Origin of the sequence: Variovorax sp. CF313, assembly GCF_000282635.1 — a bacterium.
In the GTDB taxonomy this organism is placed as follows: domain Bacteria; phylum Pseudomonadota; class Gammaproteobacteria; order Burkholderiales; family Burkholderiaceae_C; genus Variovorax.
Map to the genome: position 1 here is coordinate 1 of NZ_AKIW01000028.1, position 55,816 is coordinate 55,816.

50 protein-coding genes (1 of these 50 cut by a window edge) are annotated in these 55,816 nt (G+C 67.4%); 21 read left to right on the forward strand and 29 right to left on the reverse strand.

Annotation, left to right across the window (positions count from 1 at the left end; genetic code table 11):
• Positions 1 to 88: 88 nt before the first annotated feature.
• Positions 89 to 1,078: a phosphatidate cytidylyltransferase gene (locus PMI12_RS09285; RefSeq protein ID WP_007831391.1), complete on the reverse strand. Its 990-nt coding sequence runs from the start codon at positions 1,076 to 1,078 to the stop codon at positions 89 to 91.
• A 12-nt stretch (positions 1,079 to 1,090) separates the two neighbouring features.
• Positions 1,091 to 1,948 carry a lysophospholipid acyltransferase family protein gene (locus tag PMI12_RS09290; protein ID WP_007831392.1) on the reverse strand — a complete coding sequence of 286 codons (858 nt, stop codon included), beginning with the start codon at positions 1,946 to 1,948 and terminating at the stop codon, positions 1,091 to 1,093.
• On the opposite strand from PMI12_RS09290, the gene PMI12_RS09295 reads away from it, so the two are divergent.
• Entirely contained in the window at positions 1,949 to 2,374 is a 426-nt protein-coding gene (locus PMI12_RS09295; protein ID WP_007831394.1) for a ribosomal maturation YjgA family protein, read from the forward strand.
• Here the strand turns inward: PMI12_RS09295 and mtgA are convergent.
• The 5 genes from mtgA to PMI12_RS09320 all read right to left on the reverse strand — a co-directional run bounded on the left by mtgA (position 2,340) and on the right by PMI12_RS09320 (position 7,665).
• Positions 2,340 to 3,083, reverse strand: coding sequence for a monofunctional biosynthetic peptidoglycan transglycosylase (gene mtgA / locus PMI12_RS09300; protein ID WP_007831396.1), 744 nt, complete (start codon positions 3,081 to 3,083; stop codon positions 2,340 to 2,342). The genes PMI12_RS09295 and mtgA overlap by 35 nt on opposite strands.
• A complete protein-coding gene (gene aroE, locus PMI12_RS09305; protein WP_007831397.1) occupies positions 3,080 to 3,940 on the reverse strand; it encodes a shikimate dehydrogenase in 861 nt (286 codons plus the stop codon). Before aroE ends, mtgA begins: the two co-directional genes overlap by 4 nt.
• Positions 3,941 to 3,970: 30 nt before the next feature.
• The gene (locus PMI12_RS09310; RefSeq protein WP_007831398.1) at positions 3,971 to 4,825 is read right to left on the reverse strand and encodes a cell envelope biogenesis protein TonB; all 855 of its coding nucleotides are present in this window, start codon (positions 4,823 to 4,825) and stop codon (positions 3,971 to 3,973) included.
• Between the two features lie 49 nt (positions 4,826 to 4,874).
• A complete protein-coding gene (locus PMI12_RS09315; RefSeq protein WP_007831399.1) occupies positions 4,875 to 6,932 on the reverse strand; it encodes a ribonuclease catalytic domain-containing protein in 2,058 nt (685 codons plus the stop codon).
• Between the two features lie 139 nt (positions 6,933 to 7,071).
• Positions 7,072 to 7,665, reverse strand: coding sequence for a YqiA/YcfP family alpha/beta fold hydrolase (locus PMI12_RS09320; protein ID WP_042673102.1), 594 nt, complete (start codon positions 7,663 to 7,665; stop codon positions 7,072 to 7,074).
• A 359-nt stretch (positions 7,666 to 8,024) separates the two neighbouring features.
• Here PMI12_RS09320 and PMI12_RS09325 point away from each other — a divergent pair, with 359 nt between their 5' ends.
• The 6 genes from PMI12_RS09325 to PMI12_RS09350 all read left to right on the forward strand — a co-directional run bounded on the left by PMI12_RS09325 (position 8,025) and on the right by PMI12_RS09350 (position 15,306).
• Positions 8,025 to 8,759: a response regulator transcription factor gene (locus PMI12_RS09325; protein ID WP_042673104.1), complete on the forward strand. Its 735-nt coding sequence runs from the start codon at positions 8,025 to 8,027 to the stop codon at positions 8,757 to 8,759.
• Between the two features lie 6 nt (positions 8,760 to 8,765).
• Positions 8,766 to 10,610: a sensor histidine kinase gene (locus PMI12_RS09330; protein ID WP_007831410.1), complete on the forward strand. Its 1,845-nt coding sequence runs from the start codon at positions 8,766 to 8,768 to the stop codon at positions 10,608 to 10,610.
• A gap of 32 nt (positions 10,611 to 10,642) precedes the next feature.
• Positions 10,643 to 11,797: a rod shape-determining protein RodA gene (gene rodA / locus PMI12_RS09335; RefSeq protein ID WP_007831412.1), complete on the forward strand. Its 1,155-nt coding sequence runs from the start codon at positions 10,643 to 10,645 to the stop codon at positions 11,795 to 11,797.
• A 121-nt stretch (positions 11,798 to 11,918) separates the two neighbouring features.
• Positions 11,919 to 13,379, forward strand: a complete 1,461-nt coding sequence (tldD, locus tag PMI12_RS09340; RefSeq protein WP_007831414.1) for a metalloprotease TldD — start codon at positions 11,919 to 11,921, stop codon at positions 13,377 to 13,379.
• 46 nt (positions 13,380 to 13,425) lie between these two features.
• Positions 13,426 to 13,959 carry a hypothetical protein gene (locus tag PMI12_RS09345; RefSeq protein ID WP_007831416.1) on the forward strand — a complete coding sequence of 178 codons (534 nt, stop codon included), beginning with the start codon at positions 13,426 to 13,428 and terminating at the stop codon, positions 13,957 to 13,959.
• 228 nt (positions 13,960 to 14,187) lie between these two features.
• Complete coding sequence (locus PMI12_RS09350) at positions 14,188 to 15,306, forward strand: 3-deoxy-7-phosphoheptulonate synthase (protein WP_007831418.1); 1,119 nt, start codon at positions 14,188 to 14,190, stop codon at positions 15,304 to 15,306.
• On the opposite strand, the gene PMI12_RS09355 is transcribed toward PMI12_RS09350, so the two are convergent.
• Together PMI12_RS09355 and mpl are read right to left on the reverse strand one after the other, a co-directional pair.
• Entirely contained in the window at positions 15,303 to 15,812 is a 510-nt protein-coding gene (locus tag PMI12_RS09355; RefSeq protein ID WP_007831420.1) for a cupin domain-containing protein, read from the reverse strand. The genes PMI12_RS09350 and PMI12_RS09355 overlap by 4 nt on opposite strands.
• The gene (gene mpl, locus PMI12_RS09360; RefSeq protein ID WP_007831422.1) at positions 15,809 to 17,212 is read right to left on the reverse strand and encodes a UDP-N-acetylmuramate:L-alanyl-gamma-D-glutamyl-meso-diaminopimelate ligase; all 1,404 of its coding nucleotides are present in this window, start codon (positions 17,210 to 17,212) and stop codon (positions 15,809 to 15,811) included. Before mpl ends, PMI12_RS09355 begins: the two co-directional genes overlap by 4 nt.
• A gap of 111 nt (positions 17,213 to 17,323) precedes the next feature.
• Here mpl and PMI12_RS09365 point away from each other — a divergent pair, with 111 nt between their 5' ends.
• The 7 genes from PMI12_RS09365 to PMI12_RS09395 all read left to right on the forward strand — a co-directional run bounded on the left by PMI12_RS09365 (position 17,324) and on the right by PMI12_RS09395 (position 23,652).
• Positions 17,324 to 17,920 carry a hypothetical protein gene (locus PMI12_RS09365; protein ID WP_007831425.1) on the forward strand — a complete coding sequence of 199 codons (597 nt, stop codon included), beginning with the start codon at positions 17,324 to 17,326 and terminating at the stop codon, positions 17,918 to 17,920.
• Entirely contained in the window at positions 17,921 to 18,466 is a 546-nt protein-coding gene (locus PMI12_RS09370; RefSeq protein WP_007831427.1) for a TlpA family protein disulfide reductase, read from the forward strand.
• A 100-nt stretch (positions 18,467 to 18,566) separates the two neighbouring features.
• Positions 18,567 to 19,037: an acetyl-CoA carboxylase biotin carboxyl carrier protein gene (accB, locus tag PMI12_RS09375; protein WP_007831428.1), complete on the forward strand. Its 471-nt coding sequence runs from the start codon at positions 18,567 to 18,569 to the stop codon at positions 19,035 to 19,037.
• A 2-nt stretch (positions 19,038 to 19,039) separates the two neighbouring features.
• Positions 19,040 to 20,389: an acetyl-CoA carboxylase biotin carboxylase subunit gene (gene accC, locus PMI12_RS09380; protein ID WP_007831429.1), complete on the forward strand. Its 1,350-nt coding sequence runs from the start codon at positions 19,040 to 19,042 to the stop codon at positions 20,387 to 20,389.
• A gap of 14 nt (positions 20,390 to 20,403) precedes the next feature.
• Positions 20,404 to 21,288: a 50S ribosomal protein L11 methyltransferase gene (prmA, locus tag PMI12_RS09385; protein ID WP_007831430.1), complete on the forward strand. Its 885-nt coding sequence runs from the start codon at positions 20,404 to 20,406 to the stop codon at positions 21,286 to 21,288.
• A 55-nt stretch (positions 21,289 to 21,343) separates the two neighbouring features.
• Complete coding sequence (locus PMI12_RS09390) at positions 21,344 to 22,687, forward strand: zinc-ribbon and DUF3426 domain-containing protein (protein ID WP_007831431.1); 1,344 nt, start codon at positions 21,344 to 21,346, stop codon at positions 22,685 to 22,687.
• 62 nt (positions 22,688 to 22,749) lie between these two features.
• Positions 22,750 to 23,652, forward strand: coding sequence for a carbohydrate kinase family protein (locus PMI12_RS09395; RefSeq protein ID WP_007831433.1), 903 nt, complete (start codon positions 22,750 to 22,752; stop codon positions 23,650 to 23,652).
• Positions 23,653 to 23,734: 82 nt separating this feature from the next.
• Here PMI12_RS09395 and PMI12_RS09400 read toward each other — a convergent pair whose 3' ends face one another.
• From PMI12_RS09400 to PMI12_RS09435, 8 genes are all read right to left on the reverse strand, one after another.
• A complete protein-coding gene (locus tag PMI12_RS09400; protein ID WP_007831434.1) occupies positions 23,735 to 24,241 on the reverse strand; it encodes a histone H1-like DNA-binding protein in 507 nt (168 codons plus the stop codon).
• A 196-nt stretch (positions 24,242 to 24,437) separates the two neighbouring features.
• Positions 24,438 to 25,640 (reverse strand): ribonucleotide-diphosphate reductase subunit beta, encoded by a 1,203-nt coding sequence (locus PMI12_RS09405; protein WP_007831436.1) that lies wholly within the window; start codon positions 25,638 to 25,640, stop codon positions 24,438 to 24,440.
• A 186-nt stretch (positions 25,641 to 25,826) separates the two neighbouring features.
• Positions 25,827 to 28,742, reverse strand: a complete 2,916-nt coding sequence (locus tag PMI12_RS09410) for a ribonucleoside-diphosphate reductase subunit alpha (RefSeq protein WP_007831437.1) — start codon at positions 28,740 to 28,742, stop codon at positions 25,827 to 25,829.
• A gap of 349 nt (positions 28,743 to 29,091) precedes the next feature.
• Positions 29,092 to 29,715, reverse strand: coding sequence for a 1,6-anhydro-N-acetylmuramyl-L-alanine amidase AmpD (gene ampD / locus PMI12_RS09415; RefSeq protein WP_007831439.1), 624 nt, complete (start codon positions 29,713 to 29,715; stop codon positions 29,092 to 29,094).
• Positions 29,702 to 31,267: a sigma-54-dependent transcriptional regulator gene (locus tag PMI12_RS09420; RefSeq protein ID WP_007831440.1), complete on the reverse strand. Its 1,566-nt coding sequence runs from the start codon at positions 31,265 to 31,267 to the stop codon at positions 29,702 to 29,704. Before PMI12_RS09420 ends, ampD begins: the two co-directional genes overlap by 14 nt.
• A 5-nt stretch (positions 31,268 to 31,272) precedes the next feature.
• A complete protein-coding gene (locus PMI12_RS09425) occupies positions 31,273 to 32,970 on the reverse strand; it encodes a two-component system sensor histidine kinase NtrB (protein WP_007831441.1) in 1,698 nt (565 codons plus the stop codon).
• Positions 32,967 to 33,227 (reverse strand): PP0621 family protein, encoded by a 261-nt coding sequence (locus PMI12_RS09430; protein ID WP_007831442.1) that lies wholly within the window; start codon positions 33,225 to 33,227, stop codon positions 32,967 to 32,969. The genes PMI12_RS09425 and PMI12_RS09430 overlap by 4 nt, the downstream gene beginning before the upstream one ends.
• Positions 33,224 to 34,036, reverse strand: a complete 813-nt coding sequence (locus PMI12_RS09435) for a cytochrome C assembly family protein (protein WP_007831443.1) — start codon at positions 34,034 to 34,036, stop codon at positions 33,224 to 33,226. The genes PMI12_RS09430 and PMI12_RS09435 overlap by 4 nt, the downstream gene beginning before the upstream one ends.
• A gap of 184 nt (positions 34,037 to 34,220) precedes the next feature.
• Between PMI12_RS09435 and ffh the strand changes: the two genes are divergently transcribed.
• Positions 34,221 to 35,609 carry a signal recognition particle protein gene (gene ffh / locus PMI12_RS09440; protein WP_042673110.1) on the forward strand — a complete coding sequence of 463 codons (1,389 nt, stop codon included), beginning with the start codon at positions 34,221 to 34,223 and terminating at the stop codon, positions 35,607 to 35,609.
• A gap of 188 nt (positions 35,610 to 35,797) precedes the next feature.
• On the opposite strand, the gene mdoH is transcribed toward ffh, so the two are convergent.
• The 6 genes from mdoH to PMI12_RS09470 all read right to left on the reverse strand — a co-directional run bounded on the left by mdoH (position 35,798) and on the right by PMI12_RS09470 (position 43,629).
• A complete protein-coding gene (gene mdoH, locus PMI12_RS09445; RefSeq protein WP_007831446.1) occupies positions 35,798 to 37,804 on the reverse strand; it encodes a glucans biosynthesis glucosyltransferase MdoH in 2,007 nt (668 codons plus the stop codon).
• A 402-nt stretch (positions 37,805 to 38,206) separates the two neighbouring features.
• Positions 38,207 to 39,595: a sigma 54-interacting transcriptional regulator gene (locus PMI12_RS09450; protein WP_007831448.1), complete on the reverse strand. Its 1,389-nt coding sequence runs from the start codon at positions 39,593 to 39,595 to the stop codon at positions 38,207 to 38,209.
• Entirely contained in the window at positions 39,592 to 40,251 is a 660-nt protein-coding gene (locus PMI12_RS09455; protein ID WP_007831449.1) for a hypothetical protein, read from the reverse strand. Before PMI12_RS09455 ends, PMI12_RS09450 begins: the two co-directional genes overlap by 4 nt.
• Positions 40,252 to 40,312: 61 nt before the next feature.
• Positions 40,313 to 41,740 (reverse strand): sensor histidine kinase, encoded by a 1,428-nt coding sequence (locus PMI12_RS09460; RefSeq protein WP_007831450.1) that lies wholly within the window; start codon positions 41,738 to 41,740, stop codon positions 40,313 to 40,315.
• Positions 41,740 to 43,089 (reverse strand): tRNA (N6-isopentenyl adenosine(37)-C2)-methylthiotransferase MiaB, encoded by a 1,350-nt coding sequence (gene miaB / locus PMI12_RS09465; RefSeq protein WP_007831451.1) that lies wholly within the window; start codon positions 43,087 to 43,089, stop codon positions 41,740 to 41,742. Before miaB ends, PMI12_RS09460 begins: the two co-directional genes overlap by 1 nt.
• An 81-nt stretch (positions 43,090 to 43,170) precedes the next feature.
• On the reverse strand, positions 43,171 to 43,629 hold the full coding sequence (locus PMI12_RS09470) for a hypothetical protein (RefSeq protein ID WP_007831453.1): 459 nt from the start codon (positions 43,627 to 43,629) through the stop codon (positions 43,171 to 43,173).
• A gap of 254 nt (positions 43,630 to 43,883) precedes the next feature.
• On the opposite strand from PMI12_RS09470, the gene PMI12_RS09475 reads away from it, so the two are divergent.
• Positions 43,884 to 45,050 (forward strand): efflux RND transporter periplasmic adaptor subunit, encoded by a 1,167-nt coding sequence (locus PMI12_RS09475; RefSeq protein ID WP_042673125.1) that lies wholly within the window; start codon positions 43,884 to 43,886, stop codon positions 45,048 to 45,050.
• The gene (locus PMI12_RS09480) at positions 45,047 to 48,205 is read left to right on the forward strand and encodes an efflux RND transporter permease subunit (protein WP_007831457.1); all 3,159 of its coding nucleotides are present in this window, start codon (positions 45,047 to 45,049) and stop codon (positions 48,203 to 48,205) included. The genes PMI12_RS09475 and PMI12_RS09480 overlap by 4 nt, the downstream gene beginning before the upstream one ends.
• 66 nt (positions 48,206 to 48,271) lie before the next feature.
• On the opposite strand, the gene PMI12_RS09485 is transcribed toward PMI12_RS09480, so the two are convergent.
• From PMI12_RS09485 to PMI12_RS09505, 5 genes are read right to left on the reverse strand one after another with little or no spacing between them, the layout of a single operon-like run.
• Positions 48,272 to 48,916 carry a histidine phosphatase family protein gene (locus PMI12_RS09485; RefSeq protein WP_007831460.1) on the reverse strand — a complete coding sequence of 215 codons (645 nt, stop codon included), beginning with the start codon at positions 48,914 to 48,916 and terminating at the stop codon, positions 48,272 to 48,274.
• 20 nt (positions 48,917 to 48,936) lie between these two features.
• On the reverse strand, positions 48,937 to 49,560 hold the full coding sequence (locus PMI12_RS09490) for a DUF4136 domain-containing protein (protein ID WP_007831462.1): 624 nt from the start codon (positions 49,558 to 49,560) through the stop codon (positions 48,937 to 48,939).
• Positions 49,561 to 49,606: 46 nt separating this feature from the next.
• Positions 49,607 to 50,539 (reverse strand): tRNA 2-thiocytidine(32) synthetase TtcA, encoded by a 933-nt coding sequence (gene ttcA, locus PMI12_RS09495; protein WP_007831464.1) that lies wholly within the window; start codon positions 50,537 to 50,539, stop codon positions 49,607 to 49,609.
• 42 nt (positions 50,540 to 50,581) lie between these two features.
• Positions 50,582 to 50,962: a dihydroneopterin aldolase gene (locus PMI12_RS09500; RefSeq protein ID WP_007831468.1), complete on the reverse strand. Its 381-nt coding sequence runs from the start codon at positions 50,960 to 50,962 to the stop codon at positions 50,582 to 50,584.
• 8 nt (positions 50,963 to 50,970) lie between these two features.
• A complete protein-coding gene (locus PMI12_RS09505; RefSeq protein ID WP_007831470.1) occupies positions 50,971 to 51,753 on the reverse strand; it encodes an SDR family oxidoreductase in 783 nt (260 codons plus the stop codon).
• A gap of 21 nt (positions 51,754 to 51,774) precedes the next feature.
• On the opposite strand from PMI12_RS09505, the gene PMI12_RS09510 reads away from it, so the two are divergent.
• Together PMI12_RS09510 and PMI12_RS09515 are read left to right on the forward strand one after the other, a co-directional pair.
• Positions 51,775 to 52,890 (forward strand): class I SAM-dependent methyltransferase, encoded by a 1,116-nt coding sequence (locus tag PMI12_RS09510; RefSeq protein WP_007831471.1) that lies wholly within the window; start codon positions 51,775 to 51,777, stop codon positions 52,888 to 52,890.
• Positions 52,891 to 53,571: 681 nt separating this feature from the next.
• On the forward strand, positions 53,572 to 54,462 hold the full coding sequence (locus PMI12_RS09515) for a TauD/TfdA dioxygenase family protein (RefSeq protein ID WP_007831472.1): 891 nt from the start codon (positions 53,572 to 53,574) through the stop codon (positions 54,460 to 54,462).
• A gap of 28 nt (positions 54,463 to 54,490) precedes the next feature.
• Here the strand turns inward: PMI12_RS09515 and PMI12_RS09520 are convergent, their stop codons facing one another.
• Positions 54,491 to 54,883, reverse strand: coding sequence for a DUF5329 family protein (locus PMI12_RS09520; RefSeq protein ID WP_007831474.1), 393 nt, complete (start codon positions 54,881 to 54,883; stop codon positions 54,491 to 54,493).
• A gap of 113 nt (positions 54,884 to 54,996) precedes the next feature.
• Here PMI12_RS09520 and hisN point away from each other — a divergent pair, with 113 nt between their 5' ends.
• Together hisN and PMI12_RS09530 are read left to right on the forward strand one after the other, a co-directional pair.
• The gene (gene hisN / locus PMI12_RS09525) at positions 54,997 to 55,785 is read left to right on the forward strand and encodes a histidinol-phosphatase (protein WP_007831476.1); all 789 of its coding nucleotides are present in this window, start codon (positions 54,997 to 54,999) and stop codon (positions 55,783 to 55,785) included.
• 12 nt (positions 55,786 to 55,797) lie between these two features.
• Positions 55,798 to 55,816, forward strand: partial view of a DUF2905 domain-containing protein gene (locus PMI12_RS09530; RefSeq protein ID WP_007831478.1) — the beginning only. 176 nt of this gene lie beyond the right edge of the window; the window shows 19 of its 195 coding nt (coding positions 1–19); its start codon is at positions 55,798 to 55,800; the stop codon falls past the right edge of the window.

The window sequence follows — 55,816 nt, forward strand, 5'->3', positions numbered from 1 at the left end:
ACCGGCTTTGCCGGGCCGCAGGTATTGCCCCCTGCAAGGGGGTTGGCGAAGCGACACGAAGTGCGCGCAGCCTGGGGGTGTGCCACGTTCAGGCGTTGAAGTACCAGCGGATCGAGTGGAAGAAGATCGGGGCGGCGAAGCACAGCGCATCGACCCGGTCGAGAAGGCCGTTGGCTCCCGTCACGCCCACGCCCTTCTGGCCCCAGTTCGGAATCCCCCGGTCGCGCTTGAGCGCCTTCATCACGAGGTGCCCCATCGATCCCGCGATGCAGGCAATGACCGATACCGCCAGCGCTTGCCCGAACCTGAACGGCGTGATGAACGAGAACAGCGCGCCCACCAGGCTGGCCACGACGATGCCGATGCCCCAGCTGGTCCAGTTGAAGCTGCGGCTCACGTTGGGCGCGAAGGGCGTGCGCTGCATGCGGCGCGAGATCAGGTGCTGCACCAGCACCGAGGTCTGCACCACGAACACCAGGAAGAACACGAGGAACGCGCTCTTGCCTTCGTAGCCCGGAAAGCTCAGCAGCAGCAGCGCAGGCACGTGGCTCATGCCGTAGACGCAGACCATGATGCCCCACTGCAGCTTGGCGTTGCGCTCGAGGAACTGGCTCGGGTCGTCGGCCAGCGCGCTCGCCACCGGGATCGCGAGGAACACGTAGACCGGGATGAACACGGTGAACAGGTCGAAGCGCGCGGTGGCCACCAGCCAGAACTGGATCGGCAGCACCACGAAGAAGGCCAGGATCAGGCTGCGGTGGTCGCCGCGCCGCGTGGGCGAGAGCGTGATGAACTCGCGCAGCGCGAAAAAGGAAATCAGCGCGAACAGCACGGTGGCCACGGTTTCGCCCAGCGCCCAGCCGATCCAGAAGATGATCACCATGAACCAGGTGGTGCCCAGCAGCGCGCGGAAGTGCGCCAGTTCGGCTTGCCAGGCGGCGTCGTGCACGGGGTTGCGGCGCTCCCGGAAGGTGAGGAAGAACGCGGTGGCGCTCACGATTGCGAGCAGGCCGAAGACGATGAGGAAGAGTGCAGCGACCTGTTGGGTCGGGGTGAGGCTGCGCAGGAACTGGTTCATCTGTCGGTCATTTCAGACATCGCGCAAGGCAATCACCGCGGCACGCGCACGATCAAGGAAGGGCCGGCGCTCTTCGCCTTCTTCGACACGGATCGGCGCGCCGAAAGTGACCGAGCAGAGGATGGGCACTGGCACGATCTCGCCCTTGGGCATCACGCGCTGCACGTTGTCGATCCAGGCGGGCACCAGCACCACCTCTGGGAACATCGTGGCTAGCGTGTAGAGGCCCGACTTGAACTTCTGCGGCTCGCCCGTGTGGCCGCGCGTGCCCTCGGGAAAGATGATGATCGAGTCGCCGCTTCGCAGGGCTTCGACGAGGGGCGCAAGCGGATCGGGGGCAGGAGCTGCCGCGACGGGCGGGGCTTCGGGTTCTGCCGACGGAGGCGGCGGGGCAGGGGGCTCCGGCAGGTCGAGCCGGCCTTGCGCTTCGGGCACCGTCTCGGCGGGCGGTTCCGGTGTCGTCAATGGCAGCAGGGGCTCCATCGACGGCTCGATGCGCTCGGCCGGTGAGGGAGCGACGGCTCGCGCAGCGGGCGCTGGCGGCGGGGCCTCGACCGCCACAGGGGCAAGGGATGCCGTCGCAGCAGGCGCCGCCTGGCGCTCCACGTACACCGCGTTGAACACCTCCGTCGTGATCCAGCGCTTGACCGGCGTGTTGGCCCAGTAGTCGCGCGCCGCGATCGGCCGCGTGATGCTGCGCAGCTCCTCGGGCAGCGCCGCCCAGATCATCACCAGGTCGGCATGGCTCTGGTGGTTGGCGAAGTAGATGCGCTGCTCGGCCTTCGGCGGACAGCCATACCAGCGCGCCTGGGCGCCTGTGAGCAACCGGACGATTCCCAACAACAACCAACCCGTGAGCTTTGCCAGCATATGGGCGCGATGATACGGGCCATGCGATGGCGTCTCGATCCTCTTTCACTCGTGTGGGCGGTGGCCCTGTTCTTCGTTCTCGTGCTGCTGGCCACCGTCGGCGCGCGCTGGGGCTGGCTGCGCAGCTTCTTCGGCGACGTGCTGGCCGTGGTGTGGGTGTACTTCGTCTTCAGGACCGCGATCGCCGCACGCGTATGGCCGCTGGCATTGGCCGCGCTGGGCGTGGGGCTCGCGGTCGAGCTCGGGCAATACCTCGCGGCGGCGTGGCACCTGCACATCCCGAACCGCGCCTTGCGCATCGTGCTCGGCAGCACGGCCGACTGGTGGGACGTGCTGGCCTATGTGATCGGCTTCGGTGCGGTGCTGGCCATCGAAGGCCTGCGCGGCACGCTCAGGGCAGTTCGGCCGCAGGCATCCGTGCCATGACCGTCGACGCCCGCCCGCTCAGGTAGGGCGAACCGAGCCGGCGCTCGAAGAACCTGGGGCTCGGCAGCATCACCGCGAGGCGCGCGGCCTCGCTGGTGCTCAGGCGCGACGCCGGCTTGCGGAAGTAGTACTGCGACGCCGCCTCGGCGCCGAACACGCCTTCGCCCCACTCGACATTGTTGAGATAGATCTCGAGGATGCGCCGCTTGTCCAGCAGCACTTCGAGCAGCGTGGCGAGCACCAGCTCCTGGCCCTTGCGCAGCAAGGTGCGTTCGCTGGACAGCAGCAGGTTCTTCGCGAGCTGCTGCGTGATGGTCGATCCGCCGCGCAGCTGCACGGGCCGCACCGGCTTGCCGCGTGCCAAGGCGCGCGCCGCGCGTTTGGCGGCCAGCTCCTCGGCCTTGGCGTTGCGCTGGCGCGCGCGCTCGATGGCTTCCCACTCCACCCCGTTGTGGTCGACGAAGCCGGCGTCCTCGCTCGCGATGACGGCGCGCTTGAGCGTGTCGTTGATCTGCGAATAGGGCACCCACTGCTGCCGCCAGCCGCCGCCGCTGCCCTGGTGGATGGCAATCTGGAAGGCTTCGGAGCGCTGGAACGCGGTGCTCTGCGGATCGACCACGGCCATTGCCGCGATGCGCGCCACGAAGAACAGCTCGAGTGCCGCGCCCGCCACCACGAGGCAGGCGATCAGGCGCAGCACGGCTTTCATTTTTTCGCAGCGGCAAGCGATGCGCGCACTTCGGCCAGCACCTGTGCGGAAGGCGGGCGCACGCCGCGCCAGATCTCGAACGACTCGGCCGCCTGCTCGACGAGCATGCCCAGCCCGTCGCGCGCCACCGCGCCATGCGCCTCGGCCCAGGCCATGAAGCCCGCGGCCGCGGGGCCGTACATCATGTCGACCGCGAGCCCGCCGGCGCGCAGCACGCTGGCCTTCACCGGCACCGCGTCGCCCGCGAGGCTGGAGGCGGTGGCGTTGACCACCACGTCGAAGGCGCCCGGCACTTCGTCGAGCGCCCAGGCCTCGAGCGAGGCGCCATGGCGCAGCGCGATGGCCGCATGGTGGCGCACCAACTCGACGGCCTTGCCGACGGTGCGGTTCGCGACCACGACGCGCGAGACGCCCGCATCGAGCAGCGGGCCGAGCACGCCGGCTGCCGCACCGCCCGCGCCGATCAGCAGCAGCGCCTTACCTTTCAGCGGCACGCCCGCGTTGCGCACGATGTCGTTGACCAGGCCGATGCCGTCGGTGTTGTCCGCGTGGATGCTGCCGTCGGCGTCGAAGCGTAGCGTGTTGGCCGCCTGCGCGAGCAGGGCGCGTTCGCTGGTGTGCTGCGCCAGCGCAGCGGCTTCGAACTTGAAGGGGACCGTGATGTTGCAGCCGCGCGCGGTGTCGCCGCGTTCGGCGGCTTCGCTGCGAAAGGCCGCGATGCCTTCGGCGAAGGCGCCGAGCGGAATCAGCCGCCGGCCGTAGTCCAGCTGCTGGCCGCAGAGTTCGGCAAAACGCGCGTGGATGCCGGGCGAGCGGCTGTGCTCGACCGGGTTGCCCATGACGCAGTACAGGTCCATGGCGTCTGCCTCCTTGGGTTTTCTTGTCGTCTACTGCGAGGAGAGTTCGACCGACCCGTCGTGTGCAAACCGGAAGTGCGGCCGGATCACGATCTGGTCCGCATGCTCCTTGCGCATCGCATCGGTGAACTTGCCGAAGTTGCCGACGCTGGCGACGATGGCCTGGGCGCGGCGGTCCAGCACGGGAGCGCCCGAGCTTTCATCGACCACCGTCGAGAGCAGTCGGCCGTCGAAGTTGACCGTGATGGTCATCGTGAGCTCGCCATAGAGCTTCTTGCCGGCGAGCGTCGGAAAGTTGGCTGTGCCCTGGGCTTCCACCCGGCGGCGCAGCGAGTCCACGTAGCTCGCGAAGGCCGCTTCCCGCGTGAAGGGGCTCAGGAAGCGCTTCTTCGGGCGTGCGTTTTCCTCGTTCACGCGGCGCTCGATCTCGGCCAGCAGGTTGATCATCTGCCGGCGCTTTTCTTCCTGCGCCGTGGCCTCGGTCGGGTCGCCGGGGTTGCGCGGGTCGGGCGCAGGCATTGCGGCGAGCTCGCGCTTGAGCTGGGTGAGCATCTGCAACTGCTCGGTCTGCATCGCATCGACCTTGCGCTGCGCGTCCTCGAACGAATCACCGACGGTGGTGAAGCTCGACGGCGGCAGCGGGCTGGTCGCGCGGCCCTTGTCGAGGTCGCCGCCGCCCGCAAGCGAGGTCTGCGCCCGCAGCCGGGCGCTGGGATCGGGCTTGTCGTTGGTCCTTGTGTTGACCAGGATCACTTCGAGCGGCGTGTCGCTGAAGACCTTGTTGAACGATTCGGGATCGACGAAGCGCACCGCGAGCAGCACGGCATGCGCAATGACCGACACGCCCAGTGCAATCTGCAGCGTGCTGAGGTCCTTGAAGTTCATTCTCGAAATTCCTCCAGGGGGCGCATTTCTCCGGACGAGCTGCCGAAGTTCATGCTGGCGTGTTTTCGGGTGCGGCTTCGCTGTCGCTCAGGTCGACGGCAATGGCGATCGGGCCTGCGACCACCTCTTCCTCCTCTCCGCTCTCTTCGTCGACGGCCGCATCGGCCTTCGGCGCGTCGAGGCGTTCGAGCACGGTGCCGGTCACGTCGAGCGCGATCTCGTCGATCTCGCCGAGCTTCACGCGCAGCCGTGCGCCGCGTTCCTGCTGGCCGGCCACCGGGAACACCAGCGGCAGCGTGTCGGCACGCACCAGCGCGCCGTTCGGCAGGTCCTTGATGACGGTGGCTTCGAGTTCGGTGATGCCCTGCTGCTGCAGGTACTTCAGCGTCCAGAAGCGTTCCATGCCGCCCTGGTAGGCGTTGTACGTGGCATAGGCCGCGTCGAAGCCGGAGAGGATCGAGAACAGGTCGGCGTCCTTCGGCTTGAAAGGCGCGGCCAGTGCAGCGGTCTTGCCGTGGCGCGCCGCCGCGATGATCTGCCACTGGTTCACGAGGTCGGTATAGCGGCGCAGCGGCGAGGTGCTCCACGCGTAGCTCTTCACGCCCAGGCCCGCATGCGGCAGCGCGCGCGTGCCCATGCGCACCTTGATGCCGGGCGCGAGGCTCGCCTGGCTGCGGTAGAGGCCGGGCACGCCCAGTTCGCCGAGCCAGCCGCCCCAGCTGCTGTTGGCCAGGATCATCGCCTCGGACACGATCAGGTCGAGCGGCGCGCCGCGCTCGCGCGTGCTGATCTGCACCTGCTCGCTGCCGGTGGGCTCGCCGTCGTTGCCGACGAGGCGGAAGTTGTAGTCGGGCCGGTTGAAGTTCTCCGGCTTGCCGCGCACCACTTCGCGCTGCGCCTTCAACTGCTTGGCGAGGCGGAACAGGAAGGAGAGCGGGGCGCGCAGGTTCGCGGCGGCTTCCGGAGTGTTGTCGCTCTGGCAGGACGCGTCTTCGAGCCAGGGCTGCGTGACGACGGTGTCGAGCTGGTCGTGGCGCAGGTTGGCCACGATGGGCACGCGCTCCAGCTTCGTTTCGGTGCCTTGCAGCTCCAGCGTGGCTTCGTCGAAGCGCGCGTACAGCGACACGGCAGGCCGGTCACCGCCTTCGAGCAGGGTGTAGGTGTTGACCACGTCGTCGGGCAGCATCGTGATCTTGTAGCCCGGCATGTAGACCGTCGACATGCGCGCACGCGCCACGTTGTCGATGGCGCTGCCCGGCGTCAGCGCCAGAGCCGGCGCCGCGATGTGGATGCCGACCGTGACGGTGCCCGTGCCCAGGCCTTGCACCGAGAGCGCGTCGTCGATCTCGGTGGTCTGCGAATCGTCGATCGAGAAGGCCTGCAAGCCGGACGCCACCGGCAGGTCGTCCACGATGGCCGGTGCCGCGAGCGCGGGGAAACCGGTGCCCTTGGGAAAGTTCTCGAACAGGAAGCGGCGCCAGTGGAACTGGTAGGGCGAGTCGATGGCGCCGGCGCGCTCCAGCAGATCGAGCGGCGGGCGCTGCGTGGCGCGCGAGGCGTCGACCACGGCCTTGTATTCGGGGGCGTTCTTGTCGGGGCGGAACAGGATCTTGTAGAGCTGCTCGCGCACCGGTGCGGGGCACACGCCTTCGGCCAATTGCGCGGCCCATTCGGCGATCTGCGCCTGGATGGCTTTTTTCTTCTCGATGGCGGCCAGCGCCTGCTGCACGATCTCGGCCGGTGCCTTCTTGAAGCGCCCCTTGCCCGCGCGGCGGAAATAGTGCGGCGCCTCGAACAGCGCGAACAGGGCGGCGGCCTGCTGCGCCAGCGAGGGCTTGTCGCTGAAATAATCGGCTGCGAGATCGGCAAAGCCGAATTCCCCCTCGGCCGCGAATTCCCAGGCGAGGTCGAGGTCCATGGCGGCGGCGAGCGTGCGCGCCTCGGCGATCAGGTCGGTGGGCGACGGTTTCTCGAAACGCAGCACGATGTTGGCGCCCTTGACCTTGACGCGCTTGCCGGTGTCGAGTTCGACCTGTGCCGACGCCTCGGCCTCCGATAGCACGCGGCCGCCGAGGTACTTGCCGGCTTCTTCAAACAATACAAACATCCCTCGATTGTCCCACGCTGAAAACCGGCGCGATCCAATTCCAGGATGCAGCGGAACCGGCCTTGCCGGGCCGCAGGCATCGCCCCCCTGCAGGGGGATTGGCGCAGCGACATGAAGTGCGCGAAGCCCGGGGGTGTACCTAGATCGGGTTGATGAACGCCATGACGTCGTCGAGATGCGCTTTCTCGAAGTCGGAGAGGGCGTGGTCGCTGCCTTCGAGCAGCTTGATGTTGCTGTCGGGATAGCGCGCGGACATCTCATGCCAGTCGAGCGCTTCGTCGCCCTTGGCGATGATGGCGAAGACGCGCTCGGGCCGCGTGAGCGGGCCGACTTCCATCGCACGCAGTTCGTGGATGTATTCGGGGCGGAAGTAGAAATGCTCGGCCGGGTCGTGCCAGAGGGTCTGGTCGCCGATGTAGCGCGTGAGGTCGCGTGCGGGATGCACGGCCGGATTGAGCAGCACCGCGCGGCAGCGCGTCATGCCGGCCACGTAGGTCGCGTAGTACCCGCCGAGCGACGAGCCCACCACCGCCATCGACTTGCGCGGCCAATGCGCGATGCCCTTCATCACCATGTCGATGGCATCGTGCGGCGACGGCGGCAATTGCGGGCACCACCACTGCAGGTTCGGGTGGCGCTGCGCCACGCGTTCCGCGACGATCCGGGCCTTGGTCGAACGAGGCGAAGAACGGAAGCCGTGCAGATAGAGCAGGTGAGTGGTGTGCGCATCCATGCGAGGAAAGGACGGGAGGTGCGGCTGTTGCACCTCGCTTGGCGGGACCGGGTAATTCTGCATGAGGTCTGTTCTCGCGAGGCCGCTTCCAACATACGAAAAGCCCGCTGTGCGGGGGTTCTTCGGGAACGCTATAGCTTACTGAGGCCTGGGGCGCGTGGGCACCCTGTGTACGCGGAATCCAAAAGTACTCATGTGATGGCCGAGGGGTGCAGGTGGCCTGCGTTCGGGCTACGTCACATGCGAGAGAGGGGCTCGCCTCGGAAAAGCGCGGTTTCGTGGAGCCTTGCGATGTGCATCCCATGAACCGGGTAGGCGCGTACGGATTCGGTGGGGGCGCCGAGGCTTATGCTCTGCCCATGAACACTGAGGCTCAGGAGGACGCGACGCTGCACCGCTGGGGTGTGCTCGTTGTCGAAGACGACAGCCGCGCGCGTGCCTTTTTCGAGGCCAGCGTGCAGCGCAGCCCACGCCTTTTCTGGCTCGGCAGCGCCGGAACGGTGCAGGAAGCGCTGGGATGGCTGGCCCGCACCGCCACCATTCCCGACGTGCTGCTGGTCGACCTCGGCATGCCCGACGGCACGGGCCTCGACGTGATCCGGGACGCGGTCGCGCGCTTTCCTGGCTGCGAGCCGCTGGTGGTGTCGGTCTTCGGCGACGAGGAGAACGTGCTCGCCAGCATCGAAGCAGGGGCCGTGGGCTACATCCACAAGGACGCCGCACCGGAGGACATCGCGCAGACCATCGTGGAGATGAAGGCTGGCGCCTCCCCGATCTCGCCCATGATCGCGCGGCGCGTGCTCGCGAAGTACCGCAGCCTGCAATCGGCAGCCCCTCCCGGCGCGGCGCCGGGGGCAGCGCCCGAAGCCGCCGCGGAAGAGTCCGACCGCGGCCTGCTGTCGGCGCGCGAGCACGAGGTGCTGACGCTCATCGCTCGCGGCTTCTCGTACGCGGAAATCGCGCGGCTCAAAGGCCTGAGCGTGCACACGGTGCAGACCCACATCAAGAATCTCTACGGAAAGCTCGCCGTGCATTCCAAGAGCGAGGCGGTTTTCGAAGCGACGCGTCTCGGCCTGTTGTCTCATCCGGGCTGAACGCAGATGCGACCAAGTCGGGTGCTGCTGCTGGTGCTTTGGCTGGCGATGCTCTTCGCGGGTATCCCCGGCGTCTGCGGCGCGGCCGCGTACGAGGCACCGATCGAACTGCGCCAGGGCACCGTCACGACCTCTGTCGACGGCACCACGCGCACGGGGCCTGTCGAGCTGCCCTACCACTGGGACCGCCGGCACCAGGGGCGTCCCGGCCTGGCGAGCTTCGATCTGCCGTTCAGGCTCGAGGCCGTGCCCGAGACGCCGTGGGGCATCTTCATCCCGCGCGTCGGCAACGTTTTCGAGGTGCAGCTCAACGACGCGCTGCTGCAGGTCTACGGCGACCTGAGCCGCGGCAATGATGCCGACTACGCCAAGGCGCCCATCTACGTGCCGGTGCCCGGGCGCCTGCTGCGAACGGGCGACAACCTCCTGCAGATCCGGCTGCGCGCCGACACCGCGCGGCGCGCGGGGCTTTCGCGGGTGGTCATCGGGCCGGCCACGCCGGTGCGCAACGAACTCTTCGAGAGTGCCTACGCATGGCGCTTCACCGGCTCGGTGCTGCTGATGGCCTTCAGCCTGATCGTGGGCGGCATCGCGTTGGCGCTGTGGCTGACGCAGGTCGACGCCGATGCCAGGGGCGCGCAGCGGCGCGACGGCATTTACTTCTGGGCCGCGCTGGCCGAGTTCTGCTGGGCGCTGCGGGTGGCCGACGGCGTGATCGCGGAGCCGCCGCTGTCCTGGGGGCCATGGGGCGTGCTGATGGCCGCCTGCTATGCGGGCTGGGCAGCCTCTTCCATGATGTTCGTCTATCACCTTGCGGGATGGGCGCGCGAGCGCCGCGGCCGGTGGGTGCGGTGGCCGATCGCGGGCGTCGTGGCCGGGACGGTGTTGTCCAGTGCGCTGTCGCTGCAGCGCGACGAGCCGATGTGGCTCACCGGCTGGCTCGCCGTCGAGATCGTTTTCGTCCTGGCCTTCGCCGGTGCCTTCGCGGTCGCCACCCTGCGCAAACCGAACGCAGAGCGGCTGCTGGTGGCCGGCGCTGCCCTGGTGACGGTGGCCTTCGGCACGCGCGACTGGCTGGTGATCCGCCTCGGCGACGCCTATGGCGAGACCACCTGGGTGCGCTATTCGTCGGTGTTCTTCGGCGTGGCGCTGCTGCTGATCGTGCTGCGGCGCTTTCGCGCGGCGAGCGTGCAGGCGCGCGGCTCGGTCGCGGCGCTCGCCGAGCGGGTGGCCCAGCGCGAGCGCGAGCTCGCGGCCACCTACGCAGAGCTCGAAGCGGCGGCGCGCGACCAGGCGCGCACCCACGAGCGCGAGCGCATCCTGCGCGAGATGCACGACGGCGTGGGCTCGCACATCAGCTCGGCGATCCGGCAGCTGCAGTCGGGTCAGAGCAGCTCGGGCGACCTGCTGCGCACGCTGCGCGATTCGCTGGACCAGCTGAAGCTGTCGATCGATTCGATCCATCTGCCGCCGGGCGACGTGGGCGCGCTGCTGGCGGCGGCGCGCTACCGGCTGGAGCCCCGGCTGGCGGCGGCGGGCATCGAGTTCGAATGGGCGGTGGACGAGGTGGAGCCGGTGGAGGGGCTCGACGCGCTGGGCATGCGGCAGTTGCAGTTCCTGCTGTTCGAGGCGATCTCCAACGTGCTGCAGCATGCGCAGGCCACCGTGCTGCGGTTCGAAGCCGGCATGCAGGGCAAGACGGTGCAGCTGCGGGTGATCGACAACGGCAAGGGCTTCGACGCGGTGAAGCACCTGCCGCGGTCGCTGGCGGAGCGCTCGGGGGCCATCGGGGCCCGGCTGGCGGTGGAAAGCCGACCCGGGCGCACGGTCGTTCAGCTCGAATTCGATTGAGGGGGCTGGCGGGGCAGGGATAATCCGCCCCCATGTCTGCCGTGTTCAACCAGCCCTCCCTGGCGCGTCGCATCGCGCCCATCTTCCAGGGCTTCGACGGCTTTCTGGCCTTCGCCGTGCTGCTGCTCGCGTTCGCCGGGCTGCTGACCATGTATTCCTCCGGCTACGACCACGGCTCGCGCTTCGTCGACCATGGCCGCAACATGCTGCTGGCCGGCTTCATCATGTTCGCGGTGGCGCAGGTGCCGCCGCAGCGGCTGATGCTGGCGGCCGTGCCGCTCTACACGATGGGCGTGGCCCTGCTGGTGGCGGTGGCGCTGTTCGGCATCACCAAGAAGGGCGCCACGCGCTGGATCAACGTGGGCGTCGTGATCCAGCCCAGCGAAATCCTGAAGATCGCGATGCCGCTGATGCTGGCCTGGTGGTTCCAGCGGCGCGAGGGCCAGCTGCGGCCGCTCGATTTCGTGGTGGCGACGGTGCTGCTGGCGGTGCCGGTCGGCCTCATCATGAAGCAGCCCGACCTCGGCACCTCGCTGCTGGTGCTGGCGGCCGGGCTGGCGGTGATTTTCTTTGCCGGGCTGCCGTGGAAGCTGATCGTGCCGCCGGTGCTGATCGGCGCGGTAGCCGTCACGCTGATCGTGGGTTTCGAGTCGAGGCTGTGCGCCGACGGGGTCGACTGGCGCGTGCTGCACGACTACCAGAAGCAGCGCGTGTGCACGCTGCTCGACCCCAGCAAGGACCCGCTGGGCAAGGGCTTCCACATCATCCAGGGGATGATCGCCATCGGTTCGGGCGGGGTGGGCGGCAAGGGCTTCATGCAGGGCACCCAGACGCACCTCGAGTTCATTCCCGAGCGCACCACCGACTTCATCTTTGCCGCGTATTCCGAGGAGTTCGGGCTGATGGGCAACCTGGCGCTGATCTCGGCCTTCATCCTGCTGGTCTTTCGCGGGCTGGTCATCGCCACCAACGCGGCCACCCTGTTCTCGCGCCTGCTGGCGGGAGCGGTGACGATGATTTTCTTCACCTATGCCTTCGTGAACATGGGCATGGTGAGCGGCATTTTGCCGGTGGTGGGGGTGCCGCTGCCGTTCATCAGCTACGGCGGCACCGCCATGGTGACGCTTGGGTTGGGGCTGGGCATCCTGATGTCTATCGCCCGGGCCCGAAAACTGGCTCAAAGCTAGCGCGCCCCCAGGCCAGGAACACCGGGGAACCGGCCTTGCCGGGCCTCTGGTGTCCCCGGCAGGGGGAAGGCGAAGCGACGCGAAGTGCGCGCAGCCTGGGGGCGAGCCATAGAATCCTGAAATGATCTCTCGCGAACCCACCATCGAGCGCCTCGCCACGGCGCAACAGCTCCTGCTCACGCCGTTCGGACTCGACGAATCGCACCTGAGCAAGGCCTTGGCCGAGATCACCGCGCACCGGGTGGACGACGCCGACCTGTACTTCCAGTACACCCGCAGCGAAGGCTGGAGCCTCGAAGAGGGCATCGTCAAGACCGGCAGCTTCAGCATCGACCAGGGCGTTGGCGTGCGCGCGGTCAGTGGCGAGAAAACCGCCTTCGCTTACTCCGACGATATTTCCGAAGCCTCGCTGCTCGACGCGGCGCGCACGGTCCGCTCCATTTCCTCCGCTGGCCGCACCGGCCGCGTGAAGACGGCGACCCGCAAGATCGCCTCCAGCCGCTCGCTCTACGACGGCATCGACCCCATCGCCACGCTCGACAGCACCGCCAAGGTGAAGCTGCTCGAAAAGGTCGAAAAACTGGCCCGCTCGCGCGATCCGCGCGTCGCGCAGGTCATGGCCGGCCTCGCAAGCGAATACGACGTGGTGCTCGTGGCCCGCGCCGACGGCACGCTGGCCGCCGACGTGCGCCCGCTGGTGCGCTTGTCGGTCACCGTGATCGCCGAGCAGAACGGCCGCCGCGAAATCGGCTCCGGCGGTGGCGGCGGGCGTTTCGGCCTGGCCTATTTCACCGACGAGCAGATCGCCGAATACGTCGGCCACGCCGTGAAGGCCGCGCTGACCAACCTCGACGCGCGCCCGGCCCCGGCCGGCGAAATGACCGTGGTGCTCGGCTCCGGCTGGCCCGGCATCCTGTTGCACGAGGCCATCGGCCACGGGCTCGAGGGCGACTTCAACCGCAAGGGCTCCAGCGCGTTCTCGGGCCGCATCGGCCAGCGCGTGGCGGCCAAGGGCGTCACCGTGCTCGACGACGGCACCATTGCCGACCGCCGCGGCTCGCTCAACGTCGATGACGAGGGCAACGCCAGCCAGCGCAACGTGCTGATCGAGGACGGCATCCTCAAGGGCTACATCCAGGATGCGCTCAACGCGCGCCTCATGAAGGTCAAGCCCACCGGCAACGGCCGCCGCGAGAGCTACGCCCACGTGCCGATGCCGCGCATGACGAACACCTACATGCTCGGCGGCGACAAGGACCCGAAGGAAATCGTCGCCAGCATCAAGAAGGGCCTGTACGCCACCAACTTCGGCGGCGGGCAGGTCGACATCACGAGCGGCAAGTTCGTGTTCTCGGCCAGCGAGGCCTACTGGGTCGAGAACGGCAAGATCCAGTACCCCGTGAAGGGCGCGACCATCGTGGGCAACGGCCCCGACGCGCTCACCCGCGTGACCATGATCGGCAACGACATGGCGCTCGACTCCGGCGTCGGCACCTGCGGCAAGGAAGGCCAGAGCGTGCCCGTGGGCGTCGGCCAGCCGACCCTGCGCATCGATGGTTTGACCGTAGGCGGAACGGCCTGAGAGCTTGCTAAGCTGCGCTCCTTCACAAACTAGGAAGGAGCTTTCGATGATGAGGATCAGGATCAATTCGTCCGCGACCCTGTGGGCCGTGACTGCAGCGGTGGCGCTGGCAGGCGCAGGCTGCGCGTCGCGCGGCGGCAGCCAGGGCGCGGCTGCGCCGGCACCCGCGGCCGCTCCCGCCGCACCGGCCCGCGGCGGCGCGAAGGCCGGCATGGATGCCCAGGGCAACGTGGTCGATTCCTCCAAGGTCGAGGCTGGCAGCGGCCGCACCGTCAAGGGCCTGAACGGCTACGAAGGCGAGATCACCGGCAACCCGGCGCGCAACAGCAAGTTCGCGCGCCTGCAGATCGGCATGAGCGCCAGGCAGGTCACGGACCTCGCGGGCCCGCCGACCGACCAGGGGGCCTACGTCACCGGCAAGGCCTTCATTCCGTTCTATTTCGGCAGCGACCGCCACCGCTACGAAATGACCTACAAGGGGCAGGGGCGGCTGGTCTTCGCGGGCGGCGGCATGGGCGACTACTCCAGCGGCAACCTGATCTGGATCATCCACAACCCGAACGAATCGGGCTACCGATAAACAACGCACATCCCGGCCGCTTGACCGGGATTTTTCTTTCCGTGCTACATTTCGCCTCCATGTCCGCTCTTCGCGCTTATTTCTTTGCCTACTTTTGGTTCCCGGTTTCCGGCGGACGAGAGGCGAGCGCGTAAAGCAAACGAACACCCTCCCAAAACCGCCGGTGGCCTCAAGCCCCCGGCGGTTTTTTTATGCCCTGACGACATTCACTCCAACAAGGAAGCACCCATGAGCACGAACACTGCCCCCGCCAGCGACAGCTGGTATGCGAGCGTCGAAAAAACCAGCAAGACCGACGACGAACGCATCAAGGACATCAACGTGCTGCCCCCTCCCGAACATCTGATCCGCTTCTTCCCGATCCGCGGCACGCCGGTCGAAACGCTGATCGAAGGCACGCGCCGCAGCATCCACAACATCATGGCCGGCAAGGACGACCGGCTGCTGGTGATCATGGGTCCCTGCTCGATCCATGACCCGGCCGCCGCGCTCGAATACGCCCGCCGCCTCAAGGTCGAACGCGAGAAATACGCCGGCACGCTCGAGATCGTGATGCGCGTGTACTTCGAGAAGCCGCGCACGACGGTCGGCTGGAAGGGCCTCATCAACGACCCGTACCTCGACGAGAGCTTTCGCATCGACGAAGGCCTGCGCATCGCGCGCCAGCTGCTGATCGACATCAACCGCCTGGGCCTGCCGGCGGGCAGCGAGTTCCTCGACGTGATCTCGCCGCAGTACATCGGCGACCTGATTTCCTGGGGCGCCATCGGCGCGCGCACCACCGAAAGCCAGGTGCACCGCGAACTGGCCTCGGGCCTGTCGGCTCCGATCGGCTTCAAGAACGGCACCGACGGCAACATCCGCATCGCCACCGACGCCATCCAGGCGGCGGCGCGCGGCCATCACTTCCTGTCGGTGCACAAGAATGGCCAGGTCGCCATCGTGCAGACCAACGGCAATCGCGACTGCCACGTGATCCTGCGTGGCGGCAAGGCGCCGAACTACGACGCCGCCAGCGTCGAGGCCGCCTGCAAGGACCTGGAAGCCGCCAAGCTGCCGCCCACGCTGATGGTCGACTGCAGCCACGCCAACAGCTCCAAGCAGCACCAGAAGCAGATCGACGTGGCGCAGGACATCGCTGCGCAGATCGCCGGCGGCTCCAACCGCGTGTTCGGCGTGATGGTCGAAAGCCACCTGCAGCCGGGCGCCCAGAAGTTCACGCCGGGCAAGGACCAGCTGTCGGGCCTCGAGTACGGCAAGAGCATCACCGACGCCTGCATCGGCTGGGACGATTCGGTGCAGGTGCTCGACACGCTCTCGCAAGCGGTCAAGCAGCGCCGGGGTTAAAGCATTTCGGCCAGGTCGGGCCAGTGGTGCCGCATCGACGCAGCCTCGCTGCTGTCGGTCGGGACCATCGAGAAGTCGGCGAAATCGAAGCCCGGCCCGACCATGCAGGCGACCAGCGTGTAGTCGCCCGAGCTGTGGCCCTGAATCGGCCGGGCGGCCTGCCATTGGCCGGCGGGCACCACGTGCTGGGGGCGCGTGCCGTGTACATCGACCGGGCCCAGCTTCACGTGGGCCGGCGCCGTGCGCATCGCGGCGTCGCAGGTCCACAGTGCCAGCGGCACGCCTTCAAGATGAACCCAGACCTCGTCGGACAGCACCCGGTGCCAGCGTGAATGCTGGTTTGCTTCGAGCAGGAAGTAGATGCTGGTCAGCGCACTGCGGGGCGCGCGGCCGTCGACGGGCTCCACGCTGGCGGGCGATCGGAACACCTCGGCATACCAGCCGCCCTCGGGGTGGGGCTGGAGCTTCAGGGCGTCGATCAGCTCACGCGCGCGCATGGCGCTCATGATGCGTGGGTGGCGCGCAGCGCCGCAAGCAGTTTGTCGTGCACGCCGCCGAAGCCGCCGTTGCTCATGCAGACGATGTGATCGCCCGGCCGGGCAGCGGCCACGACCTGCCTCACGAGCGGCTCGATGGCTCCGGCCACCTGCGCACGCGCGCCCATCGGCGCAAGCGCCGCCGCCGCGTCCCAGTCGAGCCCCGCCGTGTGGCAGAACGACAGGTCGGCCGACTCCAGGCTCCACGGCAACTGCGCTGCCATGACGCCCAGCTTCATCGTGTTGCTGCGCGGCTCGAAGGCCGCGAGGATGCGCTCACTTTGCTTGCCGGCCGCGTCGAGCTTCTGGCGCAAGCCGTCGAGCGTGGTGCGGATGGCCGTCGGATGATGCGCGAAATCGTCGTAGACCGTGATCGCCCCGCCGTCGCGCTCGACCGTGCCGCGCAGTTCCATGCGCCGGCGCACATTGCGGAAGCTGCCCAGCGCCCGGGCCGCTTCGGCCGGCGCCACACCCACGTGCTCGGCCGCGGCGATGGCGGCCAGCGCATTCATCTGGTTGTGCAGGCCCGAGAGCTCCCATTCGACCCGGCCGACGACTTCGCCCCGCTGCAGTACGTCGAAGGCGTCGTGCGAGCCGCGTGCCTGCCATTCGCCGCCGGCACCGAAGCGCGCGAGTTCGCTCCAGCAGCCCTGGGCCAGCACGCGCTGCAGGCTTTCTTCGGCAGCGTTCACCACCACCCGGCCGGTGCCCGGCACCGTGCGCACGAGGTGATGAAACTGGCGTTCGATGGCGGCAAGATCGTCGAAGATGTCGGCATGATCGAACTCGAGGTTGTTCAGCACGGCGGTGCGCGGCCGATAGTGCACGAACTTGCTGCGCTTGTCGAAGAAGGCCGTGTCGTACTCGTCGGCCTCGATCACGAAGGCAGGGCCGTCGCCCAACCGGGCCGAGACGCCGAAGTCCAGCGGCACGCCGCCCACCAGGAAGCCGGGTGCCTTGCCGCCTTTTTCCAGCACCCAGGCCAGCATCGACGTGGTCGTCGTCTTGCCATGCGTGCCGGCCACGGCCAGCACATGGCGGCCCAGCAGCACGTGTTCGGCCAGCCATTGCGGGCCGCTGGTGTAGGGCTTGCCGGCGTCGAGGATGGCCTCCATCAGCGGGAACTTGGGGCTGCCGTCAGGCAGCCGTGCCCGGGACACCACGTTGCCGACCACGAACATGTCCGGTGCCAGGGAGAGCTGGTCGGCGCCGAAACCCTCGATCAGGTCGATGCCGAGGGCGCGCAGCTGGTCGCTCATCGGCGGGTACACGCCGGCGTCGCAGCCCGTGACCCGGTGGCCTGCCTCGCGCGCCAGGGCGGCCACGCCGCCCATGAACGTGCCGCAGATACCCAGAATATGAATGTGCATCGGTCGATTCTAGGGAAGCGGCACGCCGCGCCCGTGCCGGGGCCGCGTGTTTCTCCCGCTCTTCGTACTGATGTTCATGTGAGGGGCGCCCACTGCGGGCAAAATGCCCCGATGGACACGTCCAAGCGTGAAATTGCCGCTGCTGCTGCCCGCCTCGTCGTCGAGGAGGGGTTGGAATACGGCCCGGCCAAGCGCCGGGCCCTGCGCGACCTGGGCCTTTCGGCGCGCACCGCGCTGCCGAACAACGACGAGGTCGAGGCCGAGGTGCGCGAGTACATCGAGCTTTTCTGCGCCGACACCCAGCCGCAGGAACTGCATGTGTTGCGGCTGCTCGCGCTCGAATGGATGGAGCGGATGGCCGCGTTCCGCCCCCATGTGGGCGGTGCCGTGTGGCACGGAACGGCGACACGGTTGTCGGACATTTATATTCAGTTGTTCTGCGATGACTCCAAATCAGCCGAAATCGCCTTAATTGATCACCATGTGGACTATGAGCCGCGCATGGTGACCGGCTTCCACGGCGAGCAGGTCGAGGCCCTGAGCGTGCATGCCCCGAGCCGCGTGCTCGGCGAGGAGATCGGTGTGCACCTGCTGGTCTACGACCTCGACGACCTGCGCGGTGCCCTGAAGCCCGACGCCCAGGGGCGCGCGCCGCGGGGCGACCTGCCTGCGCTGCGCCGACTGATCGAACAAGAAAAGGACAAGTGAATGACTTCTTCGCCCACCCGACGCGGCATGCTTTATGCCGGCGTGGCGGCAGCGGCTGCGGCCGCCGGGTTTGGCGGCGCCTGGTGGAAGGAGCGCAGCAGCGGCGCGGGTGGTGAGATGCTCGACGCGGCCTTCTGGGCCCAGAGTTTCGAGCGGCCGGAGGGTGGTGACCTCGTGCTGTCGAGCTTGCGCGGCAAGCCGCTGCTGCTCAACTTCTGGGCGACGTGGTGCCCGCCATGCGTCGAGGAAATGCCCCTGATCGACGCCTTTTTCCGCGAACAGGGTGCCAATGGCTGGCAAGTGGTCGGATTGGCCATCGACCAGCCGAGTGCCGTGCGCAAGTTCCTGCAGCGTACGCCGGTGACCTATCCGACGGGCCTGGCCGGTTTGCAGGGCACGGAGCTGGTCAAGAATCTAGGCAACACGGGCGGCGGTTTGCCCTTCACGCTGGTCCTGAATGCGAACGGCTCCGTGGCCGCCCGTAAAATGGGCAAGCTCGATGCTGCCGACCTGAACACTTGGCGGCGTGAACTGGTTCACGGTTAGAATCACTTCCTTACGCTGGCGTTAGACGCCGAAAGCCGAAAATCACCGATTTTCGAACAAGTTATATCCTGAAGACCGGCTCAGCCGGCACTGGAGTCCCATGGATCTGCGCAAACTCAAGACACTGATCGATTTGGTGTCCGAATCGAATATTTCCGAACTGGAAATCACGGAAACCGAAGGCAAGGTTCGCATCGTCAAGGGCGGTGGTGCCGCCCCCGTGCAGTATGTGCAAACCCTGGCAGCGCCTCAGGCGGCCGCTGCACCGGCAGTCACCGCTGGTGCTCCGGCGGCATCCGCCGTGGCCGGCGCACCGGCAGCCGAAGCCGCTCCGGCAGGCCATGCCGTGAAGTCGCCGATGGTCGGCACCTTCTACCGTTCGTCCAGCCCGGGCGCCCCGGCGTTCGTCGAGGTCGGCAGTAAGGTCACCGAGGGCGACACCGTCTGCATCATCGAAGCGATGAAGATCCTCAACGAAATCGAAGCCGACAAATCCGGCACGATCACCCAGATCCTCGGCGAAAACGGCCAGGCGGTCGAATACGGACAGCCGCTGTTCATCATCGAGTGACCATGTTCAAGAAGATTCTGGTTGCGAACCGGGGGGAGATTGCACTCCGGATTCAGCGTGCCTGCAGTGAACTCGGCATCAAGGCCGTGATGGTCTATTCCGAGGCTGACCGCGAAGCGAAGTACGTCAAGCTCGCCGAAGAAGCGGTGTGCATCGGTCCGGCCCCGTCGGCGCAGAGCTACCTCAACATGCCGGCGATCATTTCGGCGGCCGAAGTGACCGACGCCGAAGCCATCCACCCCGGCTATGGCTTCCTGAGCGAGAACGCGAACTTCGCCGAACGCGTGGAGCAAAGCGGTTTCCAGTTCATCGGCCCGACGCCCGACAACATCCGCACGATGGGCGACAAGGTGTCGGCCAAGCAGGCCATGATCAAGGCCGGCGTGCCGTGCGTGCCCGGCTCCGAGGGCGAACTCTCGGACGACGCCGCCACCAACAAGCGCATCGCGCGTGCCATCGGCTACCCGGTCATCATCAAGGCGGCGGGCGGCGGCGGTGGCCGCGGCATGCGCGTGGTGCACACCGAGGCGGCGCTGGTCAATGCGATCCAGATGACCAAGGCGGAAGCCGGCGCGGCCTTCAGCAACCCGGCCGTGTACATGGAGAAGTTTCTCCAGAACCCGCGCCACATCGAGATCCAGATCCTCGCGGACAAGCACAAGAACGCGGTCTACCTGGGCGAGCGCGACTGCTCCATGCAGCGCCGCCACCAGAAGGTGATCGAGGAATCGCCCGCCCCGGGCATTCCGCGCAAGCTGATCGAGAAGATCGGCGAACGCTGCGCTGCCGCCTGCAAGAAGATCAACTATCGCGGCGCCGGCACCTTCGAGTTTCTCTACGAAAACGGCGAGTTCTATTTCATCGAGATGAACACGCGCGTGCAGGTGGAGCACCCGGTGACGGAGTTCACCACGGGCATCGACATCGTCAAGACGCAGATCATGGTCGCGGCCGGCGAGAAGCTGCCGTTCACGCAGCGCCAGATCCAGATGCACGGCCATGCCATCGAGGTGCGCATCAATGCCGAGGACGCGTGGAAGTTCACGCCGTCGCCAGGCCGCATCACGATGTGGCATCCGCCGGGCGGCCCGGGCGTTCGCGTCGATTCGCACGCGTACACCAACTACTTCGTGCCGCCGAACTACGACTCGATGATCGGCAAGATCATCGTCTACGGCGACACGCGCGAGCAGGCCATGGCCCGCATGCGCACGGCGCTCAACGAGACCGTGATCGAAGGCATCCAGACCAACATTCCGCTGCACCGCGAACTGATGGTCGATTCCAAGTTCATGACGGGCGGCACCAACATCCACTACCTCGAAGAGTGGCTGGCTGCACACAAGCGCTGACCCGGGACGTCGCGATGTTCGAACTCCGCCTGATGGCGCCGGAAGACCGGGTCGAAACGCTCGGTGAAGCGCTCGATGCACTCGATGCATTGAGCGTGTCGGTGGAAGACGCCGACGCGCAGACCGATGCAGAGCAGGCACTGTTCGGCGAACCGGGCATGCCGCCGCCGAAAGAAGGCTGGCAGCGTTCGCGCGTGATCGCGCTGTTCCCCAACGAGGCGCTCGCGAAAGAGGCCGCGTCGGTGCTGGTGCTGCAGGACTTCTTCGAAGGCTGCGAGGTGCTCGGCATCGCGCCCGTGCCCGAGCAGGACTGGGTACGCCTCACGCAATCGCAATTCGCGCCGGTCGAGATCACGCCCGAGTTCTGGATCGTGCCGACGTGGCACGAGCCGCCCGGGCAGGCCAGGCAGGTGATCCGGCTAGACCCCGGCTTGGCCTTCGGCACCGGCACGCATCCCACCACGCGCATGTGCCTGCGATGGATCGCCACGCAAGGCACGCTCGGCAGCCAGCGCGTGCTCGACTACGGCTGCGGCTCCGGCATTCTCGCGATCGGTGCGGCGAAGTTCGGTGCAGCCGAGATCGACGCCGTCGACATCGATGAAGCCGCGGTCTCCTCGACCCGGCTCAATGCCGAGGCCAACGGCGTCCGGCTGAACGCCGGCCTGCCCGAAGCGGCCAAGGGCCACTACGACACCGTGCTCGCCAACATCCTGGCCACGCCGCTCAAGGTGCTCGCGCCGCTGCTGCGCAGCCATGTGAGGGCGGGTGGATCGCTGGTGCTGGCCGGCATTCTCGAGCGCCAGGCCGACGAGTTGAAGGAAGCCTACGCGCCTTACGCCGCGCTCGAAGTCAGCGACACCGAGGACGGCTGGATCCTCATGACCGCGCGCTGCTGAGCCACCGCATCGCGCCCCTCTCGCGGCGAGGGCGCAACCCTACAATCGCCCGGTCATGAGTCTCGTCACGCGCTGCCCTGCCTGCACCACCACCTTCAAGGTGGTGCGCGACCAGCTTCGCATTTCGGACGGCTGGGTGCGCTGTGGCCGGTGCAGCCACGTGTTCGACGCCACGCTCGATCTGCACGAGGCGCCAGATGGCGCCCCGGCAAATGCGTCGCCGCCGGTGCCGGGTGGCGGCTACATGCCGGGACTGGTCGAATCTTCCCCGGAGTCCGAAGCGACGCCCCCTCCGGAACGCCGGCAGCCGGCGGAAGATGCGGATTTCGTCGGCGACGAGCCCGAGCCACAACCTCTGCACACGCTGCCACCGGGAGTTCCGGCATCCGCACCGTCACCCGCGGCTGTGTCGCCGCCGGCGTTCTCGCTGTCATTGCCCGAACACGGCATTGACGAGCCGTGGTCCGACCTCGACGCCAGCGAACCCGCGTGGAAGCCGCCGCCGAGCACGCTGCCACCGTTTCCGAACATCGACCTGAACCTCGCTTCGCCGCCCCCAGCGCCGTCGCCTCCAGCGCCGCCGCTGCCCGTTGCCTCGCGCATCAGGACGCGCGCGCTGATCGAGCATGCGAGCATCGACGACGATGGGGAGGGAGAGCGCCAGCAGCAAGAGAAGGACCATGACCAGGTGCAGATGCAGAAAGCGCTGCGCCGGGCCCGCATCAAGTCGGCCAAGATCGCGAGCGCCAAGGCCCGCGAGGAGCGTGCAGCCGCGAAGGCGCCGGCCGTGGTGGTGCAATCCGAGAGCGAAAGCGAGCCTGCCCCTGCGTTCTCCTCGGACTTGGAGCTGCCGGTGGGCCATCCCCTCGCGGACGAGGACGAGCTTGCCGAGAAGGCGCCCAGCTTCTGGCAGCGCAAGGGTGTGCGCATCGTGCTGATCTTGCTGGCGGTGCTCGCCGTGCTGCTGCTCGTCGTTCAGGTCATTCGCCATGAGCGCGACGGCATCGCGGCGCGCCAGCCGAACCTGCGGCCTGCCCTCGCGGCGCTGTGCCAGCACACCGGCTGCGAACTCGCTGCCCTGCGCCAGATTGGCGACATCGTCATCGAAGGCGCGGCCTTCGCGCGTGAGAAGAGCGGAGGCAACGACTACCGCCTGAGCTTCACCCTGCGCAATGGCGCGACCGTGCCGCTCGCCATGCCGGCCGTCGAGCTCTCGCTGCTCGACACGCAGGAGCGCGCCGTGGTGCGTCGCGTGCTGATGCCGGCGGACTATGGCGCGCCGGCGGTACTGCCGGCCCGCGCCGACCGCGCGGCCTCGCTGCCCCTGGCCTTGTCCGCCTCGGAGGCCGCGGCGCTGCCGCCCATCGCGGGCTATCGCGTCGAAGCTTTCTATCCCTGAGCGGCGGCGCCTGCCTGCACGCGTCCTTTTTCCTCCCCAATTCTTTTACCAACGGTGCACCCATGGCAGCAGTGATTTGCGGTTCCCTCGCATTCGACACCATCATGACTTTCGAGGGCCGGTTCGCCGACCAGATCCTTCCGGACCAGTTGCACATTCTCAATGTGTCGTTCCTGGTGCCGACCCTGCGTCGTGACTTCGGCGGCTGCGCGGGCAACATCGCCTACAGCCTCAATGCATTGGGGGGCACCGCGCTGCCCATGGCCACGCTCGGCAGCGACGGCGCGTCGTACCTTGAGCGCATGCGCTCGCTGGGCATCGATACCGGGTTCGTGCGCCAGCTCGACGACACCTTCACCGCGCAGGCGATGATCATGAGCGACGTCGACAACAACCAGATCACCGCCTTCCACCCCGGAGCGATGCAGCAGGCGCACATCACGAAAGTGGCGGCGCGTGACGACATCAAGCTCGGCATCATCGCGCCCGATGGCCGCGACGCGATGCTGCAGCACGCGGAGCAGTTCGCCGCCGCGGATGTCCCGTTCGTGTTCGATCCGGGCCAGGGCCTGCCGATGTTCGACGGCGAGGCGCTGCGCCATTTCGTCGACCTTGCGAGCTGGGTTGTGGTGAACGACTACGAAGGCAAGATGCTTTCGCAGCGCACCGGCTGGAGCCTGGCCGAGATCTCGAAGCGCGTGCGCGGCCTGGTCGTTACGCTGGCGGCCGAGGGCTGCGAGGTATGGATCGATGGCGAGCGCGAGCATGTGCCTGGCGTGGTCGCGACCGAAGTGGTCGAGCCCACGGGTTGCGGCGACGCCTGGCGCGGCGCGCTGCTGTTCGGTCTGGAAAAGGGTTGGCCGCTGGCGCGATGCGCCGCACTTGGCAACAAGGTCGGTGCGCTCAAGATCGCGCAGCGCGGCCCGCAGAACTACGAGATCGACCGAAAGGCCCTGGGCCTCTGATCTTCCTTCTTCCCGAAGCACCAATAAAAAAGCCCGGCACCGCAAGGTACCGGGCTTTGCGCCTTCAAGGCCGCTGAGAAACTCAGGGCTTGCTGGCCGTGGGGAACGGCCAAGCTGCCTGAGGATTCAGCGTCGTTTGCGCTGCAGGGGCAGGCGCTACGGCTGCGGCCTTGGCGGGCGCAGCGGCCTTGGGAGCCTTCTTCGCAGCAGGCTTCTTGGCAGCAGGCTTTTTCGCGGCTTTCTTGGCCGCAGCCTTTTTCGCAGGCGCCTTCTTGGCAGCAGCCTTCTTCGCGGGGGCCTTCTTGGCGGCTGCCTTCTTGGCAGGAGCCTTCTTCACCGCCGCCTTCTTGGCGGGAGCCTTCTTTGCTACGGCCTTCTTTGCCGGAGCCTTCTTGGCAGCGGCCTTCTTGGCCGGTGCTGCCTTCTTCGCGGCTACCTTCTTGGCAGGCGCCTTCTTCGCTGCGACCTTCTTGGCCGGAGCCTTCTTCGCAGCTACCTTCTTGGCGGGAGCCTTCTTGGCTGCGACCTTCTTTGCCGGAGCCTTCTTTGCAGCGGCTTTCTTAGCCGGCGCTTTCTTTGCAGTTGCCATTTCTATTTCTCCTTGATCAAGTTGAAAAAATCAACCTATTGAAGCACTCCACGCACGTTGGGTAGCGTGAAGCGATTCATGGCGTTGGAATCTGAGCCCAGCACCATGAACACCTGAGCCCTCGTCCATGCCGCGCTCTTCGGCGCGATCGGTGGCAAGGGCAATTCTTGAATTCATTAATTATTGTCGGAAAGATTCAATCCCAGGAGAGCGCACCACCCGACTGGTACTCGATCACGCGGGTTTCGAAAAAGTTGCGCTCTTTCTTCAGGTCAATCATTTCGCTCATCCAGGGGAAGGGATTTTCTTCGTTCGGGAAGAGCGTTTCGAGGCCGATCTGCTGCGCACGCCGATTGGCGATGTACCGCAGGTAGCCCTTGAACATGGAGGCGTTCATGCCGAGCACGCCGCGAGGCATGGTGTCTTCGGCGTATTTGTATTCGAGCTCGACGGCGCGCATGAAGAGCGCCTTGATCTCGGCCTTGAACTCCGCCGTCCACAGGCCGGGGTTCTCGAGCTTGAGCTGGTTGATCAGGTCGATGCCGAAATTGCAGTGCATCGACTCGTCGCGCAGGATGTACTGGTACTGCTCGGCGGCGCCGGTCATCTTGTTCTGGCGGCCGAGCGCAAGGATCTGCGTGAAGCCGACGTAGAAGAACAGGCCCTCCATCAGGCAGGCGAACACGATGAGCGACTTGAGCAGCGTCTGGTCGGTCTCGTGGGTGCCGGTCTTGAAGTTCGGGTCGCTGATGGCGTCGATGAATGGGATCAGGAACTGGTCCTTCTCGCGGATCGACGGCACTTCGTTGTAGGCGTTGAAGATCTCGCTCTCGTCCAGGCCGAGCGACTCGACGATGTACTGGTACGCGTGCGTGTGGATCGCTTCCTCGAAGGCCTGGCGCAGCAGGAACTGGCGGCATTCGGGGGCCGTGATGTGGCGGTAGGTGCCCAGCACGATGTTGTTGGCGGCCAGCGAGTCGGCGGTCACGAAGAAGCCGAGGTTGCGCTTGACGATGCGGCGCTCGTCTTCGGTCAGGCCGTTCGGGTCTTTCCAGAGCGCGATGTCGCGCGTCATGTTCACTTCCTGCGGCATCCAGTGGTTGGCGCAGGTGGCGAGGTACTTTTCCCAGGCCCATTTGTACTTGAACGGCACCAGCTGGTTGACGTCGGTCTGACCGTTGATGATGCGCTTGTCGGAAGCCTTGACGCGCTGGGCGACGGGTGCCGCGGCACGCATCGCGTGTTGCTGCGCAAGCTGTGCAGTTTGCGCGAGCGACGAAGTCGGAGCATCCACCACACGGCCTGCGGGCGAACCGCTGGTCGATGCGTTGTGGTGCTGCAATCCTTGCTGCATATCCTTTGGTAAGGAGGGCTTGACTTCTTCGTCCCAGGTCAACATAGAAAAATCCAATGCTCAATTATCGGAGCAACGCGTGAGAGTTGCAAAGTGCTCGTTCACACCGTGCTCCATTTATGTGGTTGTTATGTTGCTCGCATGCGTCGCGCGGTGTCGGTCAATGCCTCGATTGACCGAACGCCGCGCGATTTTTTTTCTTCGCACGCGCCTCGCTGATTCAGCGCAGCGTCACTGGCACGCTTCGCAGGTCGGATCGTCGACACCGCAGAACGCGATGTCGGTGGCGGGCATCGCGCTCATCTGCGCCTTCGCTGCGGCAGCGGCGGCTTCGAGTGCGCTCATGCCCGAGGGTGCGTCGTTGCCCGACGACACTGCGTTGAGACGGCCCGATTGCACCGTCGATTTTTCGGCGTGCGTCGCGCTCTGCGTGCGCAGGTAGTACGTGGTCTTCAGGCCGCGCACCCATGCGAGCTTGTAGGTGTCGTCGAGCTTCTTGCCCGATGCGCCGGCCATGTAGATGTTCAGCGACTGCGCCTGGTCGATCCACTTCTGGCGGCGCGCGGCAGCTTCCACCAGCCATGTCGTTTCGACTTCGAACGCGGTGGCGTAGAGCGCCTTCACGTCCTGCGGCACGCGGTCGATGGGGCGCAGCGAGCCGTCAAAGTGCTTCAGGTCCATGACCATCACGTCGTCCCACAGGCCCAGGCGCTTCAGGTCGCGCACCAGGTAGTGGTTGATCACGGTGAACTCGCCCGACAGGTTCGACTTGACCGACAGGTTGCCGAAGCAGGGCTCGATCGAAGCGTCCACGCCGATGATGTTCGAGATGGTCGCGGTCGGGGCGATGGCCACGCAGTTCGAATTGCGCATGCCGTCGGCCTTGATCTTCTGGCGCAGCGTGTCCCAGTCGAGGGTGGCCGAGCGGTCGACCTCGACGTAGCCGCCGCGGGCCTTCTCGAGCAGGTCGAGCGAGTCGATCGGCAGGATGCCCTTGTCCCACAGCGAGCCCTTGTAGCTCGAGTACTTGCCGCGTTCGCGGGCCAGCTCGGTCGAGGCCCAGTAGGCGTGGTAGCAGATGGCTTCCATCGACTCGTCGGCGAACTGCACGGCTTCCTGCGAGGCGTAGGGAATGCGCAGCTCGTACAGCGCGTCCTGGAAGCCCATCAGGCCCAGGCCGACCGGACGGTGGCGCAGGTTGGAGTCGCGCGCCTTCTTCACGGCGTAGTAGTTGATGTCGATCACGTTGTCGAGCATGCGCATCGCGGTCGAGATCGTGCGCTTGAGCTTTTCCTGGTCGACCTTGCCGTCCTTCAGGTGCTGCAGCAGGTTCACCGAACCCAGGTTGCAGACGGCGGTTTCGGTGTCGCTGGTGTTCAGCGTGATCTCGGTGCAGAGGTTCGACGAGTGCACCACGCCGGCGTGCTGCTGCGGCGAGCGCACGTTGCAAGCGTCCTTGAACGTGATCCAGGGGTGGCCGGTCTCGAACAGCATCGTGAGCATCTTGCGCCACAGGTCGGTCGCCTGGATGGTGCGCGCGGGCTTGATGTCGCCGCGGGCAGCCTTCTCTTCGTAGGCCACGTAGGCCTTTTCGAAGTCTGCGCCGAACAGGTCGTGCAGGTCGGGCACGTTGGAGGGCGAGAACAGCGTCCAGGTGCCCTTTTCCATCACGCGGCGCATGAACAGGTCGGGAATCCAGTTGGCAGTGTTCATGTCGTGCGTGCGGCGGCGGTCGTCGCCGGTGTTCTTGCGCAGCTCCAGGAACTCCTCGATGTCGAGGTGCCAGGTTTCCAGGTACGTGCAGACCGCGCCCTTGCGCTTGCCGCCCTGGTTCACGGCCACGGCCGTGTCGTTCACCACCTTCAGGAACGGCACCACGCCCTGCGATTCGCCGTTCGTGCCCTTGATGTGGCTGCCCAGCGCGCGCACGCGGGTCCAGTCGTTGCCCAGGCCGCCCGCGAACTTCGAGAGCAGGGCGTTTTCCTTGATCGACTCGTAGATGCCGTCCAGGTCGTCGGGCACGGTGGTCAGGTAGCAGCTCGACAGCTGCGAGCGCAGCGTGCCGGCGTTGAACAGGGTGGGCGTGCTCGACATGAAGTCGAACGACGACAGCACTTCATAGAACTCGATGGCGCGGGCTTCGCGGTCGATTTCGTTCAGCGACAGGCCCATGGCCACGCGCATGAAGAAAGCCTGCGGCAGCTCGATGCGCGTCTTGCGCACGTGCAGGAAGTAGCGGTCGTACAGGGTCTGCAGGCCGAGGTAGTCGAACTGGTTGTCGCGCTCGGCCTTCAGGGCGGCGCCCAGGCGGGGCAGGTCGTACTGCAGCAGCTTCTCGTCGAGCAGCTCGTTCTCGACGCCCTTCTTGATGAACTGCGGGAAGTAGTCGGCGTAGGCGGTGGCGCGCTCGACCGGCATCACTTCGCGGCCGATGATTTCCTTGAAGATCGTGTGCAGCAGCAGGCGCGCTGTGGCGAAGGTGTAGTCGGGGTCCTTCTCGATCAGCGTGCGGGCTGCGAGGATGGACGCCTTGTAGACCTCGTCGAGCGGCACGCCGTCGTACAGGTTGCGCATCGTCTCGGCGACGATCGGCGCGGCCGTGATGCTGTCGCCCAGGCCTTCACAGGCGGACTCGATCAGGCCCTTGAGTTCGTTCAGGTCGAGCGCGACCAGTTCGCCGTTGTCCAGCACGTGCAGCGCGGGCGCGGCCGGCACGTCCTGTTCGCCCTGCTTCGAACGCTCTTGCGAGCGGCGCTCGCGGTACAGCACGTAGGCGCGGGCGATTTCATGGTGGCCGCCGCGCATCAGGCCGAGCTCGACCTGGTCCTGCACGTCCTCGATGTGGAAGGTGCCGCCGCCCGGACGCGAACGCACCAGCGCGCGGATCACACCCTGCGTGAGCACATCGACCGTTTCGCGCACGCTGGCGGAAGCCGCGCCCTGGGTGCCGTGCACGGCCAGGAAGGCCTTCATCATCGCGATCGCGATCTTGTTCGGCTCGAAGGGAACAACGGCGCCGTTGCGCCGGATGATCTGGTAGTGGGCGAGGTTCTGGCCGCTGGGGGAGCCAGCAGTGTCTCGCTGCTGTTGCAGTGACGTCGAGGGAACGGCACGCGGGGTCGATTGGGGGTTCAGGGCTGTTTGCATTCGCTTCCTCTCGGTTGGCAATTCTTGTTGGATGGCGGCGCCTGGTCGGGGCACCGCGCCGGTGTGGATGACCGGACGGAGGACACTATATCTAGGGTGCCGGGGGTCTACAAGCCACTACAGGTAGTGTTTTGCGGCAATTTTTGGTAGTAGGGGTAACTATCTAGGCATCGGCACGGCCGTCGATGCCGCGTGGACACTGGACTATGGTCGCGCAACCCGCATGGAGCTTGGCTTGCAAGACGATTTGGGCCTGCAGGGCGCATGGTTGCTGCATCGCGCGTTCGCAACTTTCGTATTGCTGCGCTGCACGAGTGGCGCATCGCGGGGCGCCGGGCGATTGAAAAAATTAGCGCTGCGTCACCTGCGGCGGAAACATCTGTGGATTCCAGCCGAGCTGTTCACGCAGCCGACGCCACTCGAAGCCCGCGCCTGGGTCCTGCTTGCGGCCCGGCGCGATGTGCTCGTGGCCGGCGATGTGCGCGATCGGATAGTGCTGCGCGACCGCTGCGCACAGGCTCGCGAGCGTCTCGTATTGCGGCTCGTCGAACGGCTGGCCCTCGAGTCCTTCGAGCTCGATGCCGACGGAGTCATCGTTGCAGTTGCCGCGGCCGCGCCACGACGATGCACCGGCGTGCCAGGCACGGTCGTCGCAGCTCACGAACTGCCAGAGTTCGCCGTTGCGGCGCACGTAGAAATGAGAGGACACCTCGAGCCCGCGGATCGACTGGAAATAGGGGTGCGCGTCCCAGTCGAGCTGGTTGGTGAAGAGCCGCTGCACCGCATCGCCGCCGTATTCGCCGGGCGGCAGGCTGATCGAGTGCAGCACGATGAGGTCGGTCTGCGCGCCAGCGGGCCGGGGCCCGAAGTTGGGCGAGCGCAGCGCCTTCGCGAAGCGGTACCAGCCGGCTTGCCAGAGTCCGTCGTCGCCGTTGTCAGGAGCGCCGGGCGTGGGTGCTTCAGTCGTCGGCATGGTTGCTCGCGCCATCGTCGCCGTTGGGCGTGGTGATGCCCAGCCGCGCGATGCGGTAGCGGATCTGGCGCAGGCTCATGCCGAGCCGTGCGGCGGCCGCGGTGCGATTGAAGCCGCTCTCGTGCAGCGCGCGCACGAGGATTTCGCGCTCCTGCTGGTCGAGGTAGGCCTGCAGGTCGGAGGGCAGCGGCGGCGGTGCGGCCTTGGGTGGTGCGACCGGCGCCATCGGCAGCGGAGCCGGCGCGGCAGCAGATGCATCGGCAGCGGGCGACAGCGGCGCCGGCGCGGATGCCGCGGCTTCGACGGAGGCGGTGAAGCCGCCCATCAGGTCGAGGTGCAGTTCGTCGCCGTCGTTCAGCGCCACCGCGCGGTGCAGCAGGTTCTCGAGCTCGCGCACGTTGCCGTTGAGCGGGTGCTGCGCGAGGCGGCGCAGCAGGTCGTCCGAAAGGTGCGGCACCGGCAGCCCGCCGTCCTGCGCGATGCGCGACAACAGCGCGGCGCACAGCGCGGGCAGGTCCTCGCGGCGCTCGCGCAATGCGGGCACCGCGATCTCGATCACGTTGAGGCGGTAGAAAAGGTCTTGCCGGAAACGGCCTGCCTGCACTTCGGCGTGCAGGTCTTTATGGGTGGCGCTCACGATGCGCACGTCGACGGCGTCTTCCTGCGTCGAGCCGATCGAGCGCACGCTGCGCTCCTGGATCGCGCGCAGCAGCTTCGACTGCATGGCCAGCGGCAGGTCGCCGATCTCGTCGAGAAACAGCGTGCCGCCGCGCGCGGCCTGGAAGTAGCCGTCGCGGTCCTGCGACGAGCCGGTGTACGAGCCCTTCTTGGCACCGAAGAACTCGGCTTCGAGCAGGTTCTCGGGAATCGCGCCGCAGTTCACCGCGACGAACGGCCCCTCGCTGCGCTGGCTGCAGGCATGCACCGCGCGCGCCACCAGCTCCTTGCCGGTGCCGGACTCGCCGCGTACCAGCACCGGTGCCATGCCGCGCGCCACCTTGGCGATGCGCGACTTGACGAGGCGCATGGGCTCCGACTCGCCCACGAGACGGTCGAGTGCGGCGATGCCGGTGCTGGAGGTGGCCACCACGGCGTCGCTGATGACGTTGTTGTTGACGGCGGGCGCAGCCTGCGCCAACTTGGCCATCGGCTGCGGCGCGTGCCGCGCCTGCACCGCGGAGGCCACCACGGCGCGGAACTGCTTCAGATCGACCGGCTTCGTGAGGTAGTCGAAGGCGCCGGCCTTCAATGCTTCCACCGCGTTCTCGGCGGAGCCATAGGCCGTCATCACCACGCAGCGCTCGCTGCGCTGGTCTTTCTGGATGCGGTGGATGATTTCCATGCCCTGCCCGTCGGGCAGCCGCATGTCGGTGATCACCGCGTCGAAACGGCCGGCCTCCAGGTGCTCCCACGCTTCCGACACGCTGCCGGCGGCCTCGACGCGATAGCCCTCGCGCAGCAGCGTCAGTTCGTACAGCGTGCGCAGGTCGGGCTCGTCGTCGATGACCAGGATCTGCGCCGGCCGCTGTGTGGAAGGGGTGGAGTTGCTCACGGGCGTTATTGTGTCAGCCGGTTTTCGCTGGCGGCAAAGCTGACGAAGAATTCGTTGCCCTCGGGTCCGCCCGGCACCAGCGCGCGCCGCTCGTAGCCGATGGTGGCGCCGTGCCGCCGGCACAGTTCGCGGCACAGGAACAGGCCCAGCCCGCTGGAGCGGCTCTCGGACGAGAAAAAGGGTTCGAACAGGTGCCGCTGCACCGCCGGTTCCAGCGGCGCGCCGTCGCTCCACACCATCAGGCTCGGGCGGTTGCTGCCGCCGCGCTGCTGCGCGGTCAGCACCTGGATCGAGCCTTCGCTCTTGCCGGCGTAGCGTGAGGCGTTGTCCAGCAGGTTCACGATCAGCCGGCGCAGGTGCTCGGCGTCGAAGCGCACCTCGCTGCCGGGCGCGTCGAGCGACACCAGTACGCCCTTGCGCTGGGTCTGGCGCACCCATTCCTCGGCCAGCACCTGCACCGCGGGGTCGAGCACGACCTGCTCGCCGAGCGACAGCACGCGCTGCTGGCGCGCGCGCGAGACGTCGAGCACGTCGTCCACGATGCGCGCGAGCCGCTGCGCGTTGTGCTGCACCATGCTCGTGAGCTTGCGGTGCGCGGGATCGGTCAGGTCTTCGTTGAGCAGCGCGCTGGCCTGCGTGATGGCGGCCAGCGGATTGCGGATTTCATGCGCCACGGCGGCCGACATGCGGCCCATCGCGGCCAGCTTCTCGGTGCGGATGCGGGCCTCGAGCTCGCGCAGGTCCTGCAGGAACATCACGCACAGGCTGTCGAGGCGCTGGTCGCTGGTGGGCGTGAGCCGCGTGCGCACGCGCACTTCGCGCGCCGCACCGCGCGCCTGCGCGACGGGAATTTCTTCCGTCTGCGGCGCCCGGCGCGCGAAGGTCTGGCGCGCCAGCGCGGCCAGTGCATGCCAGGCGGGCTGGGCATGCAGCGGGAACGGCAGCGTCAGCTTCGCCAGGCCCTGGCCGAGGATCGCGTCGGCCGCCGGGTTGGCCGCATGCACCAGGCCTTCGGCGTCGATCACCAGCACGCCTTCGCTCAGGGTCTCGATCACCAGGTCGTTGACCTGCGCCTGCATCTGCGCGCTGCTGCGGCTGCGCTGCGCCACGGCTTCCTCGCGCGCCAGCCGGCGGGCCATTTCGTGCGCGAGCAGCGCCACCACGAACAGTCCGGTGCCGGTGAGCGCCGCCTGCACGAAGCGTGCCGACGAATCGACCGGCTGCTGCAGCCAGTGCCAGCCCGCGTCGGCCAGCAGCAGCAGCGTGACGGTGGCGGTGGTGCCCAGGCTCACGATCATGGTGCCGAGCACCGCGCTCATGAGCACCGGCAGCGCGAACAGCGGCGTGTAGTTGACGCTGCCGCCCTGCAGCACCTGCAAGGCGGTGAAGGCGGCCAGGTCGATGCCGATGGTCAGCAGCCAGAGCGCGGCGAAGCCGCGGATCGGCGGCTGGACGCGCCTGTAGCGCATGCCCAGCCAGGTCGCGACGAGGTACAGGGCCGAGATGGCGATGGCCACCGGCTGCATCGTCTGCCCGATGGCAAAGGCCACGCCCTGCAGCAGCACCAGCACCAGCGCGACGAAGCAGCGCGCGCCCATGAAGCCGCGCCAGAGCCGGATCAGCGCCGTGCTCTCGTCCGGGTGCTGGTCGAGCACGTCCCAGTCGGTGACCGGCTCGCCGCGCGCCCAGAGCGGGGAACTCATCGCGCGGCGGCCGCTTCGCGGTGCGCAGCGCTGCAATAGACCGCGCCGCCTGGGCCGGAGAGGGCGTCGGTCGCGGGCAGGTGCAGCCCGCAATGAGCGCAGCGCACCATGGCCTGCGGCGGCCCGGGCGGAGTGGGGACGCGTTGCTGTGCCTTGGCCGCGCGCTCGCGCATGGCGTCGCGCATTTCTTCGCGCCGGTTCTTGCGCCAGAGCCAGATCGCGACCCAGAGCACCGCGAGAACGAGGAGGTATTTCATACGGGAGGCCGGGCCAGCACCACTTCGAACACGAAGCGGGAGCCCACGTAGGCCAGCAGCAAAAGGGCGGAGCCGGCATACAGCACGCGCCGCGCCGTACGGCCGCGCCAGCCGAAGCGGGCCCGGCCGGTCAACAGGATCGCGAAGGTGAGCCAGGCGAGCACCGAGAAGGTGGTCTTGTGGTCCCACTTCCAGACGCGGCCCGCGGCGCCGTACAACTGTTCGCTGAACAGCAGGCCGGCCAGCAGCGTGGCCGACAGCAGCACGAAGCCGGCTGTGACGAAACGGAAGGTGAGCCGCTCGAGCGTGAGCAGCGGCACGCCGCCCTGCGGTTCGGCGGTGGCGAGCCGGATCTGCTTTTCGGCGCGGGTGATCAGCCAGGCGTGCACGACCGCAGCGCCGAACAGGCCGTACGAGGCGATGCCGAGCGCCAGGTGCAATGGCAGCCACGGCGAGGCCGTGACATGCAGCGGCGTGCCCGGGAACAGGATGGCCAGCAGCACCGCGGCCGCGCCCAGCCAGGCCAGCGCGCGCCGTACTTTCAATTGGGGATACATGCGGCTTTCGACCGCGTAGACGGTGAGCACCAGCCACGCGGTGACCGACAGGGCGGGCGCAAAGCCGAAGCGCGGCTCGCCGCCGATGAGGCCGTGGACCAGCACGGCGGCATGCAGAAGCCATGCAATGCCGAGTGCCCACTGGGTCGATTGGCGGCTCAGTCTTGCGCCGGCAGCGGCGACAAAACCGTAGGCAGCCCCGGCGGCGATGCCCAGCGCCACGCCGAGTGGGGAGGGGATCGCTAAAATCATCGGCTGGAGTTTATCTCCCCCAGGCTTGCGCACTTCGTGCCGCAGCGCCAACCCCCTCACCGGGGGCGGCACCGGAGGCCCGGCCAAGCCGGTTCCCCGGCGTCTCGCGAAGGGGCGCAAGCCGCCGATTCAGGTACACGACTTTCCAATGACCCGCTGCGGCGGGCAGCAAGGCATCCCGCTCATGGCCACCGCCCTCACAGAAAAGTTCTCCCGCCTCGTCAAGACGATGAGCGGCCAGGCCCGCATCACCGAAAGCAACGTGCAGGACATGTTGCGCGAAGTGCGCATGGCGCTGCTGGAAGCCGACGTGGCGCTGCCCGTGGTGCGCGACTTCGTGGCCCGGGTGAAAGACAAGGCGCTCGGCCAGGAAGTGCTGGGCTCGCTCAAGCCGGGCCAGGCGCTGGTCGGCATCGTCAACCGCGAACTGGCCGCCACCATGGGCGAGGGCGTGTCCGACATCAACCTCGCGGCTCAGCCGCCGGCCGTGATCCTCATGGCCGGCCTGCAGGGCGCCGGCAAGACCACCACCACCGCCAAGCTGGCCAAGCACCTGATCGAGAAGCGCAAGAAGAAGGTGCTGACGGTGTCAGGCGACGTGTACCGCCCCGCCGCCATCGAGCAGCTCAAGACCGTCACCAAGCAGGCCGGCGCCGAATGGTTCCCGAGCACGCCCGACCAGAAGCCGCTCGACATCGCGCGCGCAGCGCTCGACCACGCCAAGCGCCACTATTTCGACGTGCTGCTGGTCGACACCGCCGGCCGCCTTGCGATCGACGAAGCGCTGATGACCGAGATCAAGCAGCTGCACGCGGCGGTCGACCCGGTCGAGACCCTGTTCGTGGTCGATGCCATGCAGGGCCAGGACGCGATCAACACCGCCAGGGCCTTCAAGGAAGCGCTGCCGCTCACCGGCATCATCCTGACCAAGACCGACGGCGATTCGCGCGGCGGTGCGGCGCTGTCGGTGCGGCAGGTCACGGGCGTGCCGATCAAGTTCGCCGGCACCAGCGAGAAGATCGACGGCCTCGAGGTATTCGATGCCGAGCGCCATGCGGGCCGCATCCTCGGCATGGGCGACATCGTCGCGCTGGTCGAGCAGGTCACGGCCGGCGTCGACGTGGCGGCGGCGCAGAAGCTCGCGGCCAAGGTCAAGAGCGGCGCGGGCTTCGACCTGAACGACTTCCTGGGCCAGCTGCAGCAAATGAAGCAGATGGGCGGGCTCTCCAGCCTGATGGACAAGCTGCCCACGCAAATGGCCGCCAAGGCGACCGAGGCCGACATGACGCGCGCCGAGCGCGACATCCGCCGCAAGGAAGGGATCATCCAGAGCATGACCCCGCTGGAGCGCCGCAAGCCCGAGCTGCTGAAGGCCACGCGCAAGCGCCGCATCGCGGCCGGCGCCGGCGTGCAGGTTCAGGAGGTGAACCGCCTGCTCAACGAGTTCGAGCAGATGCAGGGGATGATGAAGAAGATGAAGGGCGGCGGCCTGATGAAGATGATGAAGAAGATGGGCGGCATGAAGGGCATGGGCGGGATGGGCGGCCCTGGTGGCCCGAAGCTGCCGTTCTGAGCGAACGCCACACGCACATATATATAAGAAGGCCCGCCGGTTCGCACCGGCGGGCCTTCTGTCTTCAGGGCTGCACTTCGTAGACCTGCTGCGCCTCGGCGGCTGCGTGCACGCCAGCGCGACCTGCATGCCCGCCATGAAAAAAGCCGACCCTGAGGCCGGCTTCGGGGCGCTGTGTCTTCAGCGCATCAGGCGGTTGCCAGTGCAGCAGGCCGCGCGAGGCGAACCGCATGCATCCACGCACGGCGCAGCACGGCCGGCGAGCGCGATTCCTCTGGAATCAGCAGGAAGCCGCGGTCGCGCAGCGTGGTGCCCAGTGCGATCTGGCTGGTCAGCACCGTCAGCGGAATCGCCAGCAGCAGCGGCAGGCCGACGGGCATGAGCCAGATCAGCGCGCTCGGGTCGATCATCGCGACGCCGACGGCCAGCATGGCGATCACCAGCGTCATGGGGGCCAGCTGCGACGCGGCGACCTTCCACGGCACGGCGGCGGCTTCGCGCGGGGGCGACTTCCAGTCGAGCTTGATGCCGGTGAGGGCGACCAGCACGAACAGCGAGTGGGCCAGCATGCGGACCGGGGCCTGCACGATGGCGAGGCCGCTTTCCATCATGGAGCTCTTCACGAGGCCCCACACACCGCCGTACTGGCGTTGCTCGCCGCGCATCAGCACGGCAGCGATGCCCAGCACGCGCGGCAGGAACAGCAGGCACAGGGTCCAGACCCACAGGCCGGCCAGTTCGGCGGGCAGCACGCTCCAGCTCGACACGAGGCTCGAGCCGCTGAGCCACAGGGCGGTGCCCAGCGTCAGGAAGGCCAGCCACAGCGGGGCGGAGACGTAGGCCATGGTGCCGGTCACGAACATCGCGCGGTGCACCGGGTGGATGCCGGGCTCGGCCATCAGGCGGGCGTTCTGCAGGTTGCCCTGGCACCAGCGGCGGTCGCGCTGCAGTTCGGCCAGCAGGTCCGGCGGTTGCTGCTCGTAGCTGCCAACGAGGTCGGACACCAGCCACACGTTGTAGCCGGCACGGCGCATCAGCGCGGCTTCGACGAAGTCGTGCGACATGATGCCGCCCGACATGCCGCCGGTGCCCTTGATCGGGGCCAGCGCGCAATGCTTCATGAAGGGTTCGACGCGGATGATCGCGTTGTGGCCCCAGTAGTGCGATTCGCCCAGTTGCCAGAACTGCATGCCCAGCGTGAACAGGCGGCCCGTCACGCGGGAAGCGAATTGCTGTGCGCGGGCATGCAGCGTGACGTGGCCGATGGCCTGCGTCGCGGTCTGGATGATGCCGGCGGTGGGATTGGCTTCCATCAGCTTGACCATCGAGGTCAGGCAGTCGCCGCTCATCACCGAGTCGGCGTCGAGCACGACCATGTAGCGGTAGTCCTTGCCCCAGCGGCGGCAGAAGTCGGCCACGTTGCCGGCCTTGCGGTGCGTGCGGCGGGTGCGCAGGCGGTAATACACCTCGACCTGCGGCTGGTTGGGGCTCTCGGCCAGGGCGGCACGCAGGTCTTCCCAGGCGGCGCGCTCGGCGGCGGCGGTCTCGGGGTTGTAGCTGTCGGACAGCACGAACACGTCGAACTGCTTTGCGTGGCCGGTGGAGGCGACCGATTCGCAGGTGGCGCGCAGGCCGGCGAATACCGTGGCAACGTCTTCGTTGCAGATCGGCATGATGATCGCGGTGCGGGCCTCGGGGTTCATCGGGTGGTTGGCCACCTGTTTCGCCGACAGGGCGTGCTTGTCACCGCGTACCGAGACGTAGAAGCCCATGAGTGCGGTCACGAAGCCGGTCACGACCCAGCCCGAGAGCAGGCCGTACAGGCCGATCTGGCCGTATTCGAGCCAGACGTTGTCGTAGTCGGGTTGCACGCCGGCGAACAGCGTCGAGGCGATCACGGTGCTCAGCACGGTGAGCAGCATGAACGCGTTGCGGCGCTGGGCCGCGGCACGCTGCCACGGTTGGCGGGCTTCGGCCGGGCCGGCGCTTTGGCGCTTGCCGCCGGCACCGAGCCTGACCAGCAGGGCGGTGCCGATGCTGTTCCAGAAACCGCGCCAGGGGCGGGGCGTCATCGAACCGCGGTTGACCGGCGGGGCGGTGACCGAATTGGGATGGCGTTCCTCGCGAACCGCGCTGCGGTGCGAAAAATCGGTGTCGGCCAGCACGTTCAGTTGGGAGAAGTCGTTCGGCTTCATGTGATTTACCAACGTTGCTTGTCGAGGGAAGGGGTGTCGCCAATGGCAGGAAAGCGCTTGATCACGCAATCCGGCTCGGCGCCGCCAGCGCTTGCGAGCGCGGCGAGCGAATGGCCCGCGGCACGGGGCCGCGAGGAGGAAAACTGCTTTTGACGCAGGCCGTCGCGCTGCTGGCGCAGTGCGAAAGATGGGCTGGTTAGTGCTGTCATGCCAGTACAGGGGCAAACCCTGTGCCAGGCTGGAAAAACGCTTTCAGATCAATGACTTGGACCGATCCGGAGGTGTTTTTCGCGGGAGGAGGCTGCCGGAAGGCCTCCAAACCCCTGTTTTTGTCGCCGAATCCCGACAAGCCTCCTGGGCGGGTAGGGATTGGCTATATAAATCAATGACTTAGGGGCGTCGCTACTCGGCGACAGGGTCCCCGCCAGGAGCGACAGCGTCGGCCTTGAAGTGGCCTGGCGTGAGTTCGTGCTTCTGCAGAAGCCGGTAGAACTCCGTGCGGTTGCGATCGGCCAGGCGGGCCGCATCGGCCACGTTGCCGTCGGTCAGTTTCAGCAGGCCGACGAGGTAGTCGCGCTCGAAACGCTGCTTGGCCTCGGCGTAGGTCTGGACCTCGACCGTCGGCACGCGCAGCGCGCGCTGCACCAGCGCCAGAGGAATCAGCGGCGAGCTCGACAGTGCGCAGACCTGCTCGACCACGTTGAACAGCTGGCGCACGTTGCCCGGCCAGGCGGCCGTGGTCAGCGCCTTCAGCGCCTCGGGTGCGAAGCCCGACAGCCGCTTGCCGTACTTGGTCGACAGGCGCTGCAGAAAGTGGTTGGCCAGCAGCGGAATGTCCTCGCGCCGCGCCGACAGCGGTGGCAGCGTGAGCGTCACCACGTTCAGGCGGTAATACAGGTCTTCGCGGAACTGGCCGGCCTCCATTGCGGCGTCGAGGTCGCGATGGGTGGCCGAGACGATGCGCACGTCGACCTGGATCGACTGGCTCGCGCCCAGCGGGCGCACCGCGCGCTCCTGCAGCACGCGCAGCAGCTTGACCTGCAGCGCGGGCGGCATGTCCCCGATTTCGTCGAGCAGCAGCGTGCCGCCGTCGGCCTGCTGGAACAGGCCCTTGTGGTTGGCATGGGCGTCGGTGAAGGCGCCCTTCATGTGGCCGAACAGCTCCGACTCGAGCAGCGCTTCGGGAATGGCACCGCAGTTGACCGCCACGAAGGGCTTGTCGGCACGCGCGCTGGCCTTGTGGATCGCGCGCGCGAGCATTTCCTTGCCGGCGCCCGAGTCGCCGCGCAGCAGTACCGAGGCGTCCGACTTGGCGACCATGCGCGCCTCGGCCAGCAGTTCGGCCATGCGGTTGCTGCGGCTCACGATCTCGGAGCGCCAGCTGTCGTCGCCGGCCTTGCTCGGCGTGGTGGCGGGCGCGCCGAGCGCCAGCGCCTGCGCGATCTTGTCGAGCAGCTCACGGCCGTCGTAGGGCTTGGTGAGGTAGGTGAACACGCCACGCGCCGTGGCCTCGACCGCGTCGGGGATGGTGCCGTGCGCGGTGAGCAGGATCACCGGCAGCGAGGGATGGCGCTTGCGGATCTCGTCGAAGAGCTGGAGGCCGTCGCGCCCGGGCAGGCGCACGTCGCTCAGCACGAGCTGCGGGTGTTCGATCTCGAGCTGCGTGAGCGCAGTCTCGGCCGAGGTGACGGCCGTGACCTGGTAGCCCGCCGAGCTGAGCCGCATCGAGAGCAGCCGCAGCATGTCCGGGTCGTCGTCGACCACGAGGAGGCGGGCGCCGGTAGTGCTCATGGGGTCGGTTTGCTTCCGTTGGGCGCCGCCGGTGCTGCGGGCGCCGTGTTGGGCCGCGCGAAGCTGCGCTCGATGGCGCGCAGCGCTTCGATGCGGTCGTTCAGCTGGTCGATGCGGCGCTGGCTGTCGCGCAGCTGCTGCACCTGCTTGTCGCGATCGTCCTCGACGCGGCGCTGCTCCACGTAGCGCGCGGCCAGGGCGCGTGCCAGCGGGTGCAGGGCCTGGGCCTCGGGTGCGGGGTTGGCGATCACGCGCTGCAGCAGGCCCAGGGCACGCGCCAGGTCGGCCGGCACGCGGGTCTGCGAGAGCAGCAGCGCCAGCTGCATCTGCGTGGTGGGCGAATCGCCCGGGTCGCCGATGCGCGAGATTTCCGTGCTCAGGTCGGCGCCGTTCAGCGGGCGCACCTTGTCGGCATACGACAGCATGGCCGCCTGCGGTCCCTGCGTCATCAAAGTAAAGAGCGACGAGGCGGGCTGCGTGGCCGGCGCCTTCGGCTCGGCCTCCACCGGCATCACGCGCGGCACGACCGGGGGCGGCGGCAGCGCCTCGGCCTCCGCGGGCGGCTTGGGCTGCGTGGCGCAGGCGGCCAGCAGCAGGACGAAAGGCACGGTCATCGCCCCGGCGAAGGAGGAACGGCGGACGAACGAAAAAGACATGGGTCGAAGAAAGGACGCGAGGCGGTGAGGCAGTGTTGGAGAGGAGAAGACGCCAGGGTGGTCAGGCCGTGCGCGGCAGTTCGATGCGAAAGCGAGCACCGGGTCCGCCCGGCTGCAGGGTGATGCGGCCCCCGTGGGCTGCAATGTACTCCTGCACGATGGAAAGTCCGATGCCCGTGCCTTTCACCGTGTGCTCGGGCTGGCGCTCGCCGCGGAAGAAAGGTTCGAAGATCCGGTCGCGGTCGCCCTCGGCGATGCCCGGCCCGGCGTCGTTGACGTCGATGTGCACTGCCTCGGGCGTCCCCGATACCGCCAGGGTGATGACACCGCCCGTTACCGAAAAGCGAATGGCGTTGCTCAGCAGGTTGGCGATCGCGGTGCCGAGCTTGGTGCGGTCGACCGTGATCGCGATGGGGTCGCCCTCGGCCCGCACGCGCAGGCCATGCGACTGCCATTGCAGGCGCTGGGCCTCGATCTGCTCTTCAATCAACGGCAGCAGCTCGGTGCGCTCGCGGCGCAGTTCGCGCGCCTCGAAGGCGGCGGCGTTGAAGCGCAGCAGCGCCTCGATCTGGCCCTGCAGCGACACGGTGTTCTGCTGCAGGATCTGCGCAACCTCGAGCTGCGCCGGGTTCAGCGGACCGGTCACTCCGTCTTCGAGCAGCGAGACACCCTCGCGCAGCGCGGCCAGCGGCGTCTTCAGCTCGTGCGACACGTGGCGCAGGAAGCGCGCCTTGTCGGCATCGAGCTCGGTCAGGCGCAGCCGCAGCCACTCGAGCTGCTGCGACACGCGCCGCACGTCGGCCGGGCCGCGGATGTCGATGGGCTCGTCGAGCCGGTTCTGGCCGAGGCCGACGATGGCGTGCTCCAGCCGCTTGAACGGCCGAGCCAGCCAGATGCCGAAGGCCAGCGCCAGCGACACGGCCAGCACGCTGGCGGCCACCACTTCGCGCATCAGCCGGCGGCGCGCGTTCTCGATGCGCCTGGCCAGCGCGTCGTTCTGCGTTTCGATCAGGAACTGCGCCTGCTGCGCAAGGTTGGTGTTGAGCGCGTCGAGTTCGCGGAATTGCATCGCCATCGTGCTCTCGCGGGCCAGGGCGCTGTCGGCGTTGCCGCTCATCAGGCCCTCGATCACGCCGAGCTGGGTGCGCCACATCTCGATGCCGGCGGGCGCCAGGCCGTTCTTCTCCAGGCGCTCGAGCACCTGGTGCGCCTCGCGCGCAGCGTCGTCGAAGCGGCGGCGCAGCACTGCGTCGTTGAGCACCAGCGACTGGCGCCCGGCGCGCTCCATGGCCGCGCTGCGCTCGGCCAGCGACTGGGCCGCGCCCGACAGGCGCAGCGCGCGCGCGGCCGCGTCGCGGCTCTGCGTCATGAGCGCGTCGTACTGCAGCACCGAACGCAGCGCCACGCCGACCAGCAGCGCGGTGATCAGCAGGAAGGCAAACAGCAGGAGCTGCTGGAACGAGCCCCGGGTAGACGGTCGCTTCGCCATCAGTGGGCGAGCACCGGCATCAACGATTCGTTCGTCACGACCTCGCCGCGCAGCGTGTAGGCCAGCGAGCGCGTGATGCGCAGGTCGGCCATCTGGCCGACGAGGCGCGCGTCGCCTTCGAAGTTGACGACGCGGTTGCAGGCGGTGCGGCCCATGAGTTCGTTCGCGTCCTTGCGCGAGGCGCCTTCCACCAGCACGCGCTGCGTGGTGCCGACCAGCGCCTGGCCGAAGCGCTTCACGTTGACGTCGATCACGGCCTGCAGCGTGTGCAGGCGAGCGAGCTTCACTTCATACGGCGTGTCGTCCTGCAGTGCGGCGGCGGGCGTGCCGGGGCGCGGGCTGAAGATGAAGCTGAAGCTGGCGTCGAACTGGCAGTCGTCGATCAGCTTCATCATCTTGTTGAAGTCGTCGTCCGTCTCGCCGGGGAAGCCGACGATGAAGTCGCTGCTCAGGGCGAGCTCGGGGCGAATGGCGCGCAGCTTGCGCACCGTGCTCTTGTATTCCATGGCGGTGTAGCCGCGCTTCATCGCCATCAGGATGCGGTCGCTGCCGTGCTGCACCGGCAGGTGCAGGTGGCTCACGAGCTGCGGCACCTTGGCATAGGCCTCGATCAGCCGGGGCGTGAACTCGTTCGGGTGGCTCGTGGTGTAGCGGATGCGCTCGATGCCGGGGATCTCGGCGACGTATTCGATCAGCAGCGCGAAGTCGGCGATCTCGGCGGTGTCGCCCATCCTGCCGCGGTAGGCGTTCACGTTCTGGCCCAGCAGCGTGATCTCGCGCACACCCTGCTCGGCCAGGCCGGCGATCTCGACCAGCACGTCGTCGAGCGGGCGGTTCACCTCCTCGCCGCGGGTGTAGGGCACCACGCAGTAGCTGCAGTACTTGGAGCAGCCTTCCATGATCGACACGAAGGCCGTCGCGCCCTCGACGCGCGCGGGTGGCAGGTGGTCGAACTTCTCGATCTCGGGGAAGCTGATGTCCACCTGCGGGCGGTTCAGGCGCTCGCGGTCGTTGAGCATCTCGGGCAGGCGGTGCAGCGTCTGCGGGCCGAACACGATGTCGACGTAGGGAGCGCGCGCGATGATGGCCTCGCCCTCCTGGCTCGCCACGCAGCCGCCCACGCCGATCTTCACGCCCCTGGCCTTCAGGTGCTTCACGCGGCCGAGGTCGGAGAACACCTTTTCCTGTGCCTTCTCGCGCACCGAGCAGGTGTTGAACAGGATGAGGTCGGCCTCGTCCACGTTCTGCGTGGGCTCGTAGCCCTGCGCGGCGTTGAGCACGTCGGCCATCTTGTCCGAGTCGTACTCGTTCATCTGGCAGCCGAAGGTCTTGATGAATACTTTTTTCATGGGGAGCTCTCTCTCATGCCCTCCGCAACAACGGGGAGGGCTCGGCGGCGGTCAGCGCATGGGCCGCGCCGCCGTCTTTGCCTACTGCGTGTTGACGGTGTCGTTCGAGGTGAACGGCCAGATGTTCAGGAACGGCTTGTTCAGCGATTCGCGTGGGGCCGAGGCTTCGTCGGCCGTGAGGATCCAGACCTCGCGCAGCAGGCCGGCGGCATCGCGCGTGTAGTTGACCAGGTACTTCTGGCCGGTGATGGCGCCGGGCATGACCAGCATGTTCTGCGGGCTCCGGATGCGCGCGCCGGCCCCCAGCCGATCGGCATGGCCGTCGAGGTCGACGTCGGGCGCGTTGAGGACCGTGAACTTGCCGCGCAGGGTGCCGATGGGGAAATTGCGGCCCCCAACGAGCGATTCGTTCTGGGTCTGCGGCCGGGGCACTTCGTCCTGCGCGCTGGCGGTGAGCGGAAAAAGGCCTGCCGCAGCAATGGCTGCTGTGCAAAGCGCTATGAAGGTGAGAGCATTCGTGGGTGTCTTGCAGCGGTTCATGGGGTTTATCCAGAGGCTGTGGAGCGGCGATTTTAGCGAGGGGGTGCGGTTCCCCGGCGCCGGCCACAGCAGGTAGTGCGGGGCTTTCGGTTGACTGGCTTTACATTTCTTTACGGGGGCCACGAACACCGGGAGTCGGCCGCTGATCCAATAGCCGCTGTCAGCCCAAAGTGCACAAAGAACCCATGAAGAAAAATGTCGCTGTCGCCCTTGCGGGCGTATTGATCGTAGCCGTCGCGGGCGGGTGGTGGAGCATGTCCGGGGACAAGTCTGCCGGCAAGGACGCGAAGGCTCCGGCTGCGAACAGCAACAGCGGCGGCGCCCCCGCACTCGTGACCCTGGCCACCGCGCAGAAGCAGGATGTGCCGGTGACTGTGCAGGTCAACGGCAGCGTGGTGTCTCTCAACAGCGTCGACCTGCGTCCGCAGGTGACGAACACGGTGAGCGCGGTGCATGTGAAGGAAGGCCAGTTCGTCAAGGCCGGCCAGCTGCTCTTCACGCTCGACGACCGCAACGACCAGGCCAACCTCGCCCGCGCCCGCGCGCAGCAGCAGAAGGACGAGGCCACCATGGCCGACCTGGAGCGCCAGTACAAGCGCAGCCAGGACCTCGTGGCGCAGAACTTCATCGCCAAGAGCGCGGCCGACGCCACGCTCTCGCAGCTCCAGGCTCAGCGGGCCTCCGTGGCCGCCGACCGCGCGGCCGTGCAGTCGGCGCAGGTGGCGCTGGGCTACGCAACGCTGCGCGCGCCCATCGCCGGGCGCATCGGCGCCGTCAACATCTACCCGGGCACGCTGGTGCAGCCGACGCTGTCGCTCGTCACCATCACGCAGCTCGACCCGATTGCCGTGAGCTTCCCGGTACCCGAAGGCAACCTGCAGGATCTGCTGGAAGCCGCGCGCTCGCACGCCAAGGTCGAGGCCGTCGTCTCCGGCGGCAAGGCGCCGCTGAGCGGCACGCTCGACTTCGTCGACAACACCGTCGACCCGCAGATCGGCACGGTGCGCGCCAAGGCTGTGTTCGCGAATGCCGACCAGAGCCTGTGGCCCGGCCAGTTCGTGGGCACGCGCATCACGGTGCGCACGCTCAACGGCGCCACGGTGGTGCCGGCCGCGGCGCTGATGATGCTGTCCGACGGCACTTCGCTCTATGTGGTCGACGGGGGCAAGACCGCCACGCGCCGCAAGGTGAAGACGCTGCACACCTTCGGCACCAATGTGGCGGTGAGCGGCGTGGAGCCGGGCGAGCAGGTGGTGATCGAGGGCAGCCAGAACGTGCGCCCGGGCGGCAAGGTCCGCGTCGATGCCAAGGCGCCGGGTGCGCCTGGCGCAACGGGCAACGGCACCACCGGCGTCACGCCCGGCAGCGCCGCTTCTTCCGACGGCGCCGACATCAAGCCGCCGCAGCGGGAACGCGCATGAACATCTCGGAGCTCTGCATCCGCCGTCCGGCGATGACGGTGCTGCTGTCCGCGGCGGCCGTGGTCGTCGGCATCTTCGCGTACTTCAGCATCCCCGTCGCCGCGCTGCCCAGTTACAACACGCCGGTCATCAACGTCAATGCGCAGTTGCCGGGCGCGAGTCCGGACACCATGGCGAGTTCGGTGGCACTGCCGCTCGAAAAGCAGTTCTCCACCATCCCGGGCCTGCAGACCATCAGTTCGGTGAACACGCAGGGCGTGTCCTCGATCACGCTCGAATTCGTGAGCAGCCGCGACATCGACGCCGCCGCGGTCGACGTGCAGGCCGCGCTGCTGCGCGCCCAGCGCCAGCTGCCGCAGGAGCTCACGCAGCTGCCCTCGTACCGCAAGGTCAACCCGGCCGACGCGCCGGTGCTGTTCATCGCGCTGATCTCGCCGTCGATGAACCCGTCGGAGCTCAACGACTACGCCGAGAACCTGATCTCGCCCACGCTGTCGACCATCGATGGCGTGGCGCAGGTGGGCGTGTACGGCCGCAAGGCTTTCGCGGTGCGCATCAAGGCCAATGCCGACCTGCTCAACGCGCGCAACATCACGCTCGACGAATTGGCCAAGGCCGTGAACTCGGCCAACGCCAACACGCCGGTCGGCGTGCTCGACGGCCCGCGCCAGACGCTCACCATCCAGGCCAACCGCCAGCTCCTGAAGGCGGCCGACTTCGCCAAGCTGATCGTCGGCCAGCACAACGGCGCGCCGGTGCGGCTCGACGAAGTGGCCACCATCGAGGACAGTTTCGAGTCGGTGAAGACCGCGAGCAGCTTCAACGGGCAGGACTCGATCTCGCTGGCCGTGCAGCGCCAACCCAACGCCAACACCGTGCAGGTGGTCGATGCGGTGCGCGCGCTCATCCCGCGCTTCAAGGCGGAGCTGCCGCAGTCGGTCGAGATCCAGATGGTGAACGACCGCTCCATCTCCATCCGCGAGGCCGTGCACGACGTGCAGCTCACGCTGCTGGGCACCATCGCGCTGGTGGTGCTGGTGATCTTTCTGTTCCTGCACCGGCTGGTGGCCACGCTGATCCCGGCCGTGACCATTCCGATTTCGCTGATCGGCGCGGTGGCGCTGCTCTATGCCTTCGGCTACAGCCTGGACAACATCTCGCTGCTCGGCATCACGCTGGCCGTGGGGCTGGTGGTGGACGACGCCATCGTGGTGCTGGAGAACATCATGCGCTACGTCGAGAAGGGCATGGACCCGTTCGCGGCGGCGCTGCGCGGCGCGCGCGAGGTGGGCTTCACCATCGTGTCGATCTCGATCTCGCTGGTGGCCGTGTTCATCCCGATCTTCTTCATGCCCGGCGTGATCGGCCTGCTGTTCCACGAGTTCGCGGTGGTGGTGGCGCTGGCGGTGCTGGTGTCGGCCGTGGTGTCGCTCACGCTGGTGCCGATGCTCGCGAGCCGGCTGCTCAAGCAGGTGCCGCGCCGTGCGGGCGCGCTCGATCACGAAGAAGAGCATCCCGAGCCGGGCACGGCCATCGGCCGAGCCTTCGAGCGCGGCTACCGCGCGGTGCACGCAACCTACATGCGCTCGCTCGGCTGGACGCTGATGCACCGCAAGGTGATGCTGGCGATCGCGGGGCTGACCTTCGTCGTCACCGGCTGGCTGTTCGCGACCATCCCGAAGGGCTTCTTCCCCGAGGAGGACATCGGCCAGATCCAGATCACGACCGAGGCTGCTGAGGACATTTCATTCGGCGCCATGAAGGCGCTGCAGGACCGCGTGGCCGCCACCCTCAAGGACGACGCGAGCGTCAACTACGTGAGCTCCTTCGTCGGCGTGGGCGGTCCCACGGCCACGCAGAACTCCGGGCGGCTGTTCGCGGTGCTCAAGCCGCGCAGCGAGCGCCCGCCAATGGCGAAGGTGCTCGAATCGCTGCGCCAGCGCTTCCGCGAGATCCCCGGCATTGCCGTCTACATGCAGCCGGTGCAGAACCTGCGCCTGGGCGGACGCCAGAGCAAGGCGCGCTTCCAGTACACGCTGCAGAGCGTGAACGCGGGCGAGATGGTGCCGTGGGCCACGCGGCTCATGGAGCGCATGCGCGCCGACCCGGCTTTCCGCGACGTGACCAGCGACTCGCAGAACCGCGGCCTGCAGGCCACGCTCGACATCGACCGCGACAAGGCCGGCGTGCTCGGCGTGGCGGTGGGCGACCTGCGCACCGCGCTCTACAACGCCTACGGCGACCGCCAGATCGGCAGCATCTACGGCACGAGCAACACCTACCAGGTGATCCTTTCGGCGGCCGACAACGATCGCCAGTTCGAGGAAGACGTCTCGCGCCTGTCAGTGCGCAGCACCACGGGCAGGCTGGTGCCGTTGTCGGCCTTCTCGACCGTCAAGCGCACCGTGGGGCCGACCGCGGTCAACCACCAGGGCCAGCTGCAGGCGGTGACGGTGTCGTTCAACCTCGCGCCCGACGTGCCGCTGGGCAACGCGACCGCGAAGATCGACCGCTTCAAGGACGAGCTGAAGATGCCGCCCTCGATCATCACCACCTACGGCGGCGATGCGGCGGTGTTCCAGAGTTCGCAGTCCAGCCAGGCGGTGCTGCTGGTGCTGGCGGTGCTCGTGATCTACGTGCTGCTCGGCGTGCTGTACGAGAGCTACATCCACCCGATCACGATCCTCGCAGGGCTGCCTTCGGCGGCGGTGGGCGCGCTGATCTCGCTGAAGCTCTTCGGCTTCGACCTGACGCTGATCGCGACCATCGGCATCCTGCTGCTGATCGGCATCGTGAAGAAGAACGCGATCATGATGATCGACTTCGCGCTCGATGCGCAGCGCACCGAGGGCCTGCAGCCGGTGGACGCGATCCGCGAGGCCTGCCGCCTGCGCTTCCGGCCGATCATGATGACCACGCTGGCCGCGCTGATGGGCGCGCTGCCGCTCGCGCTAGGCCTGGGCGCCGGCGCCGAGCTGCGCCAGCCGCTGGGCGTGGCGGTGGTGGGCGGGCTGATCTTCTCGCAGGTGATCACGCTGTACATCACGCCGGCGATCTACCTCGCGCTGGACCGCTACAGCGGGACGGGGCCGATGGTGAATCTGCCGGACGAGGCGAAGGCGGAAGCGGGCCATGGGGCTGCTTCGCACGCTTGAGGGATTCGGGGGCGTGTGCGAAGGGCGCACCTCGGACAACACACAGCGCATCGTGAAGAGCGATGCTTAGCTCGTCGTCTCGTCGAGCGCGTCACCTGCCGTCAGATGGGCGGTGTCGCTCCAGCCCACGAGGCTGAAGCCTTCCGGCGTCCAAAGCATGCGGTTGATCGCGGCATTGCCGAGTTGCCAGGTGCGCGGCGCCTGCAGCTCCTGGCGGGTGGCGGCGCGGTAGAGCACGTCCATCACGCCGCCGTGTGCGACCAGAACCACCAGTTCGCCCGGATGGCGCGCCGCCAGTTCGGCGGCCACGCCCGTCACACGGTCGCGGAACATCAGCAGGCTCTCGCCGCCCTCGGGCTCGAATTCGGGATCGCGCTCGCGCCAGAGCCTGGCCTGCACGGGCAGCGTGGCTTCGATCTCGGCAAAGCTCAGGCCCTCGAAGTTCCCGAAGGCCCGTTCGCGCAGGCGCGGCTCGGGCTGCACGGGCAGGCCGTGGGGCCTGGCGATTTCCTCGGCGGTCTGCCAGGCGCGCGAGAGGTCGCTGGCATAGACGACGCCGATGGGCTCGTCGGCCAGCGCACTGCCGGCGCGCTGTGCCTGCCAGATGCCCGTGGCGTTGAGCCCGATGTCGAGCTGGCCCTGGATGCGGGTGTCGACGTTCCAGGCGGTTTCGCCGTGGCGAACGGCGATCAGGCGGGTGGCTTCTTCCATCCGGGGAATTCTAGAAGGCGCTACTTCCGGGCCTGCGCCGTCGGCAGTTCGATGTTGACCCGGCGCTCGCCCTGCGGCGGGTTCGGAAAGCCCTGCAGCGCGGCCTGGAACATCACCGGCAGGATCGCCGTGCTCGAGGTGTAAGGGCCGTCGTTCCGGGCGCGAGTTTCGTACACCACGCGGTTGGAGCCTGCCTCGCGAAGCACGATGCTGACCTCGCGCTCGTACCAGGGGTTGGCCGGCGGCGCGAACATCGGGCCGCCATACCAGCCGCCGCCGTACCAGCGCCGGCCGTAGTTGCCATAGCCGCCGTAACCGTAGCCCCAGGGACCGTTGTAGAGCCACGGGTCGGCCCAGGGCGAGAGGCCTGCCGTCACGCGCGCGCCGATCTGCGCGGTGTACTGCGGCCTGGCATCGTCGCGGCGCAGGCCGACCTTGTCGAGCGCGGCGCCGGCCATGGCTTCGAGCGATTCCTGCCGCGCGCCGTCGGCCTGCTGCGAGGGCAGGCGGTCGAAGCGGTAGGAGGCGCCGGGGGCCACGGTGCCGATGGAGGAAAAGCTCTTCACGTCGCTGTCGACCACCCAGGAGGTGGCGCAGCCCGTCAGGCTTGCGGCAAGCAGAAAAGCCGAGAACGCAGATTTCATGAGGGTCTCCGGGCGCTGAAGCCCAAAATTCCCCTGGGTTGCCCGTTCAGCCCTGGACGATGCGCAGGGCGGCAGGTGCCTGGGAGAGCAAATCGAAGGAAGGCGGGTCGAAGGCCTTGTCGCCATCGTCGTCCGCCACGCCCGTTGCCTTCAGACCCTTGAAGTCATGCTGCGTTCCGTCGAGCAGGTGCGAAGGCACCACGTTCTGCAGCGCGGTGAACATGTTCTCCACGCGGCCGGGATACTTCTTGTCCCATTCGCGCAGCATTTCGCCTACCTGCTTGCGCTGCAGGTTTTCCTGGCTGCCGCACAGCGTGCACGGAATGATCGGGAACTCGCGGTGCTGGGCCCAGCGCACCGTGTCCTTCTCGGCCACGTAGGCCAGCGGGCGGATCACGACGTGCTTGCCGTCGTCGCTCACCAGCTTGGGCGGCATGCTCTTGAGCTTGCCGGCGAAGAACATGTTGAGGAAGAAGGTCTGCAGCATGTCGTCGCGGTGGTGGCCCAGCGCGACCTTGGTGGCGCCCAGCTCGTCGGCCACGCGGTACAGGATGCCGCGGCGCAGCCGGCTGCACAGGCCGCAGGTGGTCTTGCCCTCTGGAATGACGCGCTTGACGATGCTGTAGGTGTCCTGGTTCTCGATGTGGAAGTCCACGCCCAGGTCGCTCAAATACCGGGGCAGCACCTCTTCGGGAAAGCCGGGCTGTTTCTGGTCGAGATTGACCGCGACGATGTCGAAGTGAATCGGCGCGCGCGCCTTCAGCTTGAGCAGGATGTCGAGCAGCGCGTAGCTGTCCTTGCCGCCCGAGACGCACACCATGACCTTGTCGCCCTCTTCGATCATGTTGTAGTCGACGATGGCCTGCCCGACCTGGCGGCACAGGCGCTTTTCGAGCTTGTGCGTTTCGCGCTCGATCTTCAGGGAATTGGCAGTGGCGTCGGCGGCGGCGGGCGCCTCGTCGATCCAGACGGCGTTCATGGGCAGCAATGTCTTGGGGGAAAAGGGGGATTTTGCCCCGGATCACCATTCCCCGGCTTCCATGCGGATCGCCACCTCGCAGTCGTCGAAGATTTCGAGCTTGGCGATCTTCACGCGCACGCCCAGCACGCCGGGCAGTTGCAGCAGGCGCTGCACCAGCTTGCCGATCAGGCTTTCGAGCAGGTTGACGTGCTCGGCGGTGCACTCCTCGATGATGATGCGGCGCACCTTGCGGTAGTCGAGCACGTGGAAGATGTCGTCGTCCTGCGGCAGCAGCGGCTGCGGGCCGAGGCTGAGTTCGGCATCGACCAGGATCGGCTGCGGCGCCGTCTTTTCCTGCTCGAGGATGCCCAGGTTTGCGTCGAAGCGCAGGCCCTGGAGGGTGAGTGTCTGGCGGCCTTGCACGGGCATGGGAATGGACATGGTGGTGCTCACATGAGCGAGAAATCGCGCTCGAATTTCATCAGGTGCTGGCCGCCGTCCACCAGCAGCGTGGTGCCGGTGATCGAGCGGTTCTCCAGCGCGAACCTCACCGTGGCGACCACGTCGTCCGGGGTGGAGGAGCGGCCCAGCGGCGACAGCTTGTGCAGCTGCGCGAACCTGTCGTCGTCCAGCATGTGGCTCGCCAGCGTAAGGCCGGGCGCCACGCCGACCACGCGCACGCGCGGTGCAAGGGCCAGCGCCAGCATCGGCGTGGCGGCTTCGAGCGCGGCCTTGGAAAGTGTGTAGCTCAGGAAGTCGGGGTTCGGGTTCCAGAGCTTCTGGTCGAGCAGATGGACCACCGCGCCTTGTGCGTCGCGGGCCGCCAAGTGCTCGTGCAGGGCATGCGCCAGCAGGATCGCCGCGCCGGTGTTGCTGCGCGCATGGCGCTCCATGAGTGCGTAGCTGAAGGTGGCGGCCTCGTCGTGCTCGAACAGCGCGGCGCTGTGCACCACGGCATCGACGCCGCGAAAGCGCGCGACCACGCGCGGCAGCAGGGCGCGCGTGGCCTGTTCGTCCTCGAGGTCGGCCGCGAAGAGCGCCGAATCGCCCGAGAGCGCGGCGCAGTCGGCCACCGTCTGCTCGGCCTCGGTGCGCGAACTGCGGTAGTGCACCGCCACCTGCCAGCCGCCCGCGGCGAGCGCCAGCGCGATCTCGCGGCCCAGCCTGCGGCCCGCGCCGGTGACGAGGACGGTGCGGCGGGAAGCGGAGGAGGAGGGCGCGGCGGGGCTCATGCGAGGAGGGAGAATGGCGCTGTGACGACAAAGACGACCCCCAGCAGTTTACCCACCGCCCTCGACCACCTCATCGCGCGCTCCGTCGAGCGCGCGGGCGGATGGATCGGGTTCGACCGCTTCATGGCGCTCGCGCTGTACGCGCCGGGCCTGGGCTATTACGCCAACACTTCGGCCAAGTTCGGCCACATGCCCTCGTCGGGCAGCGACTTCGTGACGGGGCCCGAGTTGACGCCGATGTTCGGGCAGACCCTGGCGGCGCAGGTGGCGCAGGCACTGGAGAAGACGGGCACCGACACGGTGTGGGAATTCGGCGCAGGCTCGGGGGCGCTCGCGGTTCAGCTGCTGCATGCGCTCGACGAGATGGGGCGCAGTGATGTGCGCTATCGCATCGTCGACCTGTCGGGCACGCTGCGCGAGCGGCAGCAGCAGGCGCTGGTGCGCTATGCGGACCGCGTTGAATGGCTCAACGAGCTGCCCGATTCGATGGAAGGCGTGGTGGTCGGCAACGAGGTGCTCGATGCGATGCCCGTGCAACTGCTGGCGCGTGTGGGTGGGCAGTGGTTCGAGCGCGGCGTGGTGCGCAACGCGCAAGGCGACGGCTGGGCCTGGGCCGATCGCGTCACCGAACTGCGGCCGCCGGTCGAGGTGCCCGGCGAGCACGACTACCTGACCGAGATCCATCCGCAGGCGCGGGCCTTCATCGCCACGCTGGCCGACCGGCTCGGCAAGGGCGCGGCCTTTCTCATCGACTACGGTTTTCCCGAGGCCGAGTACTACCACCCGCAGCGCCACATGGGCACCGTGATGTGCCACCGCGCGCACCAGGCCGATGGCGACCCGCTGGCCGACGTGGGCTACAAGGACATCACCGCGCACGTCGACTTCACCGGCATTGCGTTGGCGGGGCAGGACGCGGGGCTCGAAGTGCTGGGCTATACGAGCCAGGCGCGGTTTCTGCTGAACTGCGGGTTGCTGGCTCGGATGGAAGCGGGGTCCGTCGCGGAGCGGGCGATGGCGGCGCGGCTGATCCATGAGCACGAGATGGGGGAGTTGTTCAAGGTGATTGGCTTTGCCGTCGGCGAGGCTTGGGATGCGATGGGGTTTGCAGAAGGGGATCGCAGTCATACGCTTTGAGCGGTTGGCTTGGGTTGCTTTCCGGGGCCGGGACTCGCCCCGGCGGGCGACCTACTTTTCTTTGCTTCGCCAAAGAAAAGTAGGCAAAAGAAAGGCGACCCCACTGTCTGCGACCCTTCGCTTCGCTACGGGCAACCTGCGGTGCTCGCGTTTCGCGGGGTCTCGCAGAACTCGCTTCGCTCAAACAGCTGCGAGCCCTGATCCGCGAAACGCTGCGCTCCTCGGCGCAGCCAGAGGGGAGGGGAACCCTCCCGGGCCTTTGCTTCGCTTGGCCACCAAGCCACCGCAGGCGCAAAGCGCCTGCGGTGGTTGGTATTGGCTTTTGGTTTTGGTATTGGCTGTTCCGGAGCCGAGCGCAGCGACGGCGCGTTCCAAATCCCTTCTGGCTGCGCCGAGGAGCGCAGACGCAGGAGGGATCAGGGCCGCAGCTGTTTGAGCGAAGCGAGTTCTGCGGACCCCCTCCGGAGTCGAGCACCGCAGGCTGCCCGTAGCGAAGCGAAGGGACGCAGACAGCAGGGTCGCCTTTTCTTTGCTTACTTTCTTTTGGCGAAGCAAAAGAAAGTGAGTCGCCTGCCGGGGCGAGACCCGGCCCCGGAAAGACATCAGCCCCTCAAAACAAAGTCATAAGCTAGCAACAAAGAGTTCGTTGGCGATCCAAACCCCGCCCCCTACATTCCCGGCATGACTGCCGCCCCCATCAGCGAGGTAGATGCCCCTTCGCAGCACTTCGAAGTGCACCCTTTCGATGCCCCGGTCGGCGCCGAGGTAGTAGGCCTCGACATCTCGAAGCCCATCAACACCGAAGACTTCGCTCGCATCCACCGCGCCCACCTCGCCCACCACGTCCTAGTGTTCCGCGACCAGCAGATCACCCCGCAAGAACACATCGACTTCAGCCGCCGCTTCGGCCCGCTCGAAATCCACGTGCTGCACCAGTTCCAGCTGAAGAACCATCCCGAGATCCTCATCGTCTCCAACATCAAGGAGAACGGCGAGCCCATCGGCCTCGGCGATGCGGGCGTCTACTGGCATTCCGACATCTCGTACAAGCCCAACCCCAGCCTGGGCTCCCTGCTGCATGCCCAGGAACTGCCGAGCGAAGGCGGCGACACGTTGTTCGCCGACCAGCATCTCGCATGGGAGTCGCTGAGCCCCGAGCTGCAGCAGCGCATCCTGCCGCTGAAGGCCGAGCACAGCTACCTCGCCAAGTACGAAGAGTTGCGCGCGAAGAATCCGTGGCGGCCCAAGCTCTCGCAGGCGCAGATCGACCAGGTTGCGCCCGCCGTGCAGCCGGTGGTGCGCACGCACCCTGAGACGGGCCGCAAGGCACTGTTCGTCAGCGAGCATTTCACGACGCGCATCGTGGACCTGCCGCAGGACGAAAGCGATGCCTTGCTCGCCGAGCTGTTCGCGCACAGCGTGAAACCTGAGTTCGTCTATCGCCACAAATGGGCGCTGCACGACCTCGTGTTCTGGGACAACCGCTCGCTGATGCACCTCGCGGCAGGTACGCCCGACCACCTGCGTCGCCGCCTCAACCGCACCACCATCGTCGGCGGCACGCCTTTCTGATTTCTCTTGCGGACCGACTTCAAGGCGCTCAGCCGCTGGTCTTCTTCGCGGCCTGCCGCAGCGCGCGCAGCTCGCTGTTGAGAAACTCGTTGGCGTCGCGCACCATGCCATCGGTCAGCTTCACCTTGTAGGCCTGCCCCGTCATCTCCGAGCGCGAGGCGCAGCGCTCGATGAAGTCTTCGGCCGTCACCAGTTCCTTTTTGAAGTGGTCGTACTTCGCCTGCATGTGCTTGGCAGCATCCGCGGCGTTGTATTCGCTGCCGTTGCGCATGAAGACCATGGCCGACATCTTCGAGACGCGCTGGATCAGCGTGTCGATCAGCTTTTCCTCCGTGGCGGAAGGGGTGGCGTGAGCCAGCAGGGCCGAAGCGCCGAGCAGGAGGGCGAGCCACGCGCTCCGCAGGAATCTGAATGAAGTCATTTGTCGTGTTCCCTGGCAATTTCCGGGCCATGCTAGGGCTGGCGCCACTGCCGTGTCAAACCCGGCCCGGCTCGGGTCTAATCGCAGTTTTGGCACGTGTACTCCTCTCTCCCATGAGCTCCTCGACCCCCGATCTCCCGTCGATTGCCCAGGCGCTGGCCGATGCCGCGGCCGCGCAGTCGATGCGCTACTTCCGTACGCCGCTGGACATCATCACCAAGGCCGACGAAAGCCCCGTCACGCTGGCCGACCGCGCGGCCGAGACGGCCATGCGCGACATCCTTGGCGCTCGCGTGCCGGCCGACGGCATCTACGGCGAGGAGCATGGCCCCGAGCGGCTCGACGCCGGGCGCATCTGGGTGCTCGACCCCATCGACGGCACGCGCAGCTTCATCACCGGCTCGCCGCTGTGGGGCACGCTGATCGGCGTGCTGGAGGGTGGGCGCGTGGTACTGGGCATGATCGACATGCCGGTGCTCGAGGAACGCTGGATCGGCCACAACCCCAAGGACGGGGGCAAGGGCGCCACGCGCGACGGCCAGCCCGTGCGCGCGAGCGGCTGCACCGACGTGGCCAAGGCCCGCATCGTCACCACCTCGCCCGACATCTTCGCGCCGGCCGACTGGGCCGCCTTCGACAGACTCAGCCGCCAGTGCGCGATGCGCCGCTTCGGTGGCGACTGCTACGGCTACGCCCAGCTGGCGGGCGGCACCATCGACCTCGTGGTCGAAACCGGCCTGCAGCCCTACGACTACCTCGGCCCGGCCGGGCTGATCGAGGCGGCGGGCGGCGTCATCACCGACTGGCAGGGCCAGCCGTTGGGGCTGAAGTCCGACGGGCGGGTGATCGCGGCGGCAACGCCCGAACTCCACCGGCAAGCCATGGCCATTCTCTCGGCCTAGACTGTTGTCCATATGTTCCGCTGGCTGATCG

Bases quoted from the DNA above. Each gene is read 5' to 3' on its own strand.
- PMI12_RS09320 (WP_042673102.1), bottom strand. From the start codon at position 7,665: ATGGATGCGCACACCACTCACCTGCTCTATCTGCACGGCTTCCGTTCT.
- PMI12_RS09285 (WP_007831391.1), bottom strand. From the start codon at position 1,078: ATGAACCAGTTCCTGCGCAGCCTCACCCCGACCCAACAGGTCGCTGCA.
- PMI12_RS09295 (WP_007831394.1), top strand. From the start codon at position 1,949: ATGGGCGCGATGATACGGGCCATGCGATGGCGTCTCGATCCTCTTTCA.
- mdoH (WP_007831446.1), bottom strand. From the start codon at position 37,804: ATGAAGCCGAACGACTTCTCCCAACTGAACGTGCTGGCCGACACCGAT.
- ttcA (WP_007831464.1), bottom strand. From the start codon at position 50,539: ATGAACGCCGTCTGGATCGACGAGGCGCCCGCCGCCGCCGACGCCACT.
- PMI12_RS09485 (WP_007831460.1), bottom strand. From the start codon at position 48,916: ATGGAAGAAGCCACCCGCCTGATCGCCGTTCGCCACGGCGAAACCGCC.
- PMI12_RS09345 (WP_007831416.1), top strand. From the start codon at position 13,426: ATGATGAGGATCAGGATCAATTCGTCCGCGACCCTGTGGGCCGTGACT.
- PMI12_RS09395 (WP_007831433.1), top strand. From the start codon at position 22,750: ATGGCAGCAGTGATTTGCGGTTCCCTCGCATTCGACACCATCATGACT.
- accB (WP_007831428.1), top strand. From the start codon at position 18,567: ATGGATCTGCGCAAACTCAAGACACTGATCGATTTGGTGTCCGAATCG.
- PMI12_RS09425 (WP_007831441.1), bottom strand. From the start codon at position 32,970: ATGAGTTCCCCGCTCTGGGCGCGCGGCGAGCCGGTCACCGACTGGGAC.
- hisN (WP_007831476.1), top strand. From the start codon at position 54,997: ATGAGCTCCTCGACCCCCGATCTCCCGTCGATTGCCCAGGCGCTGGCC.
- PMI12_RS09355 (WP_007831420.1), bottom strand. From the start codon at position 15,812: ATGAGCGCCATGCGCGCGCGTGAGCTGATCGACGCCCTGAAGCTCCAG.
- tldD (WP_007831414.1), top strand. From the start codon at position 11,919: ATGATCTCTCGCGAACCCACCATCGAGCGCCTCGCCACGGCGCAACAG.
- ffh (WP_042673110.1), top strand. From the start codon at position 34,221: ATGGCCACCGCCCTCACAGAAAAGTTCTCCCGCCTCGTCAAGACGATG.
- PMI12_RS09365 (WP_007831425.1), top strand. From the start codon at position 17,324: ATGGACACGTCCAAGCGTGAAATTGCCGCTGCTGCTGCCCGCCTCGTC.
- PMI12_RS09480 (WP_007831457.1), top strand. From the start codon at position 45,047: ATGAACATCTCGGAGCTCTGCATCCGCCGTCCGGCGATGACGGTGCTG.
- rodA (WP_007831412.1), top strand. From the start codon at position 10,643: ATGTCTGCCGTGTTCAACCAGCCCTCCCTGGCGCGTCGCATCGCGCCC.
- PMI12_RS09410 (WP_007831437.1), bottom strand. From the start codon at position 28,742: ATGCAAACAGCCCTGAACCCCCAATCGACCCCGCGTGCCGTTCCCTCG.
- PMI12_RS09405 (WP_007831436.1), bottom strand. From the start codon at position 25,640: ATGTTGACCTGGGACGAAGAAGTCAAGCCCTCCTTACCAAAGGATATG.
- PMI12_RS09520 (WP_007831474.1), bottom strand. From the start codon at position 54,883: ATGACTTCATTCAGATTCCTGCGGAGCGCGTGGCTCGCCCTCCTGCTC.
- PMI12_RS09500 (WP_007831468.1), bottom strand. From the start codon at position 50,962: ATGTCCATTCCCATGCCCGTGCAAGGCCGCCAGACACTCACCCTCCAG.
- PMI12_RS09450 (WP_007831448.1), bottom strand. From the start codon at position 39,595: ATGAGCACTACCGGCGCCCGCCTCCTCGTGGTCGACGACGACCCGGAC.
- PMI12_RS09400 (WP_007831434.1), bottom strand. From the start codon at position 24,241: ATGGCAACTGCAAAGAAAGCGCCGGCTAAGAAAGCCGCTGCAAAGAAG.
- PMI12_RS09435 (WP_007831443.1), bottom strand. From the start codon at position 34,036: ATGATTTTAGCGATCCCCTCCCCACTCGGCGTGGCGCTGGGCATCGCC.
- PMI12_RS09325 (WP_042673104.1), top strand. From the start codon at position 8,025: ATGAACACTGAGGCTCAGGAGGACGCGACGCTGCACCGCTGGGGTGTG.
- PMI12_RS09310 (WP_007831398.1), bottom strand. From the start codon at position 4,825: ATGAACTTCAAGGACCTCAGCACGCTGCAGATTGCACTGGGCGTGTCG.
- mpl (WP_007831422.1), bottom strand. From the start codon at position 17,212: ATGCACATTCATATTCTGGGTATCTGCGGCACGTTCATGGGCGGCGTG.
- PMI12_RS09390 (WP_007831431.1), top strand. From the start codon at position 21,344: ATGAGTCTCGTCACGCGCTGCCCTGCCTGCACCACCACCTTCAAGGTG.
- PMI12_RS09505 (WP_007831470.1), bottom strand. From the start codon at position 51,753: ATGAGCCCCGCCGCGCCCTCCTCCTCCGCTTCCCGCCGCACCGTCCTC.
- PMI12_RS09330 (WP_007831410.1), top strand. From the start codon at position 8,766: ATGCGACCAAGTCGGGTGCTGCTGCTGGTGCTTTGGCTGGCGATGCTC.
- PMI12_RS09515 (WP_007831472.1), top strand. From the start codon at position 53,572: ATGACTGCCGCCCCCATCAGCGAGGTAGATGCCCCTTCGCAGCACTTC.
- PMI12_RS09470 (WP_007831453.1), bottom strand. From the start codon at position 43,629: ATGAACCGCTGCAAGACACCCACGAATGCTCTCACCTTCATAGCGCTT.
- PMI12_RS09290 (WP_007831392.1), bottom strand. From the start codon at position 1,948: ATGCTGGCAAAGCTCACGGGTTGGTTGTTGTTGGGAATCGTCCGGTTG.
- PMI12_RS09315 (WP_007831399.1), bottom strand. From the start codon at position 6,932: ATGTTTGTATTGTTTGAAGAAGCCGGCAAGTACCTCGGCGGCCGCGTG.
- prmA (WP_007831430.1), top strand. From the start codon at position 20,404: ATGTTCGAACTCCGCCTGATGGCGCCGGAAGACCGGGTCGAAACGCTC.
- PMI12_RS09370 (WP_007831427.1), top strand. From the start codon at position 17,921: ATGACTTCTTCGCCCACCCGACGCGGCATGCTTTATGCCGGCGTGGCG.
- PMI12_RS09455 (WP_007831449.1), bottom strand. From the start codon at position 40,251: ATGTCTTTTTCGTTCGTCCGCCGTTCCTCCTTCGCCGGGGCGATGACC.
- ampD (WP_007831439.1), bottom strand. From the start codon at position 29,715: ATGCCGACGACTGAAGCACCCACGCCCGGCGCTCCTGACAACGGCGAC.
- PMI12_RS09475 (WP_042673125.1), top strand. From the start codon at position 43,884: ATGTCCGGGGACAAGTCTGCCGGCAAGGACGCGAAGGCTCCGGCTGCG.
- PMI12_RS09460 (WP_007831450.1), bottom strand. From the start codon at position 41,740: ATGGCGAAGCGACCGTCTACCCGGGGCTCGTTCCAGCAGCTCCTGCTG.
- PMI12_RS09350 (WP_007831418.1), top strand. From the start codon at position 14,188: ATGAGCACGAACACTGCCCCCGCCAGCGACAGCTGGTATGCGAGCGTC.
- mtgA (WP_007831396.1), bottom strand. From the start codon at position 3,083: ATGAAAGCCGTGCTGCGCCTGATCGCCTGCCTCGTGGTGGCGGGCGCG.
- accC (WP_007831429.1), top strand. From the start codon at position 19,040: ATGTTCAAGAAGATTCTGGTTGCGAACCGGGGGGAGATTGCACTCCGG.
- PMI12_RS09430 (WP_007831442.1), bottom strand. From the start codon at position 33,227: ATGAAATACCTCCTCGTTCTCGCGGTGCTCTGGGTCGCGATCTGGCTC.
- miaB (WP_007831451.1), bottom strand. From the start codon at position 43,089: ATGAAAAAAGTATTCATCAAGACCTTCGGCTGCCAGATGAACGAGTAC.
- PMI12_RS09490 (WP_007831462.1), bottom strand. From the start codon at position 49,560: ATGAAATCTGCGTTCTCGGCTTTTCTGCTTGCCGCAAGCCTGACGGGC.
- aroE (WP_007831397.1), bottom strand. From the start codon at position 3,940: ATGGACCTGTACTGCGTCATGGGCAACCCGGTCGAGCACAGCCGCTCG.